The sequence below is a fragment of the Sphingobacterium bambusae genome, from assembly GCF_033955345.1.
Classification (GTDB): Bacteria; Bacteroidota; Bacteroidia; order Sphingobacteriales; family Sphingobacteriaceae; genus Sphingobacterium; species Sphingobacterium bambusae.
Map to the genome: position 1 here is coordinate 4,670,342 of NZ_CP138332.1, position 57,671 is coordinate 4,728,012.

General features: G+C 43.9%; 44 protein-coding genes (2 of these 44 running past the window's edge). 23 read left to right on the plus strand and 21 right to left on the minus strand.

The window, feature by feature from the left end:
• Nucleotides 1-1,587 carry the 5' portion of a SusC/RagA family TonB-linked outer membrane protein gene (locus SCB77_RS19375; RefSeq protein ID WP_320183653.1) on the minus strand. The gene continues 1,470 nt to the left of window position 1, outside the view, so the window shows 1,587 of its 3,057 coding nt (coding positions 1-1,587); the start codon lies at nucleotides 1,585-1,587; the stop codon falls past the left edge of the window.
• A gap of 186 nt (nucleotides 1,588-1,773) precedes the next feature.
• Here SCB77_RS19375 and SCB77_RS19380 point away from each other — a divergent pair, with 186 nt between their 5' ends.
• Nucleotides 1,774-4,668 (plus strand): helix-turn-helix and ligand-binding sensor domain-containing protein, encoded by a 2,895-nt coding sequence (locus SCB77_RS19380; RefSeq protein WP_320183654.1) that lies wholly within the window; start codon nucleotides 1,774-1,776, stop codon nucleotides 4,666-4,668.
• A 58-nt stretch (nucleotides 4,669-4,726) separates the two neighbouring features.
• On the opposite strand, the gene SCB77_RS19385 is transcribed toward SCB77_RS19380, so the two are convergent.
• From SCB77_RS19385 to SCB77_RS19410, 6 genes are all read right to left on the minus strand, one after another.
• On the minus strand, nucleotides 4,727-8,200 hold the full coding sequence (locus SCB77_RS19385; protein WP_320183655.1) for a TraB/GumN family protein: 3,474 nt from the start codon (nucleotides 8,198-8,200) through the stop codon (nucleotides 4,727-4,729).
• 287 nt (nucleotides 8,201-8,487) lie between these two features.
• Nucleotides 8,488-8,946: an RDD family protein gene (locus tag SCB77_RS19390; protein WP_320183656.1), complete on the minus strand. Its 459-nt coding sequence runs from the start codon at nucleotides 8,944-8,946 to the stop codon at nucleotides 8,488-8,490.
• A gap of 135 nt (nucleotides 8,947-9,081) precedes the next feature.
• Nucleotides 9,082-10,515, minus strand: coding sequence for a TolC family protein (locus tag SCB77_RS19395; RefSeq protein ID WP_320183657.1), 1,434 nt, complete (start codon nucleotides 10,513-10,515; stop codon nucleotides 9,082-9,084).
• Nucleotides 10,515-13,700 carry an efflux RND transporter permease subunit gene (locus tag SCB77_RS19400; protein ID WP_320183658.1) on the minus strand — a complete coding sequence of 1,062 codons (3,186 nt, stop codon included), beginning with the start codon at nucleotides 13,698-13,700 and terminating at the stop codon, nucleotides 10,515-10,517. Before SCB77_RS19400 ends, SCB77_RS19395 begins: the two co-directional genes overlap by 1 nt.
• Before the next feature lie 34 nt (nucleotides 13,701-13,734).
• On the minus strand, nucleotides 13,735-14,817 hold the full coding sequence (locus tag SCB77_RS19405; RefSeq protein WP_320183659.1) for an efflux RND transporter periplasmic adaptor subunit: 1,083 nt from the start codon (nucleotides 14,815-14,817) through the stop codon (nucleotides 13,735-13,737).
• A 132-nt stretch (nucleotides 14,818-14,949) separates the two neighbouring features.
• On the minus strand, nucleotides 14,950-15,294 hold the full coding sequence (locus SCB77_RS19410; RefSeq protein ID WP_320183660.1) for a hypothetical protein: 345 nt from the start codon (nucleotides 15,292-15,294) through the stop codon (nucleotides 14,950-14,952).
• A gap of 515 nt (nucleotides 15,295-15,809) precedes the next feature.
• Here SCB77_RS19410 and SCB77_RS19415 point away from each other — a divergent pair.
• The 4 genes from SCB77_RS19415 (at nucleotide 15,810) to SCB77_RS19430 (ending at nucleotide 18,484) form a co-directional block, all read left to right on the plus strand.
• On the plus strand, nucleotides 15,810-17,111 hold the full coding sequence (locus SCB77_RS19415) for a S41 family peptidase (RefSeq protein WP_320183661.1): 1,302 nt from the start codon (nucleotides 15,810-15,812) through the stop codon (nucleotides 17,109-17,111).
• 156 nt (nucleotides 17,112-17,267) lie between these two features.
• Nucleotides 17,268-17,606 carry a hypothetical protein gene (locus SCB77_RS19420; RefSeq protein ID WP_320183662.1) on the plus strand — a complete coding sequence of 113 codons (339 nt, stop codon included), beginning with the start codon at nucleotides 17,268-17,270 and terminating at the stop codon, nucleotides 17,604-17,606.
• On the plus strand, nucleotides 17,599-18,150 hold the full coding sequence (locus tag SCB77_RS19425) for an RNA polymerase sigma factor (protein ID WP_320183663.1): 552 nt from the start codon (nucleotides 17,599-17,601) through the stop codon (nucleotides 18,148-18,150). Before SCB77_RS19420 ends, SCB77_RS19425 begins: the two co-directional genes overlap by 8 nt.
• Nucleotides 18,140-18,484 carry a hypothetical protein gene (locus SCB77_RS19430; RefSeq protein WP_320183664.1) on the plus strand — a complete coding sequence of 115 codons (345 nt, stop codon included), beginning with the start codon at nucleotides 18,140-18,142 and terminating at the stop codon, nucleotides 18,482-18,484. The genes SCB77_RS19425 and SCB77_RS19430 overlap by 11 nt, the downstream gene beginning before the upstream one ends.
• Nucleotides 18,485-18,513: 29 nt before the next feature.
• Here SCB77_RS19430 and SCB77_RS19435 read toward each other — a convergent pair whose 3' ends face one another.
• On the minus strand, nucleotides 18,514-18,840 hold the full coding sequence (locus SCB77_RS19435) for a YnfA family protein (protein WP_320183665.1): 327 nt from the start codon (nucleotides 18,838-18,840) through the stop codon (nucleotides 18,514-18,516).
• A gap of 1,040 nt (nucleotides 18,841-19,880) precedes the next feature.
• Between SCB77_RS19435 and SCB77_RS19440 the strand changes: the two genes are divergently transcribed.
• Genes SCB77_RS19440 through SCB77_RS19460 form a run of 5 tightly spaced genes read left to right on the plus strand, consistent with a single transcriptional unit; the run spans nucleotide 19,881 to nucleotide 27,941 of the window.
• On the plus strand, nucleotides 19,881-21,041 hold the full coding sequence (locus tag SCB77_RS19440; protein WP_320183666.1) for a Pycsar system effector family protein: 1,161 nt from the start codon (nucleotides 19,881-19,883) through the stop codon (nucleotides 21,039-21,041).
• Between the two features lie 14 nt (nucleotides 21,042-21,055).
• A complete protein-coding gene (locus SCB77_RS19445; protein ID WP_320183667.1) occupies nucleotides 21,056-21,931 on the plus strand; it encodes an SdiA-regulated domain-containing protein in 876 nt (291 codons plus the stop codon).
• Complete coding sequence (locus tag SCB77_RS19450; protein ID WP_320183668.1) at nucleotides 21,932-23,011, plus strand: metallophosphoesterase; 1,080 nt, start codon at nucleotides 21,932-21,934, stop codon at nucleotides 23,009-23,011. It abuts the gene before it with no gap.
• Between the two features lie 6 nt (nucleotides 23,012-23,017).
• Entirely contained in the window at nucleotides 23,018-25,333 is a 2,316-nt protein-coding gene (locus SCB77_RS19455) for a hypothetical protein (RefSeq protein WP_320183669.1), read from the plus strand.
• A gap of 49 nt (nucleotides 25,334-25,382) precedes the next feature.
• Complete coding sequence (locus SCB77_RS19460; RefSeq protein ID WP_320183670.1) at nucleotides 25,383-27,941, plus strand: BamA/TamA family outer membrane protein; 2,559 nt, start codon at nucleotides 25,383-25,385, stop codon at nucleotides 27,939-27,941.
• An 18-nt stretch (nucleotides 27,942-27,959) separates the two neighbouring features.
• Here the strand turns inward: SCB77_RS19460 and SCB77_RS19465 are convergent, their stop codons facing one another.
• Nucleotides 27,960-28,871, minus strand: a complete 912-nt coding sequence (locus SCB77_RS19465) for a diacylglycerol/lipid kinase family protein (protein ID WP_320183671.1) — start codon at nucleotides 28,869-28,871, stop codon at nucleotides 27,960-27,962.
• A gap of 77 nt (nucleotides 28,872-28,948) precedes the next feature.
• Here SCB77_RS19465 and surE point away from each other — a divergent pair, with 77 nt between their 5' ends.
• Nucleotides 28,949-29,671: a 5'/3'-nucleotidase SurE gene (gene surE, locus SCB77_RS19470; RefSeq protein WP_320183672.1), complete on the plus strand. Its 723-nt coding sequence runs from the start codon at nucleotides 28,949-28,951 to the stop codon at nucleotides 29,669-29,671.
• A 138-nt stretch (nucleotides 29,672-29,809) separates the two neighbouring features.
• On the opposite strand, the gene SCB77_RS19475 is transcribed toward surE, so the two are convergent.
• On the minus strand, nucleotides 29,810-30,055 hold the full coding sequence (locus SCB77_RS19475; RefSeq protein WP_320183673.1) for a hypothetical protein: 246 nt from the start codon (nucleotides 30,053-30,055) through the stop codon (nucleotides 29,810-29,812).
• 247 nt (nucleotides 30,056-30,302) lie between these two features.
• Here SCB77_RS19475 and SCB77_RS19480 point away from each other — a divergent pair, with 247 nt between their 5' ends.
• The 6 genes from SCB77_RS19480 to SCB77_RS19505 all read left to right on the plus strand — a co-directional run bounded on the left by SCB77_RS19480 (nucleotide 30,303) and on the right by SCB77_RS19505 (nucleotide 38,233).
• On the plus strand, nucleotides 30,303-30,917 hold the full coding sequence (locus tag SCB77_RS19480; protein WP_320183674.1) for an RNA polymerase sigma factor: 615 nt from the start codon (nucleotides 30,303-30,305) through the stop codon (nucleotides 30,915-30,917).
• 95 nt (nucleotides 30,918-31,012) lie between these two features.
• Nucleotides 31,013-31,981 (plus strand): FecR family protein, encoded by a 969-nt coding sequence (locus SCB77_RS19485; protein WP_320183675.1) that lies wholly within the window; start codon nucleotides 31,013-31,015, stop codon nucleotides 31,979-31,981.
• A 175-nt stretch (nucleotides 31,982-32,156) separates the two neighbouring features.
• Nucleotides 32,157-35,435, plus strand: coding sequence for a TonB-dependent receptor (locus SCB77_RS19490; protein ID WP_320183676.1), 3,279 nt, complete (start codon nucleotides 32,157-32,159; stop codon nucleotides 35,433-35,435).
• A 222-nt stretch (nucleotides 35,436-35,657) separates the two neighbouring features.
• On the plus strand, nucleotides 35,658-37,049 hold the full coding sequence (locus tag SCB77_RS19495; protein WP_320183677.1) for a hypothetical protein: 1,392 nt from the start codon (nucleotides 35,658-35,660) through the stop codon (nucleotides 37,047-37,049).
• A 58-nt stretch (nucleotides 37,050-37,107) separates the two neighbouring features.
• The gene (locus SCB77_RS19500) at nucleotides 37,108-37,896 is read left to right on the plus strand and encodes a hypothetical protein (RefSeq protein WP_320183678.1); all 789 of its coding nucleotides are present in this window, start codon (nucleotides 37,108-37,110) and stop codon (nucleotides 37,894-37,896) included.
• A gap of 19 nt (nucleotides 37,897-37,915) precedes the next feature.
• The gene (locus SCB77_RS19505) at nucleotides 37,916-38,233 is read left to right on the plus strand and encodes a hypothetical protein (RefSeq protein ID WP_320183679.1); all 318 of its coding nucleotides are present in this window, start codon (nucleotides 37,916-37,918) and stop codon (nucleotides 38,231-38,233) included.
• Nucleotides 38,234-38,329: 96 nt separating this feature from the next.
• On the opposite strand, the gene SCB77_RS19510 is transcribed toward SCB77_RS19505, so the two are convergent.
• Nucleotides 38,330-39,676: a S41 family peptidase gene (locus SCB77_RS19510; RefSeq protein ID WP_320183680.1), complete on the minus strand. Its 1,347-nt coding sequence runs from the start codon at nucleotides 39,674-39,676 to the stop codon at nucleotides 38,330-38,332.
• Between the two features lie 198 nt (nucleotides 39,677-39,874).
• Between SCB77_RS19510 and SCB77_RS19515 the strand changes: the two genes are divergently transcribed.
• The gene (locus SCB77_RS19515) at nucleotides 39,875-43,006 is read left to right on the plus strand and encodes a DUF6493 family protein (RefSeq protein ID WP_320183681.1); all 3,132 of its coding nucleotides are present in this window, start codon (nucleotides 39,875-39,877) and stop codon (nucleotides 43,004-43,006) included.
• 5 nt (nucleotides 43,007-43,011) lie between these two features.
• A complete protein-coding gene (locus tag SCB77_RS19520) occupies nucleotides 43,012-44,343 on the plus strand; it encodes an SWIM zinc finger family protein (RefSeq protein WP_320183682.1) in 1,332 nt (443 codons plus the stop codon).
• A 67-nt stretch (nucleotides 44,344-44,410) separates the two neighbouring features.
• Here the strand turns inward: SCB77_RS19520 and SCB77_RS19525 are convergent, their stop codons facing one another.
• Both SCB77_RS19525 and SCB77_RS19530 read right to left on the minus strand, forming a co-directional pair.
• Complete coding sequence (locus SCB77_RS19525; protein ID WP_320183683.1) at nucleotides 44,411-45,487, minus strand: YncE family protein; 1,077 nt, start codon at nucleotides 45,485-45,487, stop codon at nucleotides 44,411-44,413.
• Between the two features lie 602 nt (nucleotides 45,488-46,089).
• The gene (locus tag SCB77_RS19530; RefSeq protein ID WP_320183684.1) at nucleotides 46,090-46,404 is read right to left on the minus strand and encodes a helix-turn-helix domain-containing protein; all 315 of its coding nucleotides are present in this window, start codon (nucleotides 46,402-46,404) and stop codon (nucleotides 46,090-46,092) included.
• Between the two features lie 150 nt (nucleotides 46,405-46,554).
• On the opposite strand from SCB77_RS19530, the gene SCB77_RS19535 reads away from it, so the two are divergent.
• On the plus strand, nucleotides 46,555-46,713 hold the full coding sequence (locus tag SCB77_RS19535; protein ID WP_320183685.1) for a hypothetical protein: 159 nt from the start codon (nucleotides 46,555-46,557) through the stop codon (nucleotides 46,711-46,713).
• Here SCB77_RS19535 and SCB77_RS19540 read toward each other — a convergent pair.
• Complete coding sequence (locus SCB77_RS19540) at nucleotides 46,702-47,361, minus strand: rhomboid family intramembrane serine protease (protein ID WP_320183686.1); 660 nt, start codon at nucleotides 47,359-47,361, stop codon at nucleotides 46,702-46,704. The two genes, SCB77_RS19535 and SCB77_RS19540, sit on opposite strands and share 12 nt — an antisense overlap.
• Before the next feature lie 6 nt (nucleotides 47,362-47,367).
• Nucleotides 47,368-48,027, minus strand: coding sequence for a rhomboid family intramembrane serine protease (locus SCB77_RS19545; RefSeq protein WP_320183687.1), 660 nt, complete (start codon nucleotides 48,025-48,027; stop codon nucleotides 47,368-47,370).
• Nucleotides 48,028-48,132: 105 nt separating this feature from the next.
• Here SCB77_RS19545 and SCB77_RS19550 point away from each other — a divergent pair, with 105 nt between their 5' ends.
• Nucleotides 48,133-50,292 (plus strand): peptidase domain-containing ABC transporter, encoded by a 2,160-nt coding sequence (locus SCB77_RS19550; protein WP_320183688.1) that lies wholly within the window; start codon nucleotides 48,133-48,135, stop codon nucleotides 50,290-50,292.
• 44 nt (nucleotides 50,293-50,336) lie between these two features.
• Here the strand turns inward: SCB77_RS19550 and SCB77_RS19555 are convergent, their stop codons facing one another.
• The 5 genes from SCB77_RS19555 to SCB77_RS19575 all read right to left on the minus strand — a co-directional run bounded on the left by SCB77_RS19555 (nucleotide 50,337) and on the right by SCB77_RS19575 (nucleotide 55,680).
• Nucleotides 50,337-51,155: a helix-turn-helix domain-containing protein gene (locus tag SCB77_RS19555; RefSeq protein WP_407028952.1), complete on the minus strand. Its 819-nt coding sequence runs from the start codon at nucleotides 51,153-51,155 to the stop codon at nucleotides 50,337-50,339.
• A gap of 205 nt (nucleotides 51,156-51,360) precedes the next feature.
• Entirely contained in the window at nucleotides 51,361-52,365 is a 1,005-nt protein-coding gene (locus SCB77_RS19560; RefSeq protein ID WP_320183690.1) for an aldo/keto reductase, read from the minus strand.
• Nucleotides 52,366-52,468: 103 nt separating this feature from the next.
• A complete protein-coding gene (locus SCB77_RS19565; RefSeq protein WP_320183691.1) occupies nucleotides 52,469-53,314 on the minus strand; it encodes a GLPGLI family protein in 846 nt (281 codons plus the stop codon).
• 70 nt (nucleotides 53,315-53,384) lie between these two features.
• Nucleotides 53,385-55,058, minus strand: coding sequence for a TlpA family protein disulfide reductase (locus SCB77_RS19570; RefSeq protein ID WP_320183692.1), 1,674 nt, complete (start codon nucleotides 55,056-55,058; stop codon nucleotides 53,385-53,387).
• Between the two features lie 91 nt (nucleotides 55,059-55,149).
• On the minus strand, nucleotides 55,150-55,680 hold the full coding sequence (locus SCB77_RS19575) for an NAD(P)H-dependent oxidoreductase (protein ID WP_320183693.1): 531 nt from the start codon (nucleotides 55,678-55,680) through the stop codon (nucleotides 55,150-55,152).
• Nucleotides 55,681-55,781: 101 nt separating this feature from the next.
• Between SCB77_RS19575 and SCB77_RS19580 the strand changes: the two genes are divergently transcribed.
• Nucleotides 55,782-56,147 carry a winged helix-turn-helix transcriptional regulator gene (locus SCB77_RS19580; RefSeq protein ID WP_320183694.1) on the plus strand — a complete coding sequence of 122 codons (366 nt, stop codon included), beginning with the start codon at nucleotides 55,782-55,784 and terminating at the stop codon, nucleotides 56,145-56,147.
• A gap of 427 nt (nucleotides 56,148-56,574) precedes the next feature.
• Here the strand turns inward: SCB77_RS19580 and SCB77_RS19585 are convergent, their stop codons facing one another.
• A complete protein-coding gene (locus SCB77_RS19585; protein ID WP_320183695.1) occupies nucleotides 56,575-57,426 on the minus strand; it encodes a metallophosphoesterase in 852 nt (283 codons plus the stop codon).
• Nucleotides 57,427-57,582: 156 nt separating this feature from the next.
• On the opposite strand from SCB77_RS19585, the gene SCB77_RS19590 reads away from it, so the two are divergent.
• Nucleotides 57,583-57,671, plus strand: partial view of a hypothetical protein gene (locus SCB77_RS19590; RefSeq protein WP_320183696.1) — the 5' end (the start) only. 121 nt of this gene lie beyond the right edge of the window; the window shows 89 of its 210 coding nt (coding positions 1-89); the start codon lies at nucleotides 57,583-57,585; the stop codon falls past the right edge of the window.

Here is a 57,671-nt window from a genome sequence, read left to right on the forward strand (position 1 = left end):
CCAAGTCTCGCGCCAGCGCTCCTCACGTACTGACTGTCCCAAAAGCACCGTCCAGTGGTGTTTGCCTGCTTCGTCGCGGTAGGTAAGGAGGTTGTCCAAGATGTAGTCGTTGTTGCGTGTTTGTGCCGATCGTAAGTAGGAGCGATCGCTACGTTGATCGTTGTCTATATAGTACACCGGGGTGTAGTTGATGCCGTGTGTCGATTGATGCCGTTGACTCAACTGAGAACGAAAAGTAAGCTTGTCTTTCCACAATTGGGCCTCGACATAGGCACTCGGTAAAATTTGGAAACCTTTTTTCTGGCTGTGGTTGTAATGTGCTGTAGCCAATGGATTATTGAACCAGAATCCTGTCGGAATGCCCAAGGAAGCACTTGTTCCGAATTTTATCGGATCGGCCAACTCCAGTGAAGGGTCGTAGCTTGGGTAGAGTGGAGATGCAAAATAAGCTTGTCTAAAAGCGGTGTTATTGGGCAAGAACGCATTAAAGTTATTCATGTGCGCGGTGAAGCCGATTTTTAACCAATCCGTTACGCGGGCTTCGGTTTGCATCCGAATGTTGTATTTCTTATGGTAATTTTCGGCATCCATAATACCGTCTTGGTCTAGGTAGTTGATACCAAAGGTGTAGGTGATCTTGTCGCTACCACCTTGCACATCGATATTATGGTTGGTTATCAGAGCTTTTGAACGCAACAGCTCGCCATACCAGTCCGTGTTGGTGGAGGGAACGTCGCCCTGTCCGCCAAATTTCTCGATGGAATTATCAACGATGTAGCCTTCGCCTTTTGCGCGTGCATAAGCGGCGAATTGCGTTCCATTAGCCATCTTAAGCACATTGGTCGGCGTTTGAAATCCGGTGTATCCGTTGTAGGTAACGCGGGCTCTCATGTTCAAGCTACCTTTTTTTGTGGTCACGATGATGACGCCGTTGGCCGCTCTAACGCCGTAAATAGCGGCACCCGATGCGTCCTTCAAAACGGACATATCGGCAATGTCGTTGGGGTTTAAGAAGTCGATGTTATCCATAAACATACCATCCACCACATAAAGAGGACTTTCATTATTGAAGGAGCCGACACCGCGTACACGCACGGTTGCGCCAGCACCGGGGGCACCAGAACTTACAACTTGAACACCGGTAACAGATCCTTGGAGCGCATCCATCGGTGTAGACACCGTTCGTTTGACAAGGTTCTCGACATTGACGGTAGCTACAGGAGCCGTGAGATCGTTCTTCCGTTGCGAACCATAGCCGATAATAACGACTTCATCGAGGTTGAGATTGCCGTCGGCGGACAGTTGAACATTTACGGTATTACCTATAATAGGTACCGTCTTTTTGGTGTAACCCACAGCTGAAACAACGAGGGAATCCGCCGTTGAGGGCACAGCGAGCGTAAAGAAGCCGCGCTCATCGCTACTGCTACCTACCTGCGGCAGGTTCTTCACGGTAATGCTGGCAATGACGGCTTTGCCCACCTCATTGCTGATGTTGCCGGTTAGCGTCTTCGTCTGGGCTTGGGCCCATTCGAATAGGTTCCATAGCAAGGCAACTATGGTCAATAATACTGCTTTGTTTTTCATGCACAAATCAAATTAACATGGTTAGGAATTCTTGTTTATAAATTAGCAATTCAAAATTACCGTAAGGATTAAACGAGAAGGCATGAAGTAGTACATCATTTATACTTCAAATTGCCTTTATTGGTCTATTTTGTTATATTTGACCTACTTCAAGAATACATCATAAGATCATTTGTAAACCGTGTAATGAAGTATATCGACAAACTAATTGGTACGCTGATTCTTCTTTTTCCATTACTTTTATGGGCACAAAATCCGTTGGGCCTGCCTATGGTGCACAACTACAGCAAGGGAATCTTTCAAGGAGGAAGTCGAACTTGGGACATCAAGCAGGATGGAAGAGGGGTGATGTATTTCGCAAATAACGAAGGACTCATTACGTTTGACGGTAAGTATTGGAAACGTCATACATTGCCCAACCATACTATCGTTCGGTCGATTGCCATTGATAAAAACAACCGCATTTATGTTGGTGGACAGGGAGAGTTTGGATATTTCGAGGCTAACAGTAACAACGAGCTTGCTTATGTTTCCCTCAAAGCACTGCTTCCCAAAGGGCACGAGCAATTTGCAGATGCCTGGAATACGGTTATTGTTGATCATGCTGTTTTCTTTAGAACCACACAGAACATCTTTGAATACCGTGATGATCAAATAAAAGTGTATCCGGCAACGGTAAGTTGGGAATTTATGGGGAGCGCCGATAATCAACTGTATGCGCAGGACATCAAACACGGTTTGCTTACGTTTTCCCAAGGCAAATGGAAAAGCGCATTAAAGCAAAACGATTTCAAGGATATTAAAATTGCGGCTATGGCCGTCTTGGACGATCATAAATTGCTTATTACCACGCTTACCCATGGTGATTATGTGATAAGCGACGGCGTTGTGCATTTACTTGCGCCGAGCAAGTATACTTATGAGCTTTACACGCCTTCTTTGTCGGTCATTAATGATCGTGAATATGTCGTAGCAACAGCTTCGGAAGGATGTGTCATCCGCGACAGAGGAGGCCGCGTGTTGCAGCGCCTTGGTTTGCGGGAGGGGTTACAGAACAAAAATGTAACGACGGTTTTTGTGGATCGGCAGCGGAATATATGGGCCGCAGTGGATAACGCGATTGCCGTGCTGAGTTACGGTAGCGCTATTCGTTATTTTAGGCCCACAATGGATTATGACGTGACGGGTTATTCCGCACTGATTTTCCAGCAGAAGCTCTACATGACTTCATCGAATGGTGCTTATGTGACGCCCTTACAGTCAGCCTACAAAAACCACAGCCAATCTGCGGATAACTTCAAGTTGATCACGGGCAGTGACGGAGGGGAGGCTTGGCGTGTTTCGGAAGTCAATGGACAGCTGCTGCTTACCCATAACCGAGGACTATTTGCTATACAGCATGATCGATTGGTTGCGCTTAACGAAGGGGCTGGAACTTGGCTGCCCATGGCTCTTTCTGCGGTTTATCCCGTTGATCGGGCGCTGCTGGGTACCTATTACGGTTTGGATTTACTGCAATTTAAGGCAGGTCGATTTGAGAGGGTTGCTAAGCTTAATGGACGATCAGATTCTTATCGTTTTCTCGAAATCGATGCGCAGGGACAGGTTTGGGCGTCTCATCCTTACCGTGGTATCTATCGGATTAAGCTGTCTGATGACGGCACTGCTTACGAGGCAAGGCTACTGACGCAAAAGGATGGACTTCCTTCGGATTTTCAGAATTATGTGTTTCGCGTAAAAAATAAGCTGTTGTTTACGACAGCAAAAGGTATATATACCTTTGATGATCAGCAATCGCGTTTTATTCCTTCACCGGATTTTGCCGACTTTCATGACCTTCCGATTAAGTATTTACAAGAAGATGCGGAAGGTAACTTGTGGTTTTGTAGTGGGAAGAGAGTTGGGGTGGCGAGACGCGATGCGAAGACTAAGCGCTACCAGATTACCTATTTTCCGGAATTGGAAGGGCATCAAACATCTGGCTTTGAAAACATCTATCCTTATGATAAAAACAATATTTATATCGGGTCGGAACGCGGGCTTATACATATTGATTTCGAAAACTACCTGGCGGTAAAAGACAAGCCTAAGGTGCTGCTTTCTTCGATAAAGGCGACGGCCGCGACGGACAGTACGATTTATGATGGCTATGTAATCGCCGAGGAGGCCGCCAACGAAAAAGGATCAGTTACTGAGCGGACCTTGCCCGCGCGTTTCAACTCCTTTTTGTTTAGGTATTCGTCGCCAAGTTATGGCATTCAGGAGCATATGCAATACAGCTATCGCCTAGAAGGCTATGATAAAGCATGGTCGGCATGGTCAGGCGAAACAGAGAAGGCGTATACCAATTTGCCGAATGGCAACTATACCTTTCATGTGCGGGCCAAAAATAATCTTGCCGAAGCTTCTGACACGGTGTCCTATAGCTTTGTCATCCGGCCGCCATGGTATAAATCTATTTGGGCGGTCGGGATCTACGTGTTTGCCTTTCTGCTAGCGGCTTACTTTCTTGTACTTTGGCAAAAGCGTGTTTGGAAAACACAGGAGGAGGATTTTAATAAAAAGCTGGCGCAGATGCGTTACATCCATCAGTTGGAGATCGAAAAGAATGAAAAGGAAATTGTGAAGCTTCAAAACGAGAAATTGGAACATGAAGTGATGTCCAAAACGAAGGAGCTGGCCAGCACGAGTATGCAACTGATGGAAAATACTGGTGCGCTAAGTAAGCTTCGCGTGGAATTGGCCAAACTGGATGTCGGTGATGATGAAGGAGGAGATCTGAAAAAGATTACTTCCCTGCTAAATGATGTGGAGAAAAACAGCAGTCACTGGGATCAGTTTGCGAGCCATTTTGATGAGCTTAACGACGGCTTTATGCATCGTTTAAAAGAGAAACATCCTACTTTATCTAGAAATGACCTGAAAGTGTGCGCCTATTTGCGGCTCAACTTTTCCACCAAACAGATCGCACAACTGCAGAATATATCGGTAAGGGGCGTGGAGATACATCGCTATCGGATTCGCAAAAAATTGGGTATCGATAGCGATGTGTCGACCGCCGACTACCTAAGTACGGTTTAAAAGGGCATCTGCAGTTGTTCCTTTAAAATGCGAAGTCAGTTTATACATTCTAAAATAGCTAATCGAAGGACTCCTGTATAAGATTTTTAGCCTGAATCTCCCAATTTTCGGAAACCTCGTCATAATTGGTAACGCAGTTGTAGTAGTCGAAGTCTATGGGTACGTTGCCGCCTGCAAAAGGCCCTGAAACGCCTAGATAAGACAGCTCATTACCTTCAAATTTAACGGAGAAAACGTAGTAGGTGTTGCCTGATTCTACTATTTTGCCAATTTCTTTAATTTCCGTAGGATACTCGTAATCGTCGTAGAGAAACTCATTAAAAAGCATTTTGGCAAATTGATCGCCTTCCTTGTACATTTGGGGGATCTGCTCGAACAGATTTCTCTCTTCGAAAGCTTTCATCACATCATAGCGGGTTCGGATGTTCTCCAACTGCTCCTTAAATAAGGTAGAATCTAGTGGCATACGGGCATCGACCATAGCAATTAGAAGCGCCGTTTTAATATAGTTTACGCCTTCCATGGATGACAGATTATCGGCGAAATGCTGGATATACGCTTGATTAGTCGAAGCGCCAAAAATCTGTAGGTAGGTGAACATGCGGTTATAGAATACGGAATTCTCATCTGCAGAATGGGTAGATACAAACTGTGCAAGATCATCTTTTGCAAATGCTTCTACGAGCGATAACATATCGGCGGTTTTTACGGAAACTTGGCTTTGTTTTTTTAATTCTAGTACTTTCTTAAACCATGTTAACGTTGCCGCTCTGTAGTCTGGGTGTCTAAGCAACGACGCTATACGATCCATATGTTGCGCGGTAAATTCTAGCGAATCTAAAAGTGGGCTTATTAACGCTTGCGCATCATTTGTTGTGGGTGGTTTCGTTAGTAAGCTGTTGAAATACCATTCAAATTCAGTGGAGTCAATAGATAGAATGTTTTGCAAGATGTTCGTGCGAATGGCATCGCTGGTTTCTCGGTCGACGTATAAACGTTTTAACAAGGGTATCGACGGCTTATCTCCCAGCGTCGCGAGTTCATCAATCAGCAAAGTTCGGCTACCGTTTTCCTCTTGATCATTGGGGTACACGTAACGGATCGCCTTACGTAAGAGCGGGAGTTCATTTTTTTCGAAGCTGTAGAATTTTTGAAGCGATTTCCAAGCGGGTTTCCAAGTAGCAGTATCCTGATTTTGAAGATCGGTGATTAAAAGATCAGCCTTGGAAGCGAAAATATCAAAGTTCGTTTTTTTCGTAGAAATAGAACTTTCAAAATGCCTGAAAAAATCATCTACATTTTTGCGTTTTAGATCTTCTTCACCGCCCGTGACATACAATACATACAAATGATCACCCACAGACCAAATTTGATGTTGCATTGCCGCATGCTGTTGCTTGTTATAGGAATAGAGTACAGCCCCCTGCGCAAAAGGATGTTCAAGCCTTCTGTAGCTTAAGACAGAGTCACCGTCTTCTTTTATATTGCGATGTATTTTATGGAACATGCTATCGACATCGGTATAACGGCTATATTTTCCAAATTGGTATGCTAGGAACTGAAAATTAGTGCCCGATTTTGGATCGATGGTAGCCAAGTGATGTTTTGTGGAAACAAATTCGGTCGCACGATCGGCAGGCGACGTGTTCAGATCCATCGGTGTCTGTGGCAATGACAGTTTTAATTCGCCCACCGCAAAGAGCTCGTTGTCGACCTCTTGGTATGGTAGGAAGGCAAAAGTGTCGAAAGGGTCGTTCTCTGGCAACGGTGCAGTGCTGCTCAAATGCTCGCGCAGTAATAAGAAAAAGCGATTTCCTCGAAAAAACATCTCTATTTCAGACCAATTGCCACCGATGATCGCTTTGAAGTTTCTCGCTACATAACCGTTTCTTTGGATATCTCTCGGTTCGACCAAGATATTGCCCATCGCTGTAAGCTGCTGTACCGTCTTTTGATAGACGGATTCTTTGTCGATTAATGATACTCCTGGAGGATAGTCGTTGTAACGCACGAGGTAAGAGGCGCTATTGGTAGCGTCTAAAGCAAAGGTATTCATGATTTTAAAACTCTCTGTCGCTGGATTGTCTGCACTTGGTGCGTCGTTGACCATCCGTTGGGAAATTGGCGGTAATTTAATTTGAAAAGCACCAAGCGGATCCTTAAAGATAGGGATTGATGCGTTGTCGGGAGTTGATTTGATAACGACTGAGCTTAAAACACGATCTACCAAATTTTGGTATTTACTGTTTTTCTTGATGCTGGCGATCAGCAAGTACCTTCGATTATTCTGTAGCCAGATTTTCACCTTTTTCTGTGATTCACGCTCCTGTATTGTGGCTTCAAGAATAGTGATTGTACCTTCTTTAAAAATTTGCTTACTGATCAGCATATTGGAATTTTTCGATAGTATGCTGTCTAGTGTTTCATTGACAAACGCTTCGTCACTAATTGTGGACTCTCCAACAACGAAAGAAGCGTTGAAGCTGAAGACGGCTTCGCTAAACATATCCAAATGCACCAACGTTTTTTGGTAGATGGCCTCGCGGCTATAAACATAGCCGGCAGGAAACTGAATATCGAATCCAAGAAGCGAATCGCTCACCGTCTGCCAACCCATAGCATCGTGCTCGATATCGAACGCCGTATGCCCATCGAAGGTTCCTTGCACCTGACGGACGTTGTAGCCCTCTCTGCGAAGAAGATTGATTAGTCCATATTCTCCGGGGAGGTGTGCAGCACCTGTTACCGCAAAAACGGATTTTTTTGGCATCAACTGTACCATCCGTTGCAACATTACCACGTTTCGGGTCTTTAGTAAGGTATTATCCTTGAGATAATGTTGGATTTGACTATTCAATAGTTCTAAATTGCCGGAAGCATAAATCTCGATGAGCCCGTTGATTTTTTCCTCATAGTCCTCGACATCGGCATCGATCATGTCCGCCACGCTTCCGCCTGTTGTAAGCAAAGCTTCCAAATGCTGTTCGGTACTTTCTAAACTTAAGACAGGCTTGTGTCTTGTTTTCGCAAGACCGTATAAAAAAATATCGACGATCATTTCCTTACCGTCCTTTTTGCTGCTTGCCGGATAGAGGAGCGTTCGCAATAGATAGGGATTCTTTAACAATAAGGAATCTGATTTATCGAAATCGTATTCTGAAAACCGATCTTTCAACTGTTGTTTTTGTCGATCGGTTAAACGTAGTGTATCGGCCACTGTTTTTGATCCATCGGTGTACGCTAGTACTTCACACAGTAAAGAATCGGGGTGAGTTTCCATTGCGAAAACGTCGGCATTTGCAACTGCCCAATAGACGGAGTCGCTGAAGTGAAAAGCCCGGCTGTCTTTAACATGGATAGAACCGAAAAGATAGGACGGTTTTACCAAATTCTTTCCACTAACTTCCCATAGCAGTTGATAGCCATTAACTCCTTGTGCAACTGAAGTTGTTGTACTGGTGGTGATAGCCAACAGGAAAAGTAGTACATAGTAAATTGATACCTTAAAAAGATCGGTGAAAATTTTGGTCATGGTTTGGATGCATTTCGTACGAATATACGAATTTTGCTCATCTTGTTGGGGTATATCATGATCCTATGATAAAAAAAAGGATTATTTTCCTTGAGGTGGATCTACAGATGTTGATTTTTTTTAACTTATTTTGAAACGCTAAAAGCTTTACTTATTTTTGTTTACAAGAGAACTAACAACACAACAGATTATGAATTTTAATTCCCGTTTTTACCAATATATTTTTGCGTTTTCTTCTTTGGTCTTCCTATTGGGAGAGCTGGCTTTTCGTTTGGGAAGATTTATTGTCAGTTTTTTTTGTAATTGACAACTCGAGATCCGATCACACGATCGTGTATGGCCATGCCGCTACTTGAAACGGTAATCAAAGAGATCCAACCTAGAGCTGCTTTTATTACAAAACGTACAACCGCCGAAGGAAAGTTGATGTTTCTCTCTGCGTCTTCCCGCTTTACGCGTATACCCATTGCCATATGCCCAACTGTTCCGGCAAAGAGACTTGTAAATAAAGGATCGTAAAGAAAGAACACAAAGACAAAAGATAGCAATCGAACGCTGTCGGGGACATGTTGAAAGGCGGAGAAAACACTTGACAAGATAAACATCAATACTAACAGAAAGAATCCATCGACAACCAAGGCTTTTACGCGAATGAAAACACCCGGATAATTTTCTTCACTGACTTGATTTGGTACATCAAATATTGGAGTCGGGGGTAATTCCTTATGACTGTCTTGCGCTTCCATTACGTTAGTTTGTTTTGATAAGTTAATAATGTTTGTGGACGAAATATAGTGAGAAAATTATCAAAAGCAAAAAATGCCAGTATTTAAAAGTAAATCTGGCATTTTTCATTATATGTTGACTTTACTGAAGGCTTATTACCAGCCGCCACCCAGCGATTTATATAGATTGATTGAGGCATTGAATTGTGCCTTCTGTGACTCAATCAATTCGAATTTTGCTTCAATCGCGTCACGCTGCGTCATCAATACCTCCATATAATCGGCATGTGCCGAGTTAAAAAGGTCGTAGGATATCTGTACGGATTCCGTTAGGGTGGACACCTGCTTGCCTTGCAAGGTGTTGATATTGGCCATGTTTTTGATCTTCGCTAATTGGTTGGCTACTTCTACATACGCATTTAGCAGTGTTTGCTCATAGGTAAAAACGGTTTGTATTTGTTTTGCATTCGCATTCAAGTATTCCGCTTGGATAGCACGTTTATTTACCAAAGGGGCGATCAAATCGCCGGTGATCGAATAGATCAGCGATTGTGGCGTTTTGAGCAAGTAGGCCGGGTTGAAGGCCTGATACCCGAGGCTTGCAGAAATCCCTAGCGTAGGGTAAAATCTTGCCTTGGCTACTTTGACGTCCAACTTGGCTGCTGCCATAAGCAACTCTGCCTGCCGCACATCAGGCCTGTTGTTCAGAAGCTGGGCGGGTAGTCCCTCTTGCACGATGGGCAGGTTGATCTGGTCGAGGCTACTCGCTTCGCGTAGAATGTGTTGCGGATATTGACCCACGAGGTAGTTTAATTTGTTCTCGGTTTCTACGATCTGCTGATCGATTTTGTAGCGCATGCTCTGCGTTTTGAGCAGCTCGGCTTCAAATTTTTTGACCGCCAATTCTGTCACCCGCGTAGCAATCTTCTGCAGTTTGACAAGATCCAACGCATCCGATTGCAGCTTCAGGTTTTGTTCTACGAGCATTTTTTCTTGGTCCAGCGCCAATAATTCGTAATAGAGATTTGCAATCTCGGCCACAAGGTTGGTCACCATGAAGTTTTTGCCCTCTATGCTGGCGAGATATTCGAGCTGAGCTTCCTTGGCTGCATTGTGCAGCTTGTTCCAGATGTCGACTTCCCAGTTAGCGACGAGGGAGGCTCCTAGATCGGGCATTGGATCGGGATTCTCTTTTCCTTCGCGGATGTCTACTTGTCTTTCTGTTGCACCCAAGGTTGTATATTCACTGCGCTTCTCCGCGCCGCCACCAACTTTGGCGCCAACGAAAGGGAGATACTCTCCCTTTCGTGCCCTAATTTCGTTGCTGGACATATTGATTTCCTGCAACATGATGTTCAACTCTTGATTGTGGCTCAGCGCAGAGTCAATCAGGCTGCGCAGATGAGGATCTGTGAAATAGGTTTTCCATTCCACCTTTGCGCTATTGACGCTGTCGGCCGTGGCTTCGTAAGCTGTAGGCATGTTGGCGGTGGAGGCTGCTTTTTCTGTTATTTTAGGTACTCCACAGCCAATAACGGCCATGCAGGAACCCGCTAAAAGTATAGGCTTGATGCTTGTTTTCTTCATCATTAGTTTTCTATTTCTTCCAATAAAGGATTTTCAATTTCTTCCAATAAGGGTTGTTCACTTTCGTGTTTTATCAATTTACGTTTGCCGGCAATGCTTCCAAAAATAAAGTAGAGACCAGGCACGATGATGACGCCGAAAATAGTACCCAATAGCATTCCTCCGGCAGCGGCGGCCCCGATTGTTTGGTTGCCAATGGCACCCGGACCATGTGCAAAGATCATAGGGATCATCCCGGCGATGAAGGCAAAAGAAGTCATTAAAATAGGACGAAAACGCACGCGCGCACCTTCGATCGCCGCCTTATAGATGGTCATACCTTCCGCATGCTTCTGCATGGCAAACTCGACGATCAATACGGCATTCTTACCCAAGAGGCCTACAAGCATGACTAATCCTACTTGGGCGTAGATGTCGTTGGCCAATCCCATGAGCTTCAATAATAGGAAAGTGCCGAAGATTCCAGCCGGCAGGGACAGGATGACGGAGAGCGGTAAGATAAAGCTTTCATATTGTGCGGCTAGTACCAAATACACGAAGCCCAAAACAATCAGGAAGATGTAAATAGCCTCGTTGCCACGGGCTGTTTCGTCTTTTGTTAAGCCTTCCCAGCCGATATCGTAGCCGCGTGGTAGCGTTTGTTTGGCGACCTCTTGGATAGCTTTAATCGCTTCGCCGGTGCTGTAACCCTTTGCCGGTTCGCCCTTGATGGCTGAAGAAGGATACATATTATATCGTGTGATCTCGTTTAGGCCATGTGTTTTGGTCATTTTCATGAAAGAGGAATAAGGAACCATCTCATCTTTGTTGTTTTTGACGTAAAGCTTCATCACATCCTCTGGAAGGGCTCTCGATTCGGGTGAGCCTTGCACATATACTTTGTAGAACGTACCAAAGCGGATAAAACCTTGCTCGTAGGTACTGCCGATTAGTATGGATAGGTTGTTCATCGCATTCTCAATGTTCACCCCCTTCTGCATGGCGGCTTCGTTGTCTATTTCTAGCTCATACTGCGGATAGTTTGCGCTGAAGAATGTAAATAGACCGGTAAGCTCCTTCCGTTTTTCTAGTGCTTTCATAAACTCATCGTTTACCTTTTCCAATTCCTTGTAGTCGTCGGAGTTGGTCTTGTCCAGCAGGCGAAGCGAGAACCCACCTGCGGCTCCGTAACCGGGCACAGCCGGAGGACCGAAAAACTCGATGGTAGCGCCAGATATCTCTTTGGCCTTCACTTCGAGTTCCTCAATAATTTCGGATACCGTTTCCTTTCTTTCCGACCAATCTTTCAGCTCGATCAAACAGGTGCCGGCATTAGATCCGCGGCCTTCGGTCAACACTTCATAGCCCGCCAACGCAGTGACGGACGCTACACCATCGATATGTTCGGTAAGCTTTTGCAGCTGCCGAGCAACGTCATTGGTGCGCTCTAGCGTAGATCCCGGCGGCGTCTGTACGATGGCGTAGATCATCCCTTGGTCTTCATTGGGGATAAAACCACTGGGCAAGGTTCCAGATATCCCAAATATGCCGACAGAGAAGGCTGCAAGGATAAGGAAAGTAAGCAAGCGGCGATTTACAATCTTTTTCAGAAAGAGTGCATAACGTAAGTTAAGGCGATCGAAGCGCTTATTAAACGCGTCAATAAATTTATCAACAGGACTTTTCTTCTTCGCTTTGCCATGATTATTCTTCAGGATCATGGCACAAAGTACCGGCGTTAATGTTAAGGCGACAAAGCCGGAGATCACGATGGAGCAAGCCATGGTGATCGCAAATTGCCTAAAGAAAACACCTACCGGTCCTGCCATAAAGGCTACAGGAATAAACACAGCAGTCATCAACAAGGTGATGGCGATAACGGCGCCGCTAATTTCGCGGATAACCTCCACGACTGCTTGATAGGGAGGAAGGTGCTTTTCGTGCATCTTGGCATGCACGGCCTCCACGACCACGATAGCATCATCGACCACGACGCCTATGGCAAGTACCAATGCAAATAGCGTGATAAGATTGATTGTCAAGCCGAATACCTGCATGAACATAAACGCGCCGATCAGGGATACGGGAACGGCGATGGTGGGGATCAAGGTAGAACGCCAGTCGCCCAAAAATAGGAAGACCACCAACGCGACAAGGATAAAGGCCTCGACAAGGGTATGCACCACTTTATCAATTGACGCATTCAAGAAGTTGGACACATCGTAGGTAATCTTGTAGTCCATTCCTGGAGGGAAAGAGGCCGCTTTTATCTCTTCGAGCTTGCTTTTCACCTCCTTGATGACCTCGTTGGCATTACTTCCATAGTTTTGCTTAAGCGTGATGGATGCAGATGGTAGGCCATCAAGATTCGAATATATATCGTAAAATTCACTGCCGAGCTCCACGGTACCTATATCTTTTAGCTTCAGGTTTTCGCCTTCGGCGTTGGCGCGGATAATGATATTTTCGTACTGCTCAATCTTGTTGTAGCGACCTTTGTAGGTTAATACATATTCCAAGGATTGCGAACGTTTTCCCGTACTCTGTCCGATACGTCCAGGCGTTCCGATGATGCTCTGTTGACTCATTGCTTCCATCACTTCGTCGGTCGATACGTTGTAGGCTCGCATACGTTCTGGATTGAGCCACACGCGCATGGCATAAATACGGCTTCCCAGTATCTTGGCACTGCCGACACCTTTTAATCGGCTGATTTCCGGAATAACGTTTACATTCGCAAAGTTATAGAGGAACTTCTGATCCGCGTTGGGGTCTTTGCTGAATACATTGACATACATCAGCATGTTGGGTGATGTATAACTAACGACAAGTCCTTCGCGTTGTACAAGCTCTGGCAATCGGTTGGTGACCTGCTCAATGCGAGTTTTAACATTGACCATCGCTTGACTAGGATCGGTGCCTAGATCAAAATAAACCATGATGGTTGCTTCGCCAGCGCTGGTGGCGTCGGAGGTCATGTATTTCATGCCCGGCGTGCCGTTGATGGATTTTTCCATCGGAATCAGTACAGATTCGGTCAATACATTAGCACTTGCTCCAGGGTAGGCGATGTTGACGACCACCACGGGAGGAGCAATGTCGGGGAACTGGGAGATGGGCAGCGTACTGATGGCCAAAATCCCCATAAATATGATTACGATAGATAGCACAATGGCTAGTACCGGTCTCTTAATAAATTTTTCAAACATAATCTACAGATTTTTGATGTGTAGTGATACCATTCTATTCGCTTGGCAAGGTAAGGCTTGATAAAACATGTCGAGGTTCTTGGTAATCAAAGTGGATCTTGTCGCCATTCTGTACTTTACGGATACCTTCGAGCAGGATTTTTTCGTCGCCCTTTAATCCGCTTTGTACAATGTACAGATCGGGAAGTTCTGCTTTAATAATGATAGGCGTGAGCAACACTTTCCCATCTTTGTCAACAACATAGACATATTTCTTGTCCATGATTTCAAAGCTGGCTTTTTGTGGGATAATAATGGCATGTTGCATGGGGATAGACATGAGGATGGTGCCGGTTTGTCCATTGCGCAGCAAGTTCTCCTTGTTGGGGAAAGTTGCTCGGAAAGCGATGTTCCCAGTCTCGTTGTTGAAATCAGCCTCGATTGTTTCTACTTTTCCCGTTTGGTTGTAGATATCTTGATTAGCCAACATCAATTGAACCTGATCGAGGTTCTGTTCGCTCTTGTGTGCCTTGTAGTTGAGGTATTCCGCTTCCGGAACGTTAAAGTAAACCCACATGGTACTATTGTCTGATAGGTTGGTGAGCAAATCGCCTTCATCCACGAGGCTGCCCAGCTTGAGGTCAAGATGGTCAATAATACCATCGTAGGGAGCCGTGATCTGCGTAAAACCCAAGTGAACGGATGCTAGCTCCATCTCCGCTTGCGCTTTTTTTAGTTTGGCTTTGGCCATGGCGAGTTCATTTGGTGCCACAACATTTTTATCAGCCAAGGTTTGTATGTTCTGTAGTTCGATGTTTGTTGCTTCGGTCTCTGCCTGCGCCTTAAGGTATTCGGCATGGTAAATTTTAGGCATGATCTGGAACATCAGTTGTCCTTTATGCACAAATTGACCTTCGTCAACGAGTACTTTCTCCAGATAGCCGCGTTCTTGGGAACGTACTTCAATATGTCGGATAGATCGTACTTGGCTGACGTACTGTTTGACGATGGTTGTGTCAGTAATTAAAGGGGAGGAAACAAGAAAACGAGCGTCTTCTTCCTTTTCGTTCTCATGGTTGTGGCAGCTGGCAAATGAAAATAGCGCAACACAGCCCATAAGCATGATGTTTTTTTTCATACGGATTTTTGGTGCTTATAAATAAAAAATATGGATATACGCGGGTTAGGCAAAAGCTATTGAGGCCATTACAAGCGCATGTAATACGGTTTTAAGACGTATTAAGTAGAAATAGTGTGAAGTAGCGGTATGCTAAATGCGGAAGTTTTGGTGGAAGATAAACCGTTCGCTATCGTAGCAGGTAATCAGTATGTCCGATTGGTGGGCGAAAGGTTGGTTATTGTAAAGTGTGGAAAATAGGCTAAAGGTGATGTGTTTGTGCAGGAGATCCGCTAGAAGAGGAAAGGAGAGATTGTCTTTGTTGTTAGATGGTTTGGCATCACTTTCCTCCGGTTTTTCGAGCGTTCTGTCGTCAACATGCTGTTGCAATTGCTTCCCTTTCTCCCAATGGAGCCCGACATCTGGATGTTGTGCGGTATTCGGTCGAAAAGGTGATAGCTTTATCTTTGTAGATGTAACACTGCTGTTTGTAGGCATGCCAATGCAAATCTGCAATACTCCCGTAACAACGAGCATCGAAAACGATAAAATTGCTATGAATTGAGCGACACGCTTGAACATTTGATACAAAACTAAAGAAAAGTATCAAATTCTAATATTAAATTTTTGTAACATGCTTTTTATATAGCTATTTACTACGGTTTTTTGTTTTTGTGGAGTCAGATTTGCTGTGTTTTATAGTTATTTATCTTGTTTGTTGTCAGTTTGTTATCGGGTTGTTTGGGCTTTGTTTTGTTCTCTTTGTTTGGTTGATCTCTTTTTTTAGTTTTTTTTGCTGAAAACCTCTTCTTTTCGATACTTGTTGGTTCAGATTGCTTGCGGGATGTTTTTTTTGTGCAGCGGGCTTGTGGATTAGTGGTCCTTGGCACCGTGTAAAAGCATGACTTTCTTGTTTCCTGTAGTCATAATTGGTAATTTCCTCCATGTTTTACAAACGATTCCTGCTTTTATTACCGCTCTGTTGTTTTGTATCCGTGTATGGCCAAAATCTAATGAAGCCGATATCATCTTGGAAAGTTGCTGGCGTGCCGCATGTGTCTTTGGATAGTGCATATGGTGAACCTTTCCTTCGTATCGCTAACAGTCAGCCTGAAGACAACAGTTACTACACCTACTCTATACTGCAACAATCCGACCATACAAGGACATTTCATCTCACTTATGAGATAAGAGGGGATGTGTTGAAGGAGGCCTATAGTGATGTGTGGGTTAATATTTACGAAGGGAAAAATATACTGTATACCATATTATTGGGATGTTCACCTGCTAAAAAATGGACATCCTGCAGCCGGATGTTTGCGGTACCAGCGGAGGCCACGCGCATCCGCATTGGAATGCGCTTAAATGGAGCAGGCGCAACATTTTGGCGCTCCTTTAGTCTTGTCGAGGAACACCATGCGGTAGAAAACTCAGCACAGCAACTACGTACAGTGGAAATGGTGGTCGACACTCTTTGCAGATATTCATTATACCGAGATAATATAGCCCGGGATTCGATTTTGCCTGTCGCTCGAGAACTTGCACGTGTTAATATACAGGATGCCGTTTCCTATCTATTAGGTAAGTTGCGAGATAAGCATGGTAGTGTAAACTGGGATACTGAAGTTTCGTTTGCAACGAAACATAAACAGGTATTGCCTAGTTCGAAACAGCTTGCTGAGGGTTCCATTCGATACATCGGTATACCTACGCTGAGGGTTTCTAACGACGAGTTTTATGAGACCTATGCGAAAAGTCTTTATGACATCACATCCTCGCTAGAGGAAGAACGGCTTGTGTTGGATTTGCGCGGAAATGGAGGAGGCGTTTTGTGGCCAATGTTGTCGGGGATTTCACCCTTATTGCCAGATGGTACACAGGCTTATTTCTCCTATGTTTCGGGAGAAAAAAGACCCATTCAACTTCTTGATGGAAAGGCTTTCTCGAATGATGCGTCCTTTCATAAAGTGAAACGGGAAAAATACTTAAAGACGGATCGGTTACAAAAAGTGCTCTTTCTTGTCGATGAAAAAACGGCAAGTTCGGCGGAAATGCTTGCCGCGGTTTTAGCAAGTTATCCAGCGTTTAAGTTGCTGGGAGAGCCTACAGCTGGTTTTCTAACAGGCGTGTCTACCTACGCGTTGGATGGTGGACCTGAGCTAAGGATAAGTACATCTCGGTTCTTAGATAGGATGGGTAATGAGGTAGGGGAAAAATTGCAGCCTACACCGTTTCCTAAAAATAAGGCTGTAGATATTGATCAATGGGATCAGGCCGACTGGGATGCTATTTTCGATCAATATTGGGGCGATTAGCGTCAGCATAGCAGTTGCCTAAATCTAAAATGATATCCAAGACATTGCGAAGAGGAAAACGCTAATGTTCGGACACAACTAAAGTTTGTTTAAATATTTTTTAAAATCATGTAACCTTTTTGGATTTACGGTACACTAATGTAAAAACACAACATCATGGAAAAAACGTTAGCAGTATTTATTCCCATCGCATTTTTTATCTGTGTGACACTATGCGTGTATTTCGTCACTCGTTTTCGGTACGAAGCCATCAGCAAATTGGGTGGTCCTATTCCCCGAAATCCAGCGGTTAAGCAATCTTGGAAGCGCTTTGGTGTCGTTGTATTGGGCTTTGGGCTAGGGATGCTTATCACCGGTATCTTGCTCAATCAGGGCGTTATCGTCGAGAATGATTGGGCAGGTTTGTTTATTGTCGGGATTATCACGTTGTTTGTCGGGGCTTCGTTGATCGTTGCGGATAGATTGACTGACAAAGATCAATCCGTAGATGGATAACCTCTATATCGAGAAAGTTTTAGCGGGAGATCGCCATGCCTTTCGGTATTTTATACATACCTACAAGGACATGGCTTTTTCTGTTGCATTATCGTTAGTAAAGCAGGAACATCTTGCGGAGGAAGTGGCTCAGGAAGCATTTCTGCAGGCTTATCTTTCTTTAGGAAGTTTTAAACGGCAAGCAAAGTTTAGCACTTGGCTTTATCGGATTGTTGTACGATGTGGATATAAGATGCTGCAAAGGAACAATATTCCATCTGTCGAGCTTCAGCTGGATGTGCACGACCAAGCCTACGAAGAAACTGCCTTCGACCAACTGTTGCAAGCAGAACAGAGACAGCTGGTGAATGAAGCTTTGTTGCGCATTCCGGCGAATGAGAGCTTGGCCTTGCGTCTTTTTTATTTGGAAGAGTTATCTCTTCAGGAACTTTGCGAGATAACTGGATGGACCCTCGCAAACGTTAAGGTTGTCTTGTATCGTGCGCGTAAGCACATGTATCAAGAACTAGGTAAACTTATGAAATCCCCTTATTATGGAACATAAAGATCCGCAGCTGTACAAGCTGATGAACGCGTCGAAAATGGAAATGCCCTTCGATGACTTCGAAGACAAGGTCATGGCGCAGATCGCCGAACTGGAAACGAGTAGAGAGTTGGCGTTGCAACATAAAAAATATGCATTAATCTTTTTTGTATTAGGATCACTATTTGGCCTTGGGCTGAACTACATGCTGGAGATGGCTATTGACTTGATCGCGATACAGTCGGGACTCAAAAATGTGCTTTCGCTGTGTTGCCAAATGTTGTACGTCATCCTTATCGTTGTTTTTAGCGATAAACTGTGGCGTTTGCGTCGGATACTGAAAGAAGGGCATTAATTTAAGTTTTGAAAAAAAACAATGTCCCATTAAGACGGACGTGGGGCATAGTAAATAATACATACACCAAGTAATGCGATGGCAGCACCAATGATGTCATAGCGATCTGGCGAAAATCCATCAAACTTCATTGCCCACAAAATTGACATGACAATAAAAAATCCACCGTAGGTGGCATATACTCGAGCGAAGTTTTCGGTTTGCCAGGTGGCTACTACGCCGTAGCAGACCAAGATAAGTGCGCCAAGCAAACCTATCCACCAAGGTTTGCCCTCTTTCAACCAAAGCCAAATGAGGTAGCCTCCTCCGATTTCACAAAGGCCAGCAAGAAGAAATATAGGTATCGATTTTAGCATAGTGTACAAGGGTTGCGGTTTTAGACCGGCATGGTAAAGATAAATAAACGAAATTGTACATGATCACGCGATGGCGAAATAAGCTAACGTTGTGTTGTTTAACGGATCCATTCGGTACAGCCAGTAAACGCTATCTGTGACATCTTTAACAAAACGCGTTTCATTTCTCTTGATGAAAAAATGTCTAAATTACATTTTTATTAATTTTTTTGTTTTTCATGGTCTTTTTTACACGGTTTGGCGGTGTTTATTTCGTTGATTGGCTTGTTTTTATTTTACGCAATCGATTGTGTGAAACATATTTTTTGTTGAGTGTATTTTGTTTCTTATTTTGTATAGGTTATTTGGGCGGTAAGCATATGTTTTTATAACGATCGTTGTTTAACATCAGGAAAGATAAGTTTAAGCATATTCTGCCAATTCGTTGTTTAATTTTGTTCAAGAGCCCCGGGATATACCGGGGTGATTGAACTTGAGATGAGGATTGGCGCATGTTCGGTAAATGCTGTTTCATTTACTTTAAGGCATGTTCAAAGAAGACGTGCATAGTTCTGGAGTTTTTGTGTTGGCAGCAGCACACGGAATATTTTGGTTGATTAGGTTCTATTTGAACCAAGGGCGGTCTCTGAAACATGGGTCGGAGCCGCCCTCTTTTTTATGAATTGAGGAAAATTGGAAAAACATTTTTCATGCAAACGAGGTTCTCTAACGGAATAAAAAAGGTATGATAATGATGAGAAATAGCGAAAAAGTAAATCTTGGTAGGCTTGGTCTGGTGATTTTGGTGTTCGTTTGTATGTATGTTGCCTTCCAACTGACCTTGGGTACAGGAATTGTTGTTGCTCAGCTTCCTTGATTAATTGCCCATATAGTTTTTCTCAGACCTGTTACCTATAGCAGGCATCTTCTTAATTTAGATTTCCCGGTCAGGAGCTGAACTCCTTCTTATAAATTTTTATCCGCGATGAATGCATTAGCACGCTATAATGTAGAAATATTATAGTTTTTACTCGGAAATAAACGATATTGCTGTTGATTATATGACAGCAATCACTATGAACTACACAGCTACTCTCGATAAAGCGAAACAATACATCAAAAAATATTTCGAATTGGAGATAGGAAGTTACTGTTTCCACGACAAAACACATACGCAGGATGTGGTAAAAGCGGTAGAGGAAATGGCATCATATTATGAACTGCCAGAGAGCGATCGTTTTATCGTGTTGTGCAGTGCTTATTTCCATGATTTAGGTTATTTTACGGGTGGAAGTAAAGGACACGAAGCTCGTAGTATCGATATAGCAAAGCGTTTTCTCGAAGAGGAAGCCTGTCCGGATCATATAGTGCAACAAGTGGCGAATTGTATTGCTGCGACACGTATGCCTCAGTCGCCTCAGAATCTTTTAGAGCAAATCCTTTGTGATGCAGATCTCTTTCATCTCGGCAGTAATGCATTCGAAGAACGTAATAAATTGATGCACCAAGAGGCAGAGGAAGCGCAGGGGGAGAAAATTGAGAAAGGATTATGGCGTGGTATGACCATCATGCTCCTCAAACATCATCATTATCACACTGACTACGCCCGTGAAAAACTGGACGCCAAGAAACAGAAGAATTTGGAAACATTGCTGAAAAAGGAAAAAAAGACGAAGGATAAATCGGAAGATAGTAAAAAACCGGAACGAGGCATTGAAACGATGTTTCGTATTACCTCGTCCAATAACCAACGTTTAAGTGATATGGCCGACAACAAAGCCAATATTCTGTTGACGGTCAACTCTATTATTTTATCTATGGTTGTGGCTATCTTATTGCGCCGATTGGATAACGATCAACATTTGTTGTATCCGACTATCTTTTTAATGGCAGTCGTTGTGTTAACAATGATATTTGCGATATTGTCTACCATCCCCAAAATTCCAAATGGAGAGTTTAAGGTGGAACAGGTAGCACAAAAAAAGGTAAACCTGCTTTTTTTTGGAAATTTTTATCGAATGAGCTATCCCGACTATGAGTCGGGAATGAATAAAGCTATGCTGGATAGCGACTTGCTTTATGGGATGTTGACCAAAGATGTTTACGCACAAGGGGTGGCCTTAGGACGTAAATATCGCCTATTACGCTATGCTTATGGCATTTTTATGTTTGGTTTGATTGTCTCTGTTTTGGCTTTTAGCTTTGCGGTGATAACTTATTAAAAGAGAAGTTTGTTATGAGAAACTGCTTGACATTTACACTGCTGTCAATGGGTGTGTTCTTTTTACAATTGGCCTGTCGGCCAACCAGTAGCGCTTCCAGCAGCAGCCCCGGACAAATCACAAAGAGTTTTCCTTACGATTTGGCTGCGGGAAGACATGACGACATGCCAAAATCCCTAGCAGAGATATCCGGAATAACTTTTCATCCAAGTAGATCCCAGCTTATCTATGCTATTCAAGATGAAGATGGTATCCTTTATAGTTATGACCGATCCCAAAAGAAGGTATTGGAGTCGTTCACTTTCGGCAAGCCGGGCGATTATGAAGACCTGATCACCGACGGAGATTTTTTCTACATCTTGCGTAGCGACGGCACCTTGTTTAGTTTTCCTTTTGGTTACCTCGGGCAGCGAGATCAGGTTAAGAGTTTTAAAGGACTGTTGCCAAAAGGAGAGTACGAGTCTCTCGGGATGTATTCATCGAAAAGGGAATTATATGTGTTGTGCAAGGAATGTCCCGTCGATAAGAAAAGTGGAAACCTAACGGGGTACACGTTATTGATGGGGGATGGCGGAGATTTGAAGCGAGGAGGTCAGTTTACAATCCCTATGACCTCCATACAAAAATTGGATCCCGATGTCAGAAAAACGATCAAGCCATCAGCAATGACGCGAAAGGCATCCACCAACGAGTGGTATATACTCTCGTCTATCGATAAATTGCTGCTTATTACTGATAGTGCCTTTCGTCCGCTGGAAGTCATCCGATTTTCGCGAGAGGATTTTGAACAGCCCGAAGGCATTGCCTTCGATGAACAAGAGAATTTATTTATTAGCAGTGAGGCTGGAAAGCAGAATCGCGGAAGGATTTATCAATTCAACAAAAAGTAGATGAAGCATTTTGTACTATCGTTGCTTATCATCTGTTGTTTCTCGACTTTTGCTCAAGAAATCCAGCGCAGGTTGATCTTATTTGGTGATGCTGGAGAGATCAATGAAGAACAGGAAGGCCTTTTGGAGGATGCCGCTAACTTGGTGATTTCTAACAAAACATCTGTTTTTTTTCTCGGAGATAATATATACCCGTTGGGTATGGGCTTGACGAAAGATGAGGCGGAGCATACAGGAGCGATTCTGCGCTCGCAATATGGCGCATTTGTCCAAAAGGGATCACCCACTTATTTCATTGCAGGAAACCATGATTGGGACAAGTCTGGTCCGCAGGGATTGGCAAAGGTAAAGGCGCAAGCAGCATTTCTGAAGAATCAAGGTGAAGCGCTAGTAAAGTTTTTACCTGAACCCGGTACAGCCGAACTGGCTACGCTGCCTTTAACAGATAAGGTTATAGCAGTTTTATATGACAGTGAATATTGGTTATTTCCGCATCACAACCATCCAGATTCTGCTTTGGAAGGCGTTGTTAGGGAGACGTTCTTAAAAGTTTTACGGCAGCTTATTCAACAAAATAGTGATAAGACCATATTGTTGATCTCCCATCATCCCATGCAGTCCTATGGAGAGCATGCTGTTAAATTCAGTTGGCGAGATCATCTATTTCCATTGACGCGTAAATGGAAGTCTGCCTATGTTCCGTTACCGGTTTTGGGATCTATTTACCCGCTATTGCGATCAACCGTATTGCGAAGTGCCGAAGACTTGCCCCATCCCCATTACAAGCGACTAGTGCGCGATGTTTACGAGCAGGTTGGGGATCATCAAAATGTAATCTTTATTTCGGGGCATGACCATGGCCTGCAATATATCGAACGAGAAGGACGGAAGCAAATTGTCAGCGGCTCAGGGGCGAAGACATCCTTTATAAGCGGAGGGAAAGGTTCTAAGTACCGGCACAACGAACAGGGCTTTTGTACCTTGGATTGCTTGGATGACGGCAGCTTGAATCTTTCTTTTTATATTTACAGCAATCAACAGGTTAAAAAAGCTTACGAAAAATCGATTACCGTTAATTAGCCATACATGTTTTTGGATAGGATACCGCTCAATACTAATATTAAGCCTCAGCCAGCGCAAAAGGCCATGTTTTCTTTGGATCCCTTTATCAAGTTTTTACAGGCATCCGGCAATAATGAAGCCTCCAGTAATACGATCACCCAGTTTTTACTGGACATGTCTAGACAACTAGAGCATAACTATGGCGCACTTGACGAGGGAAATATACATCATTTTACGGCACTTTTTGATAGTGTTCGCTATCTACAACAGCCGATTGCAGCAGCAGAGGCGGATGTATGGGCAATTGGTACAGCGCTGGCCGATCAGGCTGTGTATGTTACCTCGGCCTTTGCCGAGATGACAAATGCTGGGCTGCAGCCTTACACCACCTCTTACGTGCATGGCGAAGAATTCGACTTTGAGAATAGGTTGCTTTACATGCTGTTGCTGGAGCGCTGTTATGCGGTTCCAAAACCTTCAGTACCATTGCTTTTTAGCTACGATAAAGATGGGATAACCCAGTATGTGGAGTTAGAGATTGATTATACGTTTGTGGAAGTGGAGCCGATCGGTGATTTGCCGATTTTAGATCTGTCGGCCTTTCGGGATAAAGAGATAAGCTCTTTAGATGATCTACAGCCCTTGTTGCGGACACTTGACCCGCAGCAGTTTTCGTTTCGCGGCTTTTCCATTTTGCGCTACGTCGATAGAAACCAAGAGTTGATTAAAGAACGCTTGCAAACGCTAATCGGAAATCTACATGGCTATGAACTGCCAGATTTCTTTCAGGCGCTGCAGGATGTGCTCGTCACCGCTCTAGAATCCAGGGATGTACGCTCGTCTTTTTTTCCGGTGTTGGAGCTAAATGGATTTCCGGTATTAAAAAGTGATTTCTCAAAAGACAGCATCTTCTTTAGCGATTTAATTGCGCGGGAGCGCGAACAATGCGAAAGTGGAATCTTTGCATTTATCAAAAACCCGCATACCATCGCCTTTGGCGTTGAACAAGGCTTAGATACCCAAGAACCTTTTTTGATCAACCTACTTCATGAAGCGGAACTATCCTCTTATATCTGCATTCCCTTAAAACATAATAAAAACTTGGTCGGCTTTTTGGAGTTGTACACTCGCGCGCCGCATAAATTGGATAAATACAGCTTGCTGAAGATTAAACCTTTCTTCTCTTACCTCGCACAGCTTGCGTATGAGTTGCTGATCATCTTTAAGCAACGGATAGATCAGGTGATTTTGAAGAATTATACCGCGCTACAGCCTGCGGTACAATGGCGCTTCAATCAGGTCGCCGCGTCCTACTTAGGACGAAGCAGCGCGGGCGATCAGCAGGCGCAACTTGAACCGGTGCGCTTTAAGGACGTTTATCCGGTCTATGGAGCAGTAGATATCAAGGATTCTACGAAATTAAGAAACGCTGTACAACGAGATGATGCTTTACGTCGTATAAACAGTTTTGCCCAATTGATCGATGTGATGCCGGCGCAGGAGAGTTCGCATGTTGTAGCGTTGAAAACGAAAATAGGCAAATTCAAGAAGTTATTGTCGAGTATACGCATCGATAAAATACTTGCCGAGATCCAGTATTTTTTGTACCAAGAGATTCCATATTTACTTTCTATAGATATGAGCAGAATTACGCCTGAGATGAAAGCTGCAATGGCAGAAATGGGGCTAAATGAAGTAGACGGTCGATATGTCGTTGAGGAGAGGGATGATGATTTTGAAGTTTCTTTACAACAGATGAACCGGATGATCAAGGCTGAACTCGATCGCCTCCATGAGTTTGTGCAGGCCACATTTCCTTCCTATTTTGAAACCTTCCGTACGGATGGGATCGAATACGATATGTATGTTGGGCAATCGATGACGCCAACGCAGGTTTTTGATGATACGATGTTACGCAAGATTCGCAAGCAACAAATCATTACTATGGCAAATATCGCTAAGAAAGCCACGCTATTGCGGGATTCCCTTCCTGTACCGTTGCAAACCACACAGCTCATTTTTGTGCATCCACATGAAATCAACGTTAGTTTCCGGTTGGATGAAAAACGTTTTGACGTTGACGGAGGTTATAATGTGCGCTATCAGGTTATCAAAAAACGTATAGATAAAGTGTGTGTACTGGGATCTAAAGAACGGTTGGTGCAACCGGACACTATCGCTATTGTTTATACGAGTGATGTAATCGCGCTAGAGCTTGAGGAGATGATTGCAGAACTTATTACAGAAGGTGTCGTTCAGCCCGATGTAGCGTATTTGCCGTTGGAGGAAATTCAAGATGTGATCGAATTGCAGGCTGTTCGCCTGCATCTAACAATTTGATCTCGCGCTTATCTAAAGAGAAGCTATTCGCCAAAAAAGAAAAAGTAGCATGAGAAAATATATATTTCTATTCATATGTTATTGCTATTCTGGGATTGCTGTAGGGCAGACCGCAGACAGCGTGATAGCTGATATTGCGCCCGAATATGATAAAGTCAGTATGACTCATCGCTTTTGGCTGGGCGATAGCTACCGCAAATTATATAATACGCCTGTAAGAATGCGTTTTGTTGATCTGGCAAAGGAGCATGGAGGCATGGAGGTGGTAAAGCTGGGCGGTGGAATGCAAACCCAGTCTTTGCGGCTTCGAGATGCGTTGGGGCGCGAGTGGGTACTTCGGTCAATCCAAAAGTATCCCGAACGTAGCCTGCCGGAGAGCTTGCGAAAGACCATTGCTAAGGATATTGTTCAAGATCAGATATCCATTGCTCATCCTTTTGGGGCTTTAACCGTACCTCCTTTCAACCGTGCGTTGGATATCCCGCATGCGGCACCCGAGCTAGTCTTTGTTGGGGATGATGAGCGACTGGGTGAATACCGTTCGATTTTCAAGAATCGAGCGTATATGCTCGAGCCGCGCATGCCTTTCGAAGATGTAAAAACAGATAATACGACCAAGGTTATTCGAAAGGTACTGGAAGATAATGATACGCAGATTGATCAAAAACTGACGCTTCGCGCACGTTTGTTGGACTTTGTGCTGGGTGATTGGGATCGGCACGAAGATAACTGGCGTTGGGACCCAGAAAAGGAGAAAGGAAAAAAAATCTATACCCCGGTGCCCCGAGATCGGGACAAAGTGTATTATAAAACCTCCGGAGTGTTTCCACTATTGTTGTCATACCAGTGGCTCAAAGCACATTTGCAGCCTTACAGCCCACATATCCGCAATGTTCCGCATTGGAATTTCAATGCACGACACTTTGATCGCTTTTTTTTGAATCATCTGAGTCGCGCACAGTGGGAAAAAGAAATAACAGCATTTCAGGAGACATTAACAGATTCGCTGATACAATCAGCTATGTTGCAAATGCCTGATACGATTGTTGCACTCAGCGCGGCAGAGATAACCACTAATATTAAATCGCGACGTGAAGACTTGATGGTCTCCGGTATGGCGTATTACGAATCGCTTGCCCGTTATGTCGACATTCCCTTGTCTGCAAAATCCGAATTTATTGAGGTCGATTTTGAGAAAGATGGCCGCATTAGTTTGGATATCCACAATAAGAAGAAAGATGGGACTGCCGGGAGACGTATATTTAAGCGAGATTTCTTACCAGAGGAAACGGAAGAAGTACGTATTTACGGTCTATCGGGAGATGACGAATATCGCTTGAAGGGTAGGGGTAAATCTTCGATTAAGCTACGTCTGATTGGTGGTGATGGTTTTGATAAATTTAGTGCAAGCCAAGCCTTCACGAACGCAAGGAAAGTTTATATATACGATAGCAAAGATACCTCAGCTAATTCTTTTGCTATTGATCAAGCGGTGCACTACCGGTTGAAGAACGACACTGCGGTGCATAATTACACCTATGATAGCTTTGTGTATGATCGGAAAGGTGTGGTTGTCGATTTTAATTATGGCGTTGATCGAGGACTTATTTTGGGCTTGGGCTACCTTATCGAAAACCAAGGCTTTCGGAAGAGCCCCTACGCTTATCGGCACTTGCTTAAGGCGAGTTATTTGACGGGACGCGAATCTTTTATTGTAGATTATCAAGGTATGTACAAACAGTTGATTGGCGATCATGATCTGTCTATACATCTTCGCTCACTCGGACCTTTTAACCAGAACAATTTTTTCGGTTACGGCAATGAATCGTCCTTCGATAAATCTGATGGACGTTCGATATCTTATTACCGAAATCGCTATGATCTCGTTAACTTGGATGTGCTACTGGAAAATCCGCTTTCCGAACAGGTTAAATTGATCTATGGCCTGTCATCGGAGTTATATCACAGCGAAGAAGAAGCGAATCAAGGTCGGTTCTTTGAAGATTTTCATAGGCAATTTCCGGACGAACCCTTGTATGGTACAATGTTTTTTACAGGCTTTACGGCCGGGGTTGATGTCGATACACGAGACAACAAAGCTAATGCGAAATCGGGATATCACTTCAGTAGCCGTCTTGAATGGAAGGCCGCGGTACGTGGTGAAAGACGACAATATGGGCGATTTAGCAACGCATTGAGCATCTATAAAACGCTGATGCACGATTACCTCACCATCGCTAACCGAACGGGGGTAGATGCAGTTTTCGGAAACCCTTATTTTTATCAGCATGCAGCAATAGGAGGTGAGAACAGCCTCCGTGGATACAACTCACGCCGTTTCGCTGGAAAAACAGCCGTTTACAACAATTTCGAGACTCGATTGAAGCTGTTTAGTTTCAGTTCATACTTGCTTCCCGGCACTGTCGGTGCTATCGGCTTCTACGATATCGGCCGAGTGTGGATGTCGGAAGAATCATCTGATCGTTGGCATATGGGCTACGGCGGCGGTCTGTATTTCTCGCCAGGAGACCTTTTGATTGTGCAGGCTGCAATGGGCTTCAGCCGCGAGGCAGCCTTGCCTTATATTCGCGTTGGATTGAGCTTCTAATATGCTATCAAAACTTGTTTAGTCACCGACAACGAGGAACTCCAGTACGTTTTCACGAACATCCAAAGCCAACGGATTTTTTAGCGGTAAGATTAACTCATCGTCCAAATGCATATACTTGCTGCTGCAATCGATGCTGAGCTCTTTGGCTTCAAAACTGTTGTAGGAGAAAGCCGCATCTGGTTTGTCATCAATTAGCTGTTGAATGTAATTCGCGAAATCTTGCCGTTGTTCTTCGTTTACATAAACCACATCGAAGACACCATCTGCTGTTGATGCTTGGGGGGCCAGCATTAGATTAGGGCCAATGGACTGGATGTTCATTACTTCCAATAGGAGGCATTTTCCTTCGTATGTCTTTCCTTCGGTCTTTAGTGTATATGGTTCTGCATCGGCCTCCAAGACTAGTTTGTGCAATACTTCCAAGGCAAGTTTCAATTCATCCTTCGCTGATTCAACCTTACTTTTGTCAGCGGCCTCCATCGCTTGCATCAGATTCGGAAACAAACCATAACCTGCACTTTCCATAAAGAAATCGGTGGTATCCGGGTTTTTGATAACCCCGATGTCAAAGCGTTGCCGCTTACTTTTTTTCCAATTCTTGATATGCGTCTCACGGGGCAGTTCGTTGTCGATGCCCAAGGTTTTCGACATATTATTAGCGGTGCCCATCGGCAAGATAGCTATAGGGATCTTTTTTGCCAGCGCATTGCGTTGAACAAGCTCCTTGACCACACGTCGGATGGTACCATCGCCGCCCGCCACCACGGCAAAATCTGCTTGGTCAAGCTGTTCTTTCCAACTGTCATCTTCCTTCACAGAAAAGTAGACACAGCCAAAGCCTTCCTGTTCGATAGCTTTCACCAGCTCCGTATTTAGATGATCCTCATCACCAGCGCCCGGGTTATGTAGTAGAATGGTTTGTTCCATGGATTTTATTTACAATTGAACATTTGTGGGGGCTTAATTGTTGTTAAAATGTAGAAAATAAAATAAAAGTGAAGGTTATGAGGATATTAGTGACAAATGATGATGGTATATATAGCCCAGGAATTGCGGCCCTAGCAGCGATAGCAAAAAAGTTTGGTGATGTACGCGTAGTGGCGCCCGATGTAGAACAATCGTCCATGGGACATGCTGTAACGCACTCGCGCCCGTTAGGCTACAAAAAGTCGCCGATCGAGTTTCCTGACGTGGAAGCGCACCGGGTGAATGGTACACCGGCAGATTGTGTTGCGATGGGTACACACCTCTGGAGTGATGTCGATGTGGTGCTTTCGGGCATTAACATGGGGCCTAACCTAGGTAATTCGATGTGGCATTCGGGAACCTTAGCGGCAGCTAAGCAGGCTGTGCTTTTCGGGATCAAAGGTATTGCCCTGAGCACGCCCGTGGGTAAAACAGAACCCGATTTCGATGTGTTGGCGCCCTATGTAGAGCGTACGCTGGAGCTGCTGCTGAAAGACACGGAATTGGCTCTTTACAATGTGAATTTTCCGCCTAACCCCAAGGATATTGCTTGGACACGGCAATCGGTACGTCTCTACGACGGAACAATCGTGCCTGGCACTGACCCTATGGGCAGAAAGCATTACTGGTTTACGGTGACTCCGCTGGAACCAGCAGATGAGGGGACAGACCGTTGGGCTGTAGAGCATGATTTGGTTTCCATCACCCCCCTTCGGCTGGATCTAACGGACGAGAAGACATTGGCCGATAAACTTGTGTGATAAGCGATTTGTAGCATTACAGTCGGCAAAATCTACCAAAGGTGAAAATCGGATATTTGTTTTTTTCTTGACTGTTGAAGTATAGATTTTCGTAATGTAGCCTTCGCTTTCCAAATGAGGCGAAGGCTACATTTTCATTTAGCTTCGAGATTTTATCTCGGCTTGGACTTGCCCAAGCAGGATAAATCCGGGGAGAATGGTTGTCAAACAGCCTATACTTACGGCCATCAAAGCCGGCATATGTTTGGTTATGGCCATATAAAAAAGAATGCCGCAAACAATGAGTAGCACGATGCCTATACCGATTAAGGGTGCAGCAATTTTTTTCTTTCTATCTTGAAGTTCTTCGAGGGTTAATTCAGTTAGTTTTTTTGTGTTTTTCATATACGATTTAAGTTAAGCACTGTTTTAACAGCTTCTAAATATAGTGATATTTGGCGTAATCTTTATTGGGAAGCTTTTTTTGCTATTATCAATAGTTTAGAAGTAAAGTAGGATGCAGTTTTCAGCAGCAATTAAGGTTGCTATGTATTGAAATACGATGCGTTCTAGATACCTATTTTAAATCCAAGTTCCGTGTAATTTAATACTAAGTTAATATGCTTCCACTATATTTGATGCGTTAACTCCTATGGCACAGATTATTCCCTTGTACAAAAATTGGCTCGTCGCCATCAAAGAAAGCGACAGCAGATCGGCATTCTCCGCTATCTATGCACAATTTTGGAAGGATCTGTTTGGGCATGCATTAAAGAGGCTAAAAGACGAACAGCAGGCGGAAGATATCGTTCAGGAGCTTTTTGTACAATTTTGGGAGCAACGGCAAAAGTTGGATATAGACATGAATTTGCCAGCTTACCTTTATGGTATGTTGAAATTCAAGATTATAGATTTCTTTAACTCCAACAAAGTTAAACCACAGCTTTTAGCCTATTGGGCAGAAGATATGCACCACTATGTGCAACATCACCCCGAAGAACTGGATGCTTACTTGCATTTGGAGGAGCTCTTGGAAGAGGAACTGCAAAAAATGCCGCACAACATGAAAGAGGCTATCGTGCTTAAATGGGATCAGCTTAGTATCAGAGAGATTGCGGAGAAGTTGAACCTTTCCGAACAAACGGTCAAAAACAATCTTACAGAAGGAAGTAAACGATTGCAACGATCGCTGTTACAGCGCGGAAATGGTCGATATAGTGTGCTTTTGTGTCTAGCAGTACAATCCGTGGCTTTACTTACGCGCTGAGATTTTGAGCTGCACATAACTTAACATTTCCTTTATGATTTCTTGAAGTACTTTTTCATCCTTTTATAGACATCTATATAAAAGGAATACATAAAGTGAAAAAGAAAATCTTCCATTTTTTAACGTACCGTTACCATCAAGGTACTGCGAGTAAGCAGGAGAAGCAGCTGTTCGATCGCTGGTACCAAAGCCTTGATCAGCGGCAAGAAGTCTTGCCTACTGATTTACCTGAAAGGGAGCAACGATCGTTAAATCATATCTTACAGGTTATCGACAGTAGGTCCGTTGTCGATTCAAAAACATCTTTTAAGTCTTGGAAGTGGTTCGCCGGCGTAGCAGCCGTTTTGCTTTGCATTACGGGTATAACAGTATTTATACAACAATTTAATCAGGTGGAAACCAAGCTTGCTGTAGAACATGCGTATCGTATTTTCGAAACACAGGTAGGCGAACGCAAAGAGCTAGCACTGCCGGATGGTAGCAAGGTGATCCTTAATGCGCGATCTAGCCTGCGTATCGATGAAAAACAATACGGTAAAGTAAGCCGCACCGTGGAATTGTTGACAGGGGAAGCTTTTTTTGATGTAGAGAAAGATAGTAGCCTCGCTTTTATCGTTCTTGCCGGTCCTTTACAAACACGGGTCTTGGGAACCTCGTTCGGCATACAGGCTTATCCAGAAATGGCTGCACAGGTTGTGTCGGTATACAGTGGGCGCGTTCAGGTGCAACATGGCGAACATACCTTAGGGATACTGACTTACGGCGAACAGATCCGATTCGACAAAGTGTCTGCGAACAGCGCATTGCTTCATTTTGATGCAGATAGATCCAAGAGTTGGATGTCTGGGCGTAGCTTCTTGCGGCAGGCCTCCTTTTCAGAATTGGCTTTGGCGATCAGAAATAATTATGGGATAACCTTGAAAGCTGGAGATGAGCGTATTGTCCGCCAACAGTACAGTCTCCCTATTCAAGAGCGTGTGCCATTTAAAGATGTGCTACAAGCGATCTGTAAAATTCATAACAATAGATCAAGAAAGGAGGGAGATACCGTGCTGATTTATTAAAACGTATCTCAAAAAAATAGGTTAACGACCGCCATCGCTAACCTGCTTTTTAAATCCTACAGTTTGCCCTGTAGAAAAATGTATCAAAAACCGTATCAGTTATTTAACACAAAGCAAATTTATGCAAATTAATTTATACTATCTCCATTTTACTATGCGAATATTGTTGATAGGAATGCTAGGAGTTCTAAGTCTTACCGAAATGCTCTTTGCCGCCGATGTGAAGGCTCAAATTTTAGATAAGAAGATAAGTGTCGATGTGGCGGAGGGGAGTATCACGCAGGCCGTTCAACGCTTGGAAGCCGAACAGGTCTATATAGCCTTCGACGATTCGGATATGAAACTCTCCAAAAAACATATCCGTCCGAAAGCATTTAAACATACGCCCGTTCGCGATGTACTCACGTATCTGTTTGCGGGAACTGGATTGGTTTTTAAAGAGTCGGGGGCTTACATTACCTTGGAAAGGAAAGTGCCACAGCGTCCAGGAAAAATCAGTGGAAAAATTTTTGATGAACGCGGACTCGCCTTGGCAGGCGCCAATATTCGCGTGTTGGAGACCGGCAGGACCACACAAGCTAGTGTGGATGGCTCCTATCAGGTTGATCTGCCTGCCGGTAGTTACCGCGTGGAGATCAGCTATGTATCTTATCAAACACAACGTGTGCAGGATGTTACGGTGCGTGCCGGTCAAAGCACCACGCTGGACGTCTCGATGAAAGTCAATACACAACAGTTGGAAGATGTTGTCGTGACGGTGAATTACAAACAAGCATCCGTGGCTGGGCTGTATGCAGCACAAAAAAATGCTGCTTCGGTAACAGATGGTATTTCTGCCGAACAGATCGCCCGTACGCCGGATAATGACATCGGACAGGTTTTAAAACGGGTGACGGGAATTACGACGGTGAACAATAGCCGTGTTATTGTTAGGGGGATGTCTGACCGCTACAACCAAGCGATGCTGGACGGAGTGACTATCCCCAGCACCTCGATGAATCGCCGTGATTTTTCTTTTGACATCATTCCGGCTACGATGGTGAGTTCGATCGTGGTTAATAAAACAGCCACACCCGATGTCTCCTCGGAGTTTTCTGGTGGTCAAGTATCGGTTAATACGCTGGATATCCCAGATCAAAACTTCACCACCCTTCAAGTAGGAATTGGAGGAAACAGCCAGACAACAGGTAAAGACTTCTATCGCCTCGGGGAGCGTAAAAGCAGTGAATATTTTGGTTTTTTTGATCCATCGGCAAAAGCCCCGGAAAATATACAGTCTTGGAATTTTGGAGGGACGGCAGTTCCGCCTCCCGGAATATCGACTGATCCAACAATACCGGGTGCAGCGGAAGGCCAACATCTTATCGGAGATAATTCGCCACTTTACAATTCCTTTGACGCTATTGCGCAATCGAAACGTTTCTCCAGTGACAACCTAAAATTATACCGATATACAGCCTCTCCTAATCAAAACTATCTCTTCGGACTAGGACGGGTATATCAACTAGGAGATGGCCTACGCTTTGGCTTTTCGGCCAGTGCAAATTTACGTACTGAGCAACAGATTACACCTTTTAATAATGTGCGTGGATCGAGTTACGGCGAAGAGGTCGATTATATCGATAGCACGGGGATAGGCCAAAGTGGTGCTGGTACAGCTTACCGATTCCAAAGTGCCAGTGGTTTATTGGCAAATCTAGGTTTGCAAGGGGAAAAGTTTAAGATTTCCCTAAAAAATATGTACACGCGTACGTATAATGATAATTTCTATGAAGCGATTCGCTTAAACTATGAGGACGTACCGCAAGGTCCGAGCTTAGAGCAGTATCAGCAACCGCAAACTATGTCGCTACAGCAACACCAATTGAATGGTGAATATCAACTGCCGTGGAACATAAAAATGGATGGCATGTTTGCGTATAATAAGATCAAACAGCAAATTTTGGATGAACGAAAAATAGAGTATCGTCTCACGACGAGTATCGGAGACCAACACTACTTTCAGACGCCGAACCTATGGAAGCCTGGTCGAGCAGGTGGTACCAATACACCTTTTGACTACCGGATGTGGACAAATGTGGATGAAAATGATTTCAATTGGGGGCTAAATTTCGCTCGACCTTTTGCTACAGGATCGTCCGCAAGTACTTTGCTGAAATTTGGCTATCAAGGCTGGACGAAGCGGCGCGACCTTTCCATTACGCGCATGATACCTTACACTGCAACAGCAAGCGTGATCGAGCAACCTTACGAAGTGATTTTGCGCCCCGAAAATATAGGATCGGGGCTTAACCAAGCGTATTATTGGGCCGAGAATACCAATGGATCCATTTTTAATGGTCGTATTGATATCCATGTATTGTATTTGATGGCTGATCAAAAATTGTGGAATAAGTTGCGTTTGGTATACGGTTTACGTGGTGAATCTTTTACACTTAATAATAGCCAAGAGGACTTACTGGATAGGCAATTTACTGATCAGGATGAGCTCATTCAGTATCGAAGAGCGGTCTTAGAAAACGGTTGGCGTTGGTTGCCTTCACTCAACGCGACTTATGAGGTGACATCTACGTTTAATGTTCGAGGTTCGTATTCCCGAACGGCTATTCGACCTGACTTTCGCGAGTCATCCTTCTTCGGCTTTTACGATTATGAGTTGGATGGAAATATCAGTGGCGACCGCGTCGAGTCGACGATCGTGGATAATGTGGATGCACGCCTAGAATGGTACCCTTCTCCCGGAGAGATTATTTCATTGACGGGGTATTACAAGTATCTCGACCGTCCGATAGAGTTAATTAAAATTTCGGGAGCAAATCAGTATGCCTTTACGAATATGGAATCGGCTACGAATCTCGGTTTGGAGCTGGAGTTTCGTAAAAATTTTAGTTTCCTAGGTAGTGCAGCATGGTTGCAAGATCTTTTTATTTATGGAAATGGAAGTTTGTTAAAATCAGAAGTAGATGCCTTATCGCAGTGGCGATATGTAATCCAAGAAGATGGAAGCAACTTGCTTATGCAGACAAAAGAAGGGGTGCAAAATCGTCCGTTGATTGGGCAATCACCTTGGCTGTTAAACGCTGGTTTAGGTTATTGGGGTGAGTATGTAGGCTTGACGGCTAGTTACAACCAACGTGGATACCGAACGAACATAACCCATGTAAATCCAAATCTCGTAGAATATGAACAAGCTCCCCGTCAACTCGATGCGCAGGTATATGCACGCTTCCTGAAAAAGAAGCTGGAATTGAAGTTGAATATGGCGAATATCTTGAATGAATGGGCTGTCTACTACACCAATACCACGGGGTATACCGAAATAAATGAGTTGGGTGGTGGATGGAATGCGGTAGAAGGCAAGAGTAATCGGTACCGTAAGGAAGAAGGTGATAATATCGTTTACAGACGAAAGGATGGACAACGATTTAATCTATCGCTAACGTACAATTTTTAATAAAGAAAATTTTTAAAACTGCGCGAGGCAGTTTGTCAGACCAATGGTTTTAATAAAAAAAGCATCCGAGCATTGCCCAATAGCGCAATCTGGAAATTAAAGAAAAATTAGGAAACCAACGGTATGACAACAAACTATACTACTCATCGAAATGCTGTCCCGAAGAGTAGCATAGTCATAAAGGATCTTGTGGCAGCAAAATTAAGTTTTTATAACCAAAAAATGAAAAATTTTTTAACGCTAGGGGCTGTTTGCGCAATCGCATTCGCTTCATGTAACAAAGACAATATCGCTGTTCAAGGTGATTTAAATGCAGGTTTACCTGCTAAGCCGCAAGCGCACATCCCTGTAAATGCCAGTGGTTTAATTACAAAAAACTTCCTATCGAAAGATACGGTTTGGTTAATTGATGGAGTGTCTTACGTTAGACCGGGGCAAACGTTGACTATCGAAGCCGGTACATTCTTGACCTCAGGGAATTTAAAAACCTATAATGACCCTTTGTATGGCACACATCAGATTCGCGGAGTATTGGTTGTGCCAAAAACAGCGAAATTGAATGCGATCGGTACGCCTACAGAACCTATTGTTTTTACATCGCCAAATGCAGCAGGATCACGTAATCCAGGTGATTTCGGTGGGGTGATCGTTTTAGGTAGAGCGCGCATCAACCAAAGTGTTGCAACACGTATCGAAGGTCTTCCTCAGCCAGATGGTACAGACGTTACTTATGGTACGTTTGGTGCGGATACGTATAATACAGAAAGCTCAGGTACGTTGCGTTACGTGCGTATCGAGTTTGCCGGTTACAATTTGAATGAGAACAACGAAATTAACGGTTTGACTTTAGGTGGTGTGGGTAGTGGTACCGAATTATCTCACATTCAAGTGTCATGGGGTAGAGACGATGCCTTTGAATTCTTCGGAGGTACAGTCAATGCTGATCACTTGGTGGCCTTGTCGGCTGATGATGATGATTTCGATTTTGATTTCGGTTATTCAGGAACTATTAACTACGGTTTATCGTTAAAAGATCCGAATGCGACCAACAGTATTTCTGGAGGTGTCTCTGATGCTAACGGTATTGAGTCGGACAATGAAGGTGCAAGTCCTTTTGCCTCTTTACCGAAGACCAATCCTAAGTTGAACAATTTTACATTCTTGGGTTTGCAAAATGCAACAACCGCTGCTACAAAATTAAGAGCAGGTAACCGTTGGAGAAGAGGAACTTCAATGACGATCCAACGTTCGATTATTGCAGGTTATCCTACAGGAGTAGCTTTTGAGGCCATTACAAGTGCAGGTGGTACATTTAGCAATAACTTGGTTCATGGATATACCACAGCCATCACCGGTACACCAACACCAGCAAATTACACAGGTAACGGAACCAGTACAGCCGCAAGTGCAAATAGCTATTTGTTGTTAGGTACTAATGCATTTACCAATCCATTTTACAGTACAGCGGCCGCATCATCATTTAATGTCAGTAATTTGATTCCATCAGCAAACTCTCCCGCTTATGGAACGGCTGCGACATTTAAAGGAGCCTTTCAACCAGGTGTAGCTGTTTGGACAGCAAATTGGACACAATTCCAACCGAAGACTTATTAATTATTACTAATGAGAGGAGGGCAATTTATTTTGCTCTCCTTGCTCTTGACCCCCCCCTATGAGAAAAATATTCTACTTGACCCTCTTCAGTCTGTTGCTCGTAAGCTGCAAGAAAGGTGAATATGTTGAAGCTTTTGAGAATCTATCTAACGTATATCTCTCTGGAAATTTCAATGGCATTTCCATATACAGAAATGATCAACAGATATTCATAACGCAAAATTCAATTAAAGTGCCGATTGGACAGGCGACATATCGGTTTTTAGATGTCGATGGGAAAAGACTTTTGGAGGAGATGGTTGCGTTTGATAATACGATGGACACCATCAGTTTACTTAATAATGGAGAGAGTTCGCTTTTATTGCGGAGCTTGGGTAATATAGCCGTAAATCCCGAACGCTTTAAAATAGATCTGGCCAATATTGGTATGTTTAATAACGGTGCTGAAGTTAATATCGTTGCCTGTATGGCTGACGGATCGTTAATGCCCGTGAGCGAGCCGGAGATAATAAGTAATATATCGAATAGGTTTGCCAATAATTTTGCTGAGTTTGAATTGGGTGGATATGCTTCTTCTACATATGCGGAAACAGCTGGCTATTATATTCTTTTTTATCCAGTAGATAGTGAAATGGAGCCTTATCTACACGACGGATACCCTATCTTGTTTGCATTGGCACTTGCTCCCCATAATGATAATACAGTAGAGCCGGCGGGTCTAAATAAGGTTTATCAAATTGCTCTTCGCGATGATGTTCCTTCGGATTATCTAGGTATGATTCCTGGTATAGGGATATATCCTGAGGGAAGTAGTGCTTATTTCGTGTACGCTCTACAAAGTAAATAATATTAAAACATGAATGTTTATGAAAGGCATTAACGTAAGTAAGCATCGGCAGTTGAAGCAGGTTTTGCAGGAAGTAGAGCACACGCTCTCTGTGCAAAAACAGGCGCTTAGCGTAGACGATATTCAAGATTGTGCACAGCGTTTGGATATGTTGTTTTCGGCTTATCAACGGCAATTATATGAACTCGAAGAAACTATTGAACTGTATGAGCAAGCTGCTCATCAGGCGCGGATGCGTTTTTTTGCAAAGCCATTTCGGCTATTGTTGAAAAATGAACCGATAGCCGAGATTGATGTACATCGCTTAGTACAAGCTATAAATGCCTTAGCAAAATAGATCCATTTCCCTCCTTAATATATAAATGAGCGGCGTTCTGCCGTTCATTTTTTTAAATTTTAATGATGTAGACGACGGATTTAGATAGCACATTTCCTAATCAAGAAGAATAGGGTGATGTTCGTAAGGCCTCGATTCAAAACGTATTGATGTGGGCTTAGACGATATCGGTACCTGTCTGTTATCTCGGCTAGTCACATTCTTGTTCGCTGTTTGGAGCGCTTCAACGAGCAATGGATCGCGTGAGTCGCCAAAAGGATACAATGGTAACGTTCGGTATTCCTGAACGAGCTGCTGCGGCACGATTCCAGCAGCGTAATCGCCCACATTTTCCCGGTTATACATTTTGTAGACCAGTGGCAGGATATGCCAAGTTGCTTGGTCGCCGTTTATATCCTGTGGTGAGCTGCGTGTTACACTGGCCATATCTTTACCCAAGGTGTTTTCGCCAATATGGATGACAGCTATATATGGGCGTAGGTTGTTGATAAGCAGTTCGGCGGCCGATGCTGTATGGCCAGTCGTGAGTACGGTGATATGGCGCAACGGCAAGCGTGCTGCGATCAGTTCTGCTACGGAAAAGCTGTAGCCATCGGGCTGCCGTGCTAATGCATCGGCAAAGGTATCGTCGATAGCAGCCATTCGTTTGTTACCTCGATACCGAACAAAGATCTCGTTAGCTTGAACGGGAGCAAATAACAACGCACAAAAAGCTGCAAAAGAAACCTGTCCTCCAGGGTTGTACCGTAGATCTAGAATTAAATTGCTTACTTCGGCCTCTTTCAGCTTTTTTACGGCTTCAAGCACATCATAGGCACCACTAAAATCAAAATGGCTTAGATAGAGGTAGCCGGTGTTAGGCTGATCGTTAAGCAAGCGGTACGTGTAGACCACCGGTTGCGCAATGTAACTTGACGGCAGATCAATAAGCTTATCCTTTTTCAAGCGTAACTGCAACCTGTTTAGCGCTAACGCCTGAATAACGGTCTCCTCGATATTTATTTGACTAAGTATGACACCATTGATCTGCTCTATGCTATCTCCTCGCGCTAGGCCGGCCGTAGCAGCAGCACTGAAGGGTACGACTTGGCTAATGAGATGTAGGCTTTGGTTCCCCTGTTCTACGCTAATGATATCGAGGCCGAAGGTATTAGCGAGTGTTTTTCCGAAACTATCTTGATTTTGGCTTTGCAAAATGGTCGAAAATCGATCTTCCTGAGCTAGAAGCATATGGAAATAGCTTATAGGATTAGCGGATTGATCATGTTGTGCAGGTCGTTTATCACGCCAGTAGTAATACTGATCCATCTCCGTGTCTATCCATTGATTAATGGCTTCATTAGTGCCTGCGGGATAAACAGGATCGTCCTTTTGGCAGGCTTGAAAAAAGCCTACACTGCCCATCAAGATGGAATATAGTACTGCATGACGACCCTTGATCATGCTGTAATTTACGAAGCTGTCATCAAATTGCTGTTAAGCGTTTGTTAAGCTTTTGATGGGGATGAGGAACTAAAATTGACCTGAACTACAGCTTTCAATAGACCATCTACGTAGCCCTAGCTGAAATCAGTGATTTTGGAAAAACTATTTCAGGTGTTCATTAAAAGTTCTTAAATTTCAGTGATCAACAGAGACACTATGTTCAGACATTTAAAGTACATCGATGGAAATTCGGACAAGTTTTGGCAAATAGAGCAGGAGGGAAATACACATACGGTCACCTATGGAAAGAACGGTACCAGTGGTCAATCCAAGACAAAAACATTCGATTCTGAAGAGGCCAGTGTTAAAGACGCCGAAAAGCTGACTAACGAGAAGATCAAAAAAGGCTATTCCGACGATGGTACGGTCGTAGTGCCAAACATAGATTCCTCCGCAAAGCGTTCTGGTACAGGGTTCTCCTCCTCGCAGCAAGCTAAGTTACAATTACAGGAGACCTTGCGTACCCTAATAAAATCGGGTAAAGCTGTGGATGTCTTACCCTTTTTGAAGGAATATAGTAAGGGTAATTTGGAGCTGCTGAAGAAAGAGATTAAGCAAGCGAAGAAATATTGGATGAGCTATGTAGACCTTTCTAATGATGCCGAATTTCGGCAAATGGCTAGCCACGGTTGGGGTAAACGCGGAACGAATAGCCAAGAATATAAAATCAAATTACTGGCTCTAGGAACGTTCAGCCTCTCTGATAGCACCACTTGGAGCGAGTTCGTCGATCTGCTTAGTCAGCAGCAAGATCCTATTTTAGCCGATCTATTGGATTGGGCCAAGCCTGATTGGCTGGCCGAGTATCTGAAACAACAGTATCAAAAAAATGATTGGAATTACGTGGCCTATTCAGCCTTACGAAAATGGGAAGCGCAAGGCTTACTTGCATTTGAGGAAGAAGTGTATGCCCGTTCCTTGACCAATTACCATCAATGGAGGGCTAATGAAAAAGACGTGGAAAAGTATGTGCGGTATCTATTGGACGACCCACTGACGGTATCGCGAGATATTCCCTTGTTGTTTGCGTATGAAACCAATATACAGAACATATACCTGCACTTCGACTACCAATCGAAAGAAAATGTACTATTCTGGGATCAAATTTTTGATCATATGCTTTCCGAAGGAAAGGTTGATAAACGCTGGTTATTCATTTCAGCTTTGGAGGCGCAAACAAAGTCGTGGAATCCCAATTTGCGGAGTTATTTTAGGAAGCTGATCGAACGACTTAATGTAGAGAATGAAATGTTGTTGCAGGAGCAGACCGCCATATTTCCGCTGCTCCACGCCGAATTGCCAGCAGTGGTTAATTTTGCGGTAGAACTTCTTAAGCCCTTGTTGCTAGATTCCAAGTTCGATTTGCTGGAATTTGAAAATTGGTTAGCCGCTGTATTTATGCGCGCTGACGTCAAAAAATCTATCAAAACCCTACTGATTCAATTCGACAAAATTTTGAAAATACAGGTCAAAGCACGAGCGTCACTGTTATTGCTGGTATCAGATGTCTTTATGGTACCCGAGTTGCAGCTGCAGGAGCGGGCAGTGAAGTTGATCTGTAAATATGGTGATACCAATGATGCCGATCTGAGCGAAAAGCTTAGCCTCTACAGTGATCAGCTGTTGGGTAATCTAAAAGACGAGTTGAAACCTTTTCTTTCGGACGACGAGGGATTGAGTTTGGAAGAGGTGTTGGCACCCTTGCAGGGCGATGTTAACTCCTATTTACCGCAGGCGGCGACTGTGCCGGTGCTGGAGGAAATACTGGAACAGCCGCAGGATTGGAGTGGCATCCTATTTCAGGTGGGGAAAGTGCTTGGCGATAATGATTCCGTGCAGATGGAGATTTTGGTCAATGCTTGGATGATACATCGCGCTAGCTTTCCGGATGACTACAAAGTGCAGCTTGAACCGTACACGAAACAGTTGAACAAGACTTACCGTGAATCGGCTTGGTTTCATTATTTTTCCAATTTCTTACATGCTATTTATTATAATCCTGAAAAGATAAGCCTACAGCCCGACCGTTATATGACGCATTCTAAAACGGTGGCTGTCTTGGGTAACCTGTTGCTTACTGTGCAGCGGCGTATGCTTGCCAACGTAAATTTACCGCTGTTATCTTTACCTACACACGCCCCCTGTTATGTGAACCCGCTTCAGCTTGTCGAGCGCTTGTTGCAGTACGAGAAAGCAGAGCAGGCTATTGATTTACTGGATTTCAGTGTAGCCGTTAGCCGCATGCCTCGCGTGCACGTAGAGGCTGCTTGGGCCGCAGCACAAAGCCTGCAGGATGGGAAGGTCAAGGACTTGCTACGCTACGCACTTGGACTGAGCGACGAACTTCTAGTCGATAAGAAATCTTGGTTGCAAAAGCTGTTGCCTGCGAAGCAGTCGAACGACAGCCTGTGGGCAGGAATTTGGGCGACGGCAGCACGTACACATCATCCCAATGGTAATTTCGAGCAGCTTGCTGCCGTGCTAAATGAGGTGCCCTTCGCCGTGGCTCCCTTTCGTCCAGAACCGAAGTTCGAATCAGCCTATTACATGGCCTATAATTATGCAACAAAAAAACAAGAGCCGGAGTATCTAGGCGAGAAGCTCCTTTATGCTCTACCTACTTTCGGTGAGATCCCCGCAACGTTTCTGTATGGCAAGGATCTTTTCTTCCGGGGTAAAGATGGGGTATCTCCCTACTATATCTACGGTAGCGATGTGGCGTACATGTATAGCCTTATGCCTCAGAATCCAGAAGCATTGGCACTGTTCCTTACCAGCGTTTACAGCCGCATGAACGACTACGCCGGTAAGTCATCCAGTGCATTACTACACTGTATGTTGCACCCCTCTTACGTTATCGATTTACAATCTTCTTTTTATTTGGCAACCTGCTGTTTCAACAAAGAGAAGGAAGTCCGCATTATCGCTGGCGAGGTGCTATTGCATAGCGTTGAACAGGGGCGTTTGCAACCTTCGGTTATGGGTAAAGATATCGGCTTTTTGATCAGTCATAACTACGGCCCTTTAGGACGATTGATCGATGTTCTTGCTGCGGTAAAGGATATATCACCGTCCCAAACCGATGCACTACGGCAAGTGTTGGAAGCTACTTTTATTGCGACGCAACTAGGTGAAAAACCACCATTAAACCTCAAAAAATTATTGGAAATGTATTTCGATGTGAAGAGCAAATCAATTAGCGCTATTGGAAAAAACGTTTTAGAGGCTCTTCAACGTTTTGAAACGGTTAAATCACTACAATCAATTCTTAAAAAAATACGGAGTTAAACGATATGGCAACAACTGATTTAGATTTGGCCTACGCGAGCAATTCGTCCTTGCTACAGCAAAATGGTATACAGCAATTGGTCCTTGCACACCAAACGGAGCTGGCGGAAGTCAACCAAGTGCCCTGCTTCTTTTGGGGCAGTGTAACGGACCCTTTATTAACTTCTAAGTGCCTGCTGACCTTATCAAAGGTTGTTCGTTCCAGCTTTGGGCCGGTGCCCCCCAGCTTGCGTGATCCCATCGTGTCTGCGGGTACTGATCAGATTCGCTTCGAAGGCTTTTCTTCCTGTAATGGAGTGTATGCACGGCTAGACTTGCTAGAGGATGCTATCGATGGAGAGTTTCTCGCCAGCGGAACAACGAATGTGGACTTCAATGAACCTATGTTGAATGCCCTAAACGCCGTCCGAAAAACCGAAAAGATGGTGCTTGGTGTTGGCAGCAAAGAGGTTTCCATAAGTACCGACAAAGGCAAGGTGGTGGAGAAAAAGGTAAGCTTACCGCCGCGATGGATCAAGGGGCTCACTAGTGTGCAGCTTTATTTGGCGGATATGGACCAGAAATTTCAGCTTAACAAGATGCAGATTGTACAGCTGTTTCAAAGCTTGCCGAAAGGAAATGTAAAGGGCGAGCTTTATCTTACGCAACGTGCCAATCGTTTTGCCTTTTCCCCGATCCACACCAAAGACGCGGTGCGCGTGGGAGGGCTTCAGCGACTGAGGCTTTTGGAAGGCTTGTTGCCCTACAGTGAAAAGCTTTTGGTGTATCAGGAACAGGGCGGGGAAAGCTGCGCCTTTGTGGCTGATTTTGGTAAGATGCGTCTTACTTTGGCTTTATCGCCGGATAGCTATCGCGGATTCTCCGGAGAAGGAAACGTCTTGGAAAATATGTTACAAGATGTGCCGCTGGAATGGGTGCAAGGGGTGAATACCTTACTGAAATCCAATGAGATGTTCGATCCCACTTTGCTATCGATTGAGCATGATGTGGATTTTAGAACGATGGATACCTTGACGGCGTCTCTTTCTGCTATCGGTTTGTTGGGCTATGATTTGCACCATCGCCAGCATTACTACCGTCGTTTGCCCTTTAAAACGGAGCGTATTCTTTCCTTAAACCCAAGATTAAAGAATGCGCAAAAGCTCTTATCTAGCGACGCGGTTCAATTTGTGAAGCGTGATGCTGATCAAGTGGAAGCACGCGTGGCAGGCACCGGCGTGCAGCATACCGTTATTATGCAGGGTGAACGTTACCGTTGTACATGTGACTGGTTCACCAACCATCAAGTTAAAAGAGGGCTGTGTAAGCATATACTAGCTGTGAAGATGTTACTCTAAAATGAAGTACGCGCAAAGATGGCCATCTTTGCGCGTACTATTTCTATATTCCTTTTGTTGAAGACAATTAAAATTGCGGTATCGTAGACTCGTCTCGGCTATCCAAGGAAAGAGCCACCGGCGTGCCATACTCTTCTGTATCGATGATCCTGTCTGGCGTCGCATTTCCATTATCGGAGATCAGAAAACGTAATACTTTTTTCGATCTATCAGCAACATAAAGATACTGCCCTGTAGCACGGGTATCAATAGCGACATCGACCGGTTGCGTGAGCAATGTTGCGGCGCCCGTGATGATCCGTGTTGGTGTGATGCTAGTTCCATTGATCATACCGTTAAAGTTTTCAAAGATCAAAATACGACCGGTTCCTGGTGTCGTTCCGTCAGTGTAATCGGTAATGGCCAACATATTTCGTACCGTATCGTAGGCCATGCCGTGTAGATTTCGTGCATTTTCTATGGCCAAAGTGCGGGCAGGGGCAAGTGATGCTGTAGAGTCAACGACGTTCACAGGTCGCGTAACAATACTTTCGAAAACGTAGATGCCACCTTCTGTTCCTTGTTTCGCCACAAACAATCTGTTGTCGCGGTAGGCTGCACCCCACATAGGAAGGTTTCCTGTAAAAAACTGTTTCCACGGTTTTCTGTTTTGGCTGACGCTGTTCGGTCGGTCTACAACAAATATTCCGGAGCGATCAGCATCTGCATTAACCACAAATAGGGCGTCGGATGCACGGTGATAGGCCATTCCACGTACTTTTCGTAATAACGAGCTAGCCATCATCCCGCCATTGCTTAACTGCCCTTGCAGCTGTACTTGGGTGACATATATGGCCGAGTCGCGCTGTACGTCTGTATTGGCGCTGGCCTGAATAACCGATTTTAAAAAAGGGTTGAATAGGATAATACCACCTCCACGAGCCATCGATAGATGTGCCGTGTCAAGATTAAATACCGTAGAATCAGCCTTCTTGACAATACGCATATTGGTGTCGGCTATGCCGTCGTCGGAGCTTTCATATTCCTCAAACGAGACGTATAGTCGGGAAACGCTGTTTATACGGCCTGTAGGTTCCGTTTCGTCTTCGGAACAAGAAGCCGCCAATACAATCATTGCAACAAAGGCAAAAAAGCAATATTTCATGTAGCTATATTATGTAAAATCCCTGCTCAAAACCAAAAACGTTAAAGGAAGATATTTCGATACAATCGCTGTTGGAAAAAATCAACATCAACAAGCTTCGGCACAAGCGCTTGCTCCAAAGGTAAACAATTTATCGCCTGCCTTCTCCACGTTCTGTAAATATTAGCGCATAGTCTTTCTTCGACTGCTGCTTGTTTTAGATGGATGCTGCATGTAAATCAGTTGTCCCAACTCGCGATTCTTAGCTCGTTAAAAAGTTCTAGAAAAAGTGAAAATACAACCTGAGGTTGTAGGAAATGCCGCTAAGCTTGCGGAAATTTACAATGCTTATGATTTAGGCTTCGGGGAGAAGCTGCGGCGGTTCTGTCTGCTAGTACAGAGCCGCTTCTTTAATAATGGTGCGTGATGACAGTCAACGGTCGAGTACACGAAGGTAAAGAAGGGGGTAGTGTCCCTGTTTTACGATAGTTAACGCGTTCCTGATTATTAACAACCTGAAAAGCAGGTGGGAGGAGCTCTAAATCAATGCCATGGTAAGGTGTTCCTTCCAATACCTGCTATCAGCCGATAGGTTTGGGAAAGGAAGAAACTTGAAAGTAGCTTTAAGCCTCGTTGTCAATAGGTTTGTTTTTACGACGTAGCCAATCGAATGTCCATTTTAGGTAGTACCATATTAATCCGAAAATGCTTCCCCCAGTAAAATCGCTTGCCAGAGACGGAGGTAGCAATTCATAAACACTAACACCAAAGTAATCGGCTATTTTATATACTTGATCTACCTTCAGCTTGGTTTCATTGCGTTCAATTTTGGAGTAGGCCGCCTGCGACATATCCAATACAAATGCAACCGCTTCCTGAGAAATTTTTAAGCTCTCTCTTTTCTGACGAATAAATGTTCCAATTTCCCCTTTTGCCATGGATTTCAATTGCTAGTAGACCAACACAAATCTAATAAATATAACCTGAAGTTGTAAAAAAAATACCTGTTAAAACTTCAGGTTTTAGCGTACAACTTGTGGTTGTGGTAGGCCTTCCGATGTCTTCTGATTTTTGAAAAAAAACAAATTATGAAGACCAAAAACAACAACAACAGCAAGATTACAGACAGGCTACCAGTGGTAGAACTTAGTCTAGAAGAACAGATCGAAACCGATGGCGGTGGTGATAGAAATGACGACAAGCATGGCGGATTTTGGGATAAATTGGTATCCATTTTAGTGGGCTAAATTTAAGATCAGTGGCCACATTTCGGTGATGGCCTCTGGCCTTACGATAAGCGCTAAAAGGGATCCCGTATGAAAAGCGATGATATGCAATTGACGGTTAATACCACTATGGGGTATGAAGGAAACCAAAAAAAGGAAAATCGTGGCTACAATCCAGTATTCTAAGCTATTGCTGACCCATGATATAAACATGTTATCTGCTTTTTGCTCAGGAAAGAAAAAGAATCCAAAACCGTAAAGGCCTAGCGTAAGGCCAGATATGCCCACGCTGGTAAAAAGAAAATTCGCTTTTTGTTTCCATACCTGAAATGAATTGGGAAGGATAATGAGAAGGGCAAAGAGGCAAGGAGTGGCAATAGTCGCTGCAAGATATCCGTTTTCCTGTTTTATACAGCCGAACATATCATATGCTAAGCCATAAACAAGAAGGGAGTTGAACAAAAGATGTGCCCAGTTGCGATGTACGAAAGCGGAGGTGAGTAGGGTGTGTATCCGTTTTCCCTGTGCTATTTCATAAGGGTGCAATAGCAAAGCATGGAAATAGGATTTCCGGTAGAATCCAATAATACCGCTTATAAGGACCAATGGTGCAACGGTGTAGGAATAGGGTGACTCCACAAAGGTTGGAAAAATATCAAAAAAAGCCATAGGTCTTTAGTGGATTAGGTTTTGCAGCATGATTCCTATTTCGGTAATAGATTGTGGCCTGACAAATAAAGCGGCAACTGACCCGACCAAGAAGCCTACCAGATGTAATTCTCTATTGACGGATATCAAAGGAATAAAGGAAAGCACTAGAAGAAATAAATTGGCCATGATCCAATAGTCAAAACTGTTTTCTACCCAAGGAAAAAACATGTTGCCCGTTTTTTGTTTGGGGAAATACAGAAAACTGAAACCGTATAAGCCGAAGCCAAGGCCTGACGCTCCCACGGAAGTAAATAGAAAATCTTTCTTTTTTTTCAGGGTCTGTATAAGATTGGGCAGGATGATCAAGAGCATAAAAAGAATGGGCGTAAGAACGACTGCCCACAGTGTGCCTAGTTCTTGATTTATACAACCGTACATGTCAAAGCCGAGACCGTAAATGACAAAGCTGTTAAACAAGAGGTGCAGCCAGTTTCGATGTACAAATGCTGATGTTAAAAGGGTGTGTATGCGTTTTCCCTGCGCTATTTCGTGAGGATGCAATAGCAAAGCGTGAAAATAGGATTTTCGATAAAAACCGATGATGCTACTGATCAGAACCAATGGCATGACAATGTAGGAGTAAGGCGCTTCGGCGAAGGTTGGGAAAACATCAAAAAAAGCCATCGGTTTGGATAATTTTTGGAAAGATAATGGAAAAGTTCTACATGGACAAGACAAAGCCTTTAGGATGTAGCGGTATATGTTGACACGCAGGTAAATGAAAATGAAATGAACAAAAAACTACGTACAAAGCAACAAGATCAAAGAGACTGCGGGGCTGCTTGTCTAGCTTCTGTCGCTGCTTATTATGGTTTGCATTTGCCTATCGCAAAAATCAGACAGCGATGCCATACCGATGCGCGAGGTACTAATATATTGGGCTTGATTCAGGGGTTGGACGCCATGGGGTTTCATGCCAAGGGCGTAAAGGGAAATGTAGAATCGCTATCCCAAATTCCGCTTCCTGCCGTTGCCCATGTTGTTTTGCCGGAGCAACGTCGGCATTACCTCGTGATCTATAAAGTAGAAAAGGATTTCATCATCGCGATGGATCCTGCGACAGCTTCTTTTAATACATACCGACTAGCCGATTTTCAAGAAATATGGACAGGTGCGATGGTATTGATGGAACCTCATGCTTACTTCGAAAAAAGAAATGAGAAAACAAGTCCTTACCAACGGTTTTGGCAGCTTGTCAAGCCGCATCGCTCCGTTGCGTTCTTGGCCTTGTTGGGAGCGATTGCCTATACGCTCTTGGGACTTTCCACCTCGTTGTATATCCAGAAGATAACCGACGAGGTGCTGGCGCACGGTGATTTAAGCTTGCTTAACCTCTTGTCTTTCGGGATGATCATCCTGTTGATACTGCAGTATGGCATCGGTTTTTTAAAAAATATGCTGGTATTGCGCACCGGACAGCGTATCGATCGTTACCTCATTCTAGGCTATTATAAACATCTTTTGCGGCTCCCTCAACGCTTTTTCGATACCATGAAGGTGGGCGAAATCATATCTCGGGTAAACGACGCCGTGAAGATCCGCACATTTATCAATGATGCTGCTATTCAGATTGTCGTGAATTTCTTGATCGTTTTTTTCTCCTTGGCTTTGATGTTTACCTATTATTGGAAACTCGCGTTAATCGTCGCTACAGTTATCCCGTTGTATGGATCCATCTATTGGTTGAGCAATAGATGGAATAAAAGGACAGAGCGACAATTGATGGAAGACGCTGCTAATTTGGATGCCCATGTTGTCGAGTCGCTACATGCTGTGCGCACGATTAAACAATTTGCTGCCGAGCCGTCCTCACATGAAAAGACAGATCAGCGCTTTTCCGTTTTGTGGACAAATATCCGTAAATCGGTGCTGAATAGTTTATTTTCGGGAACAGCCAGCGAATTGCTTTCCCGTCTATTTACCATTCTCTTACTATGGGTAGGAACCACCTATGTCGTGCAAAATAGCATGACCATAGGCGAACTGTTGTCATGCTATGCATTGATTGGTTATTTCACGCTGCCCGTTTCCCAGTTGATTGGGATGAACCGGACTTTGCAGCAAGCGCTTATTGCGTCTGATCGCCTTTTTGAAATTATGGATCTTGAACGCGAAGAGCAGTCCGGTAAGTTTGAGTTGAAGGCTACAGGCTTGGGAACCATACGGTTTCATAATGTGTCGTTCAGCTATGGATCCCGGATACAGGTGCTCCATGGCTTAACCTGTCAATTTGAGAAGGGAAAGACCACCGCCATTGTAGGGGCTAGCGGTTCTGGAAAAAGCACCATCGCTGCTTTGTTACAGCATGTGTATCCACTCAAGGATGGAAAGATCCAGATTGGTGACTACGATATTCGCTATGTCAGGCAGCAGGCCTTACGCAGCCTGATTGCTGTTGTTCCTCAGGATATTCATCTGCTTTCGGGAACGATCATAGAAAATATCGCCTTTGGCGATGACTATCCAGATATACAACGTGTACTCGATGTGGCAAATGAGCTCGGAATTTCCAATTTTGCGGAGAAATGGCCGGAAGGTCTTCATACGTACCTCGGCGAAAACGGGGTGTTGTTATCCGGCGGACAGAAACAGCGGATCGCCATTGCGCGAGCCTTGTACCGACAGCCCGAAATACTCATCTTGGATGAAGCAACGTCAGCCTTGGATACCGCTTCCGAGGAGGTTGTTCAATCGGCCTTGCAACGGTTGAGGATGCAGGGTAAAACCGTGATTATTATAGCCCATCGTCTAAGTACCGTTGCCCATGCAGACAAGATTCTAGTCTTGCAGGATGGTCGTTTAGCAGAAGAAGGATGCCATATAGAGCTGCTAGAAAACGAGCAGTCCATCTACGCACATATATGGAATAGGCAGTTTGCTTACGTATAGCTTAAGCAGAAAAATGTATCGATTTCAAAAGTGACCGCAGTGCCCTACGTTTGGTCGAAAAAAGACTTCCGAAATTGCAGTGGAGTGTGCTTTGTTTTCTTTTTAAACAACGTGCTGAAGGACTGCATGTGTTCGAATCCTAAGGTGTAGGCAATTTCGCTAACCGAGAGATCGGTCGTCGACAACTTTTCTTTGGCCTTTTGGATCAATTTCTCATGTATATGCTGTTGGGTGTTTTGTCCAGTATGCACACGCAGTAGATCGCTCAGGTAATTTGCAGAGAGGTTCATTTCTTTGGCGATGTGGTGAACCGTTAACAATCCTCGTTGCAAAGGTGCGTTGTTCTCAAAATAACTGTCCACGATGCTCTCAAACTTTTCCAAGAGCTGATAATTGTGGTTTTTACGTGTAAAAAACTGACGTTCGTAAAAACGATTGGAATAATTGAGGAACAATTCTATCTGCGATAGGATAATGCTGTGCGTATGTTTGTCGATGTGCAGACATTCCTGATCGATTTTACGTAGGATTGTCAGGATGTTATCCTCTTCTTCTTCCGAGAGATGTAGGGCTTCGTTGACCGCGTAATCAAAGAATCCATAAGTTTTGATGGCAGAGGCGAGTGGGTGGCCCATTAAAAAATCCGGATGAAAAATGAGTAGATAGCCGGAGCCGCACTCTAGTTCATGGAGGTTTAACGATTGCACTTGGTTTGGCGCGGTAAAGCTGAGCACGCCTTTGTCATAGTCGTAGTGCTTTTGCCCATAGCGTATTTTTCCTTTAGCATCGCGTTTAAGTGCTAAACAGTAGAACCGATTGACGAAGCCTTTCCAGATATCGTCTTCAAAAAACATACTTTCCATAAGGTTCACTACACTAATCAAGGGGTGTCGCGGTTCTGCTAAGGAGAGCAGTTTATGGAATTGAGAGATAGAATTTATGGCCTGCATAAAACGAAGATAAGTGTTATGATTGAAAAAAATATAGCTGACCGCTGTCCTAGCAGATAGGTCGCCCCATTAGACGCCGTTTCATTAGCTGATCGGATAAGGCGACCCATTCGCAGGGTTAATCTAATAGTCCCATACTAAAAGCATCGTAGGGGTTGCCCGTGTCGGTGCCCAATGGTATAATGGCTTCCAGCTTGTTTTGGTCTTCCCTTGTTAGCTGAATATGAGTCGCTGCAATATTTTGCTCGACATAGCGCCTTCTTTTGGTGCCTGGGATAGGGAGAATGCCTTTACTAATGATCCAGGCCAACGCTAATTGGGATGATGTGACGCCCTTTTGCTCGGCCAATAGTTCTATTGCTTTTACCAATTCCCTGTTTTTTTCGAAATACTGTTCCTGAAAACGTGGAATGGCTCGTCGGAAATCGTCCTCCGGCAGATCTTCTAATTGACGGATTTGACCGGATAAAAATCCTCTACCTAATGGAGAGTAAGCAACGAAACCAATACCGAGTTCCTTCAAGGTTTGTAGAATGCCGCGTGCTTCTACGGTACGCTCGAAGAGGGAATACTCGCTTTGTACGGCGGTGATCGGATGCACAGCATGTGCACGTCGAATCGTTTCGGAGGATACTTCGGAGAGGCCAAGGTAGCCGACTTTGCCTTCCTTCACCAGGTCGGCCATAGCTTCTACAGTTTCTTCTATGGGCGTGTTTTTGTCTAAGCGATGCATGTAATACAGGTCGATATAATCTGTTTGGAGATGCTTCAGTGAGCGTTCCACCGCCTTTTTTAAATATTCTTTTCTTCCGTTGATGGCCCAAGTCACTTTCTCGTTGTCGTCTATTTCCCAACCAAATTTTGTAGCAATAATGTAGTCTTTGCGTTTTCCAGCAATGGCACGTGCGATAAGCTGTTCATTTTTAAAAGGGCCATATAAATCTGCCGTGTCTAAGAAGTTTCCGCCAAGCTCCAAGGAGCGATGTATGGTCGCGATGGCTTCCTGCTCGTCGGCCTTACCATACATGTTGCCGGCTTCAAAACCCGTCATCCCCATACAGCCCAAGCCTATGGCTGGCACCACGAGCCCTTGATTTCCTAAGTTTATTTTTTTAATGTCCATATCGATGTTTTGTTGTTTCTACAAATATCGATAGGATAACTTCTTCGGATGTTTGCAAAACCTCGTATCCTGTAAGCAAAACGGAGACAGGCCGCTCCGTTTTTTATTCGCTTATTTCTAACGGATTGTTGTTTTCTTTGGAAGGTTTGTAGTCTTTGAAATCAAAAGAAATCGATGTTTTCTCGTAATCAATGCCGTAGTATGCGTTGGGAATATCCATTTTTCCAGCAGCGGCTAGAGAGCTTTGGTAGCCGCTAGGATCATCTTTAAAGATTTTTTTGAGCTTGTCCAAGTCTTTTTTTGTGGATCGGAGCGCATAAGCGGGGGGCTTGATGGCTTTTGTCTCCGTAAGGGTATCAAAGCCAGCGTAAGCAAAGGAAACCTCTCCGCGCGCATCGTTGGCACTGAGGATAAGTCCCGGAAGTCCATGCAACTTCCATGGACCGTAAGGGAAGGGTAGTTCGTTAGTAAACCAAGCCGTGTAATCTCGCCCTTTGAAGGTCGTTGTTGCTTTTTGACAAAGATAGCCGCCAATTTCTTTTTCTTCATCGGTGATGGTCCAATCCTGTGTTTCGTAAACTTCGTCTATAACATGTAAGTCGAAGTTAGAGCTGATACCTTCTATAAGTGTCGTCTTGCGTTCCGCAGGATAAATAATGTAGTGTTGTAAAATGGGCGTCGTGGCGAATTGCAAGGTGATGTGGTTATCGAAAGAAGGTAGTGCCAATTGTTCATCTACCTGCTTTTTCATAATTTCCTCCGAAAAACTTGTAAAGTAGTACGCATCCTTGCCGAGGTAGGAAATCGTTTCATCCACAACGGGTATATCCGTTTTTGTCGTGTCATTGATATGGCTAAAGTGATATTGTATTTTCGCAACAGCTTTTTCTTGCCCATGTACATCAAGCAATAGGAAACAGCCGATCAGCATACATAATAAATTGTTCATGGTGCTAGCTTTTTTTGTTAATATACTATTAATTCTCTTATATAAGAACAAAATGTCTCGAAATCGCTGCTTATTGTGCTGTGGCTAAGAACGCTGATAGATCTTTAAATTTCTCCGGAAAATACCGCACTAATTGATGGGAAAGATTGTAGGATGCAAAGTTCTCATCTCTTATTTTTCCATCGGTGTCTACAAGGATATAACGTGGAATGCCATTGAAATGAAAGAGTTCGCGTAGCGCAAGGTATTCGTCATCTTTGATGCGGTAGGAGTTGATCATGGAATTTTTAGCATTGTAATCATCAAAGAATGCTTTTTCGGTACCTTGTTCGTCGGTAATGAAAACAAAGTCTAGATCGGGATGGTCTTTCAACTTCTGTCTTACGGACAGGCTGTTTTCAATGCCCGCGCGGCAGGGGCCGCACCATTGTGCCCAGAAATCAATGACCAATACCTTTCCTTTGTGCGCTGCGATAATATTTTTGAAAACTTGACCGCCATAGCTGTCGGGCACCTCATAGCCTATACGTTTTTGAATAGTCTGTTGGTGCAAGCGTTGGTTTTCGGCTTGCAAGTAAGGATGTTCTACGGCCTGATCGAATTTATCGCGTAATCGATGGAGGGCACTGTCCGTCCTGGCATATGGGTAAGCAGATTTTAAATCCCTAAGTTTGGCAACGTTGTAAAGGAAGGGCAGTTCATCGTAGCCTGATCGTATGAGGAACGCGCTGTCTATTTTTTTATAGGTATCCTCACCTTGAAATTCCATGCGGGCGTATAAGGGCGAAAACTCTAAGCGGTTAATCAATGTCGAGAATTCGCTCGATACCATCAACGTCGGATCGCGAAGATCAATTTTTTGAAGAAATTCATAATAGGCTGACGTTATTGGACGCTTCACTATTTCGTTATCCGGATTTGTTGTCGCCAAATAGTCTCTATTAAAGGTAAAATCAAAGAGCAAATTGCAATAGGTTAAATCAACTTTGTTATATAAAAGTTTAGTGGTAATAGGGTGGAAGTTCTTGTCCACCAAGAAATTGTCTAGGCGTCTACGCTCATCGGCCCATGTTGTTGATGTGCGCTGCAGGAAATCTTCTGCTGTTGTCGTGAGCCGTTCTTCCAAAAATTTTCTGTAGTCTATTACTGCCTGCTTGTAGCTCGTCAATTGTTCATTGATAGCAGCTGTAGCACCAAGGTATTTGGTATGTTGAAAGTTGTAACGCTCATCAGACTGTTGGCTCGCGGCAAGGAAATCATCCCAATCCAATAGCAGGCCAACGGTTTGTCCGGGTTCAGCATACATGTCGATCCATTGGTCGTTTATCAACAACTGCAATACTTTTGGATATCCGATGACGAGCGTCGTTTCAAAACGACCGTCTTCTTGGATACGGATAGTCGTGGGGAAATCTTCGTTGGTAAGATCGTTGCTGTAATATATAATACCGCTGCTAAATCCCGCACTGCGTGCGTAGCCACGTAGGTAACCCACAATTTTAACGGTATCGCTACCAAAGAAATTCGTTTCCTGAAGCGCTATCGAGGCTTGTTTTTTTGATTTCGCCAGTTCCTGTTCCAGCCAAGATGTTATCGCTGTGGGCAAGGCTTTTATTTTTCCTGTACGATGTGTTTCAGTAGTACTGAATTGCTCTGCGGTTTCTTTGATAGTTTGCGCTTTGCATGGATCCGCGTGAAGGGAGAGGATGCAAAGGCTAAGGATGTACCATTTTAGTATTTTCATTGTGCAAGGATTAATGAGTTAGTTCTTGCCTTAAAAATACTAAAATGGTTTTATAATAGACTGTTGATATTCAATTTATTGGTGCCTATTTTTAAAGATTTTCTAGGTAGTCCATATAAGCTGGGACGCTTTGTTCTACCCATTCTGCTGTAGCATTGTATTCTAACCCGTAGAACGCAAAGAATGGCCTATAGTCCGCTTTGATATAATCAAAGGTGAGTTCAAATGGTCTCAACAACTCTTGCATGGTATACTTGTATTTTTCGTTTGCCTGATACTCATGTTCATCAACGCCAACCGACATGGCTAATCCGATGCGCTTATTCGACATTTTGTATCCGCTCTTACTTCCATAAGCCCAGCCATGCAGCAGTACCTCATCGATCCATTTCTTAAGAAATGCAGGACAACTGAACCAGTAAAATGGAAATTGAAACACAATCTTATCGTATTTTTCCACTAATTTTTGTTCAGCGTCCACGTCAATTTGCCCATCAGGGTACACACGGTGCAACTGGTGTATAACATATTGATCCGGATATTTCTCGAGTTCCTGTACCCACCGTTTGTTCACGACGGATGTAGTAAGGTCTGGGTGTGTTACGATTACCAATGTTTTCATGATCGTCATATTTTTAACATTATATGGTACAAAAATACAGGCTCCGAAGCGTAAACACTATATTAGCTACCCATTGTAAGGTACTATAAAAAATGTAAGTGATGTCTAAAATCAAACAAACGTCAACGAACTATGCCAATAAGGTGGCGCTGGCCGATGAATGTTCGGAAGTTTATGCTGCCAATATCATTGGTGGACAATGGGCGCTCGCTATTTGTTCTTGGCTACTGGAGGGGAAGTTGAGGTTTGGCGAGCTGAAGACGCGATTGCCGAATATCACGGAGCGTATGCTCACGCTGCAACTGCGTAAGCTGGAAGATACAAGCGTTGTGAAAAGAACGGTCTATGCCGAAGTGCCCTTGCGAGTGGAATATGAATTAACGGAGATCGGCCAAGAATTAGGTCCCATCATCAAACAATTGGAGAAATGGGGAGATAAGCATCGGAAAATCGAGGAAAATAAGTAATTGATCGTTTCCTAATGATGAAAATAAGCCGAAGCTGCACAATCTTTAACGTAAAAAGAGCAAAAGCTCGGGGGCCTTTGCTCTTCGCAATTAATGTATAAAGAATAGTTGTTTGTGCTGTTCTTAAGAAGCTTGATGAAGCTCTTGCTTTTCGTTGGATTCTTCCAAAATGGCCATCAATAATAGATAGTAGCCCTTTTCTAATCCTAGTTTTGCTGCTTGTAATTCTATAGTTTCCATATGGCTGTGTATTAGTGTTTAATATTACATTCTGTTGATAAACTATTTTCAAAGCTTATGCCAAAATTGTACGAAAAGTCGAAAAAAGCATTTTTCACATTGCATTTCCGTGAAATTTCGATGTGTTATCGTATATATTGTATTGGATACGTATAAATACGTTGTTCATGAGCCCGTGCTTGCCTTACTATCCTTTTGCTTTTCGTAGGGTGAACATGCTCACTTCGGGACGCACATTGAATCGTACTTTTATGGAATGACCTAAGCCTCTGTTGACATACAGGGTTCTACCACCTTCGAGCTGGACTAGCCCTTGTGCATAATTTTTGTTTTTTATCGGTAATATGGGTGCCGGCAAAAAAGGAGGCTTGCATTGTCCTCCATGTGTATGCCCAGCTAAAATCCATCCATTGTAACCGTTCCAAATGGGAAGATCGCTGGCATCCGGATTGTGGCAAAGGACTATTGTCGGCATTTGCAGATTGGCTTGTGTAAGTACCTTCTCTGGAAAAAAGTTGCTGGCCCAAAGATCATCAATACCTATAAACTGTAAACCATGGAAACTTACGCGTGCATTGCGGAGCATCCGGATTCCTTTCTTTTCCAACATGCTGCAAATTGTATCGGCAATTTCGGGCTGTCTCCAGTTTTTGCCATAATCGTGGTTGCCTAAAATGGCGGCGGTGCCATATTTTCCTAAGGCCATATGGTCAACGATCTGCTGAAGCGCGGCGTAGGGCGCTTTTCCATCGACCAAACTGATGAAATCGCCGGTGTAGACAACAAAATCCGGCTTCATAGCGTCCACCTTTTTCAGTGTGCTGATAACGTAGTTGTTATCTACGCGATCGCCAATATGGAAATCGCTAATTTGTACAAGTGTACTGCCCTCGAGCGACGGCGGAAGTGCCCGGATAGGCATGTCCTGTCTCGTAAAGTCAACCCATACAGGTTCAATTTGCCAAGTGTAAAGACCAATAAGCACAGCCAAGGCCAAGCTTAGCCATCCCGCTTTTTTCAGAAGTTTTTGACGATTCATACCATTTAAGCTGATGAACCTAATTTAGGCAAAATCTTGGAATGCGATCTATGTATTGATCTATAATAAAAAAAGCTAAACAAATTTGATTTCGGAACGTTTTTTACTTCGTACATATCCTATAAGCTTGATTTATGAAAAAACACTTTTTAACGATTGCGTTATTTTTTTGCGCTGGCAAGTACCTACGGGCAAGAGCGTCATAGTAAGATCGATACCAAAGATTTAACTGAAAGTCAGTTGTT

Bases quoted from the DNA above. Each gene is read 5' to 3' on its own strand.
- SCB77_RS19380 (WP_320183654.1), top strand. From the start codon at position 1,774: ATGAAGTATATCGACAAACTAATTGGTACGCTGATTCTTCTTTTTCCA.
- SCB77_RS19385 (WP_320183655.1), bottom strand. From the start codon at position 8,200: ATGACCAAAATTTTCACCGATCTTTTTAAGGTATCAATTTACTATGTA.
- SCB77_RS19390 (WP_320183656.1), bottom strand. From the start codon at position 8,946: ATGGAAGCGCAAGACAGTCATAAGGAATTACCCCCGACTCCAATATTT.
- SCB77_RS19395 (WP_320183657.1), bottom strand. From the start codon at position 10,515: ATGATGAAGAAAACAAGCATCAAGCCTATACTTTTAGCGGGTTCCTGC.
- SCB77_RS19400 (WP_320183658.1), bottom strand. From the start codon at position 13,700: ATGTTTGAAAAATTTATTAAGAGACCGGTACTAGCCATTGTGCTATCT.
- SCB77_RS19405 (WP_320183659.1), bottom strand. From the start codon at position 14,817: ATGAAAAAAAACATCATGCTTATGGGCTGTGTTGCGCTATTTTCATTT.
- SCB77_RS19410 (WP_320183660.1), bottom strand. From the start codon at position 15,294: ATGCCTACAAACAGCAGTGTTACATCTACAAAGATAAAGCTATCACCT.
- SCB77_RS19415 (WP_320183661.1), top strand. From the start codon at position 15,810: ATGAAGCCGATATCATCTTGGAAAGTTGCTGGCGTGCCGCATGTGTCT.
- SCB77_RS19420 (WP_320183662.1), top strand. From the start codon at position 17,268: ATGGAAAAAACGTTAGCAGTATTTATTCCCATCGCATTTTTTATCTGT.
- SCB77_RS19425 (WP_320183663.1), top strand. From the start codon at position 17,599: ATGGATAACCTCTATATCGAGAAAGTTTTAGCGGGAGATCGCCATGCC.
- SCB77_RS19430 (WP_320183664.1), top strand. From the start codon at position 18,140: ATGGAACATAAAGATCCGCAGCTGTACAAGCTGATGAACGCGTCGAAA.
- SCB77_RS19435 (WP_320183665.1), bottom strand. From the start codon at position 18,840: ATGCTAAAATCGATACCTATATTTCTTCTTGCTGGCCTTTGTGAAATC.
- SCB77_RS19440 (WP_320183666.1), top strand. From the start codon at position 19,881: ATGACAGCAATCACTATGAACTACACAGCTACTCTCGATAAAGCGAAA.
- SCB77_RS19445 (WP_320183667.1), top strand. From the start codon at position 21,056: ATGAGAAACTGCTTGACATTTACACTGCTGTCAATGGGTGTGTTCTTT.
- SCB77_RS19450 (WP_320183668.1), top strand. From the start codon at position 21,932: ATGAAGCATTTTGTACTATCGTTGCTTATCATCTGTTGTTTCTCGACT.
- SCB77_RS19455 (WP_320183669.1), top strand. From the start codon at position 23,018: ATGTTTTTGGATAGGATACCGCTCAATACTAATATTAAGCCTCAGCCA.
- SCB77_RS19460 (WP_320183670.1), top strand. From the start codon at position 25,383: ATGAGAAAATATATATTTCTATTCATATGTTATTGCTATTCTGGGATT.
- SCB77_RS19465 (WP_320183671.1), bottom strand. From the start codon at position 28,871: ATGGAACAAACCATTCTACTACATAACCCGGGCGCTGGTGATGAGGAT.
- surE (WP_320183672.1), top strand. From the start codon at position 28,949: ATGAGGATATTAGTGACAAATGATGATGGTATATATAGCCCAGGAATT.
- SCB77_RS19475 (WP_320183673.1), bottom strand. From the start codon at position 30,055: ATGAAAAACACAAAAAAACTAACTGAATTAACCCTCGAAGAACTTCAA.
- SCB77_RS19480 (WP_320183674.1), top strand. From the start codon at position 30,303: ATGGCACAGATTATTCCCTTGTACAAAAATTGGCTCGTCGCCATCAAA.
- SCB77_RS19490 (WP_320183676.1), top strand. From the start codon at position 32,157: ATGCTAGGAGTTCTAAGTCTTACCGAAATGCTCTTTGCCGCCGATGTG.
- SCB77_RS19495 (WP_320183677.1), top strand. From the start codon at position 35,658: ATGAAAAATTTTTTAACGCTAGGGGCTGTTTGCGCAATCGCATTCGCT.
- SCB77_RS19500 (WP_320183678.1), top strand. From the start codon at position 37,108: ATGAGAAAAATATTCTACTTGACCCTCTTCAGTCTGTTGCTCGTAAGC.
- SCB77_RS19505 (WP_320183679.1), top strand. From the start codon at position 37,916: ATGAAAGGCATTAACGTAAGTAAGCATCGGCAGTTGAAGCAGGTTTTG.
- SCB77_RS19510 (WP_320183680.1), bottom strand. From the start codon at position 39,676: ATGATCAAGGGTCGTCATGCAGTACTATATTCCATCTTGATGGGCAGT.
- SCB77_RS19515 (WP_320183681.1), top strand. From the start codon at position 39,875: ATGTTCAGACATTTAAAGTACATCGATGGAAATTCGGACAAGTTTTGG.
- SCB77_RS19520 (WP_320183682.1), top strand. From the start codon at position 43,012: ATGGCAACAACTGATTTAGATTTGGCCTACGCGAGCAATTCGTCCTTG.
- SCB77_RS19525 (WP_320183683.1), bottom strand. From the start codon at position 45,487: ATGAAATATTGCTTTTTTGCCTTTGTTGCAATGATTGTATTGGCGGCT.
- SCB77_RS19530 (WP_320183684.1), bottom strand. From the start codon at position 46,404: ATGGCAAAAGGGGAAATTGGAACATTTATTCGTCAGAAAAGAGAGAGC.
- SCB77_RS19535 (WP_320183685.1), top strand. From the start codon at position 46,555: ATGAAGACCAAAAACAACAACAACAGCAAGATTACAGACAGGCTACCA.
- SCB77_RS19540 (WP_320183686.1), bottom strand. From the start codon at position 47,361: ATGGCTTTTTTTGATATTTTTCCAACCTTTGTGGAGTCACCCTATTCC.
- SCB77_RS19545 (WP_320183687.1), bottom strand. From the start codon at position 48,027: ATGGCTTTTTTTGATGTTTTCCCAACCTTCGCCGAAGCGCCTTACTCC.
- SCB77_RS19550 (WP_320183688.1), top strand. From the start codon at position 48,133: ATGAACAAAAAACTACGTACAAAGCAACAAGATCAAAGAGACTGCGGG.
- SCB77_RS19555 (WP_407028952.1), bottom strand. From the start codon at position 51,155: ATGGAAAGTATGTTTTTTGAAGACGATATCTGGAAAGGCTTCGTCAAT.
- SCB77_RS19560 (WP_320183690.1), bottom strand. From the start codon at position 52,365: ATGGACATTAAAAAAATAAACTTAGGAAATCAAGGGCTCGTGGTGCCA.
- SCB77_RS19565 (WP_320183691.1), bottom strand. From the start codon at position 53,314: ATGAACAATTTATTATGTATGCTGATCGGCTGTTTCCTATTGCTTGAT.
- SCB77_RS19570 (WP_320183692.1), bottom strand. From the start codon at position 55,058: ATGAAAATACTAAAATGGTACATCCTTAGCCTTTGCATCCTCTCCCTT.
- SCB77_RS19575 (WP_320183693.1), bottom strand. From the start codon at position 55,680: ATGAAAACATTGGTAATCGTAACACACCCAGACCTTACTACATCCGTC.
- SCB77_RS19580 (WP_320183694.1), top strand. From the start codon at position 55,782: ATGTCTAAAATCAAACAAACGTCAACGAACTATGCCAATAAGGTGGCG.
- SCB77_RS19585 (WP_320183695.1), bottom strand. From the start codon at position 57,426: ATGAATCGTCAAAAACTTCTGAAAAAAGCGGGATGGCTAAGCTTGGCC.